This is a genomic window from Tellurirhabdus bombi (assembly GCF_021484805.1).
GTDB lineage: Bacteria > Bacteroidota > Bacteroidia > Cytophagales > Spirosomataceae > Tellurirhabdus > Tellurirhabdus bombi.
The window spans coordinates 2,422,188-2,479,858 of sequence record NZ_CP090557.1 but is presented as its reverse complement, the minus strand read 5'-3'; the positions used below and the strand labels follow the sequence as shown (position 1 = coordinate 2,479,858).

Here is a 57,671-nt window from a genome sequence, read left to right as displayed (position 1 = left end):
GAATAAGGTACGGGTCTTTGGTAAAGTCAATGGGTAAAATCATCTGAACTGAAATTCCGCGGATTGAATAATTGAAGCGATCTAGTTACAAAAAAATAGCCAATCATTCAATCCACGGCGTTGGACCTAAGCTTTTTGATTGGGGCCGCCAGCGCGGATTTCCTCATTCGCAAATTCGGCATACTGCTCAAAATTCTCCTCGAATAGCTTAGCCAGGTAAGTAGCCTTTTCATCGTAAGCCGCCTGGTCTTTCCAGGTTTCGCGCGGGCTCAAGGCCTCCGACGGCACATCAGGACAGGATTTTGGCATCGCAATGCCAAAAATAGCGTGACTCTGGTATTCCACTTTGGCCAGTTCTCCGTTTAGCGCGGCGGTGATCATAGCCCGCGTGTATGCGAGTTTAATCCGCTCTCCTTCACCATGCGGACCGCCCGTCCAGCCGGTATTAATCAGCCAAACCGACGTTTCTGATTCCGTCATTTTCTCGCCCAGCATTTCAGCGTATTTTGTTGGATGAAGGGGCAGGAAAGCTTCTCCAAAGCAAGGCGAAAACGTCGCTTTAGGCTCTGTGACACCCACTTCCGTACCCGCCACTTTGGCAGTGTAACCGGATAAGAAGTGATACATCGCTTGTCCTTTCGTCAATTTGGAAATCGGCGGCAAAACACCAAAGGCATCGGCGGTCAAAAAGAAGATGTTTCTGGGTACGCCACCCACGGAAGGTTCGCGCGCATTATCGATAAAATGAATTGGGTAAGCCACCCGGGTGTTTTCCGTTTTGGAGCCATCTTCATAATTAATGGTTCGGGTTTCGGGGAAGAATTTTGTATTTTCAACAATGGCTCCATAACGAATGGCGCGGTAGATTTCAGGCTCTTTTTCTTCCGTCAGGTCGATCACTTTTGCGTAGCAACCGCCTTCAAAATTGAACACGCCTTCCTTGGCCCAGCCGTGCTCGTCGTCGCCGATCAGTTGGCGGTTTGGATCGGCAGATAGGGTTGTCTTTCCGGTACCCGACAGGCCAAAGAACACAGCCGTATCTTCTTCCGTTTCTCCAACATTGGCCGAGGCGTGCATCGAAAGGATTTGACGCTCAATGGGCAGTTTGAAATTCAACACGGAGAAAATACCTTTTTTCATCTCGCCCGAATAAGCCGTACCACCGATTAGAATGGTATTCTTTGTCAGATTCAGGATGGAAAAATTCTCCGCTTCGGTGCCATCTTCAGCCGGGTTCGCCTTAAACTCCGGGATACAGATAATGGTAAAGTCCGGGCTAAAGCTGGCCAGTTCCTCTTCGGACGGCCTTAGGAACATGGTATGACAAAACAGATTGTGCCAGGCCAGGGTATTGATTATGCGTACATTAAGTCTGTATTCTGGATTAGCCCCAGCAAATGCATCCCGCACGTAAATCCGCTTATCGACTAGAAAATCCAGCATTTTTTGCGCTAGCTTGTCAAATTTCTCAGGGTCGAAAGGGAAATTGATGTCCCCCCACCAAACGTGCTCTTCCGTTGTTTTGTCCTTGACGATAAAGCGGTCTTTAGGACTCCGACCGGTGAACGCTCCGGTATCGACAACGAGTGCACCCGTGTCGGCCAGTTGGCCTTCACCGTTCAGAATAGCGTGTTCAATCAGTTCTGCCGGGTGCAAATTTTTAAATTGTTCGGCAGCTTTTAGGGTCGTTTCAGAAGAAGCACCTTTTTGCTTCTCGACAGTTTTGGCGTCGGTTATCATGCTGGTTTCTATCTGTTTATTTTTATAAACTAAATGAAACCGCTTTTGGATTAAGAGATCAATCGCCAGCGTCCTGAATGGCTCCCTCTTGCCTCATTTCCGGCACATCCGTTCCTGGCTTTTAACTTAATGAACTGGATTTGTATCTTTACAAACACGTTTATCGTTCTTAACCAAATTTTCTATTGTTAAAATAAATTCAGCAACTAAATCATCTGAATGGAAACAACTACTTCGAACCCCGCTTCTTCATCTGGGCACCCACCGGGACTTTATGTTCTCTTTTTCACCGAAATGTGGGAACGATTCAGTTACTACGGAATGCGGGCCATTCTGATTTTATTTCTGCTGGACAAGGTACGCGGCGGCATGGGACTCTCCGAGTCGGAAAGTGGCGCCATTTATGGCTTATATGTGTCTTCGGTATACTTGCTTTCGCTCCCTGGCGGCTGGCTGGCTGACAATATTCTAGGTCAACGAAAAGCGATCTGGTACGGTGGAATTACAATCATGCTTGGCCATATAGTACTGGCTATCCCGGCGGGGCAGGGCATCTTTTTCTCGGGTCTGGCCCTTGTCGCGCTGGGAACCGGACTTTTGAAACCCAACATCAGCTCGATTGTCAGTGAATTATACCCGGAAGGGGGCGCTCGGCGGGATGCCGCGTTTTCTATTTTTTACATGGGTATTAACATGGGCTCCTTCCTAGGACAGTTTGTTGTTAGCTATCTAGGCGAGAAAGTGAGCTGGCACACAGGCTTTGGCGCTGCAGCAATAGCCATGTTTTTGGGTTTGGTTGCCTACCGCACGCTCGGCCCTAAATACTTACAAGACAAAGGCATGTATCCCAAGGCCAAGGAGAAAGTAGCCACTGAAAACCAACCCCCTAGTAACCAAAAACTTAGTCTGGCATTAATCGTTATCACCATAGCGTTTATCGCGTTTCTGAGCTTTACCGGGACCATTAATTTGTCAACGGCTACCGGCATTGCCCAGGCAATGGGGATTATTATTCCTGCTATTACGGTGATTTATTTCGTCAATATTCTCGTAGCGGGCGGCCTGACGACGGTTGAGAAAAAACGCGTCGGGGTATTGATGATTTTCTTCCTGGGAGCGGCTTTATTCTGGTCAGGTTTTGAACAGGCAGGATCATCGTTGACCATTTTTGCTGACCGTTACACCCAACGTGATTTGGGCGGTTGGGTCATTCCGGCGGGCTGGTTTCAAAATTTTAATCCAGCCTACATCCTGATTTTTGCCGCACCTTTGGCTTCACTCTGGATTTTTCTGGCTAAACGTAACCTAAACCCCGCTACACCGATCAAATTTGGAATCGGGATTATTCTGATGGGCTTAGGCTTCCTGATTATGGTTTTTGCTGCCAATGTGGTCGTGGGAAGTTTACCGGAAGTTGCCAAGGTTTCGGGCGGTTACCTGATCTTCACGTACATGCTTCATACACTCGGCGAGTTATGTTTAAGCCCGGTTGGTCTAAGCGTTTACACGAAACTGGCCCCTAAACAGTACCTAAGCCAATTAATGGGTATCTGGTTTGTTGCGGCTTCCTTTGGCAACCTGATTGCAGGACTTTTTGCCGGTGGTTTCGACGCCGAAAACGTACAGCAAATGCCTGACCTCTTCATGAACGTCGTTAAGTTTGCACTGATTACCGGTGTATTGTTTATCGTACTGGCCAAACCCATTAAAAAATGGATGGGCGGTATTGAATAGTTTTCAAAATGGAAAAAGGAGCTAGTCAGGCTCCTTTTTCCGTTATATTTACCCACCTGCTTTCTTCGCTTTGTAGCCCTTTCCAGTTAGCCAGGCCAGCACTTTATCGCGGTGGTCACCCTGAATCAAAATCTCCCCTTCCTTCGCGGAGCCGCCCGTTCCGCAGGCGTTTTTCAGACTCTTTCCTAAATCAGATAAATCGGCTTCTGTGCCTACAAATCCCTGAACAGCCGTTACGACTTTCCCGCCCCCTTTGCGATCAAGCCAGATTTTCAGGTTTTGCTGGGCAGGTGGTAAGGTTTCGGACTGAGGTTCTTCGTCCGAATTGTATTGAAAATCGGGGTTTGTTGAGTAGACAACACCCGTACGGTTTTTCTTGCTCATCGTTAATTTTTAAATCTAGCTTAAAGAATAACCAGCAGACTTGACGGAACAACTTTTACGCTTATGCTATCCGTCTTTAATTCTATCGGCTCCCCATCGATATGAATCGATAACGGTTTTTCCCCTTTTATGGTTAGGGTCTGAAAACGATTCGTCACTACATGAGGCGACTGGTCTAGTGTTTTGTTGAACAAACGCCAGGCTAGCTTTCCAATCACCTGCTTCGGAAAAGGTTTCAACTGGCAGAGATCCAGCCAGCCGTCGGCAATGTTGGCTTTGGGCGCAATCCAGGCGTTATTGCCAAATTGACCTGCGTTGGCCACCGTCAATGAAAATAGGGTTTGCTCTTCTCCATTGATCCAATACCGCTCGGGTTGGTATCGCCAGAAAGCGCCGTAAGCCACGCGCAGGTAGCTCATTAGCCCTCGTATTGGCTGTTTGGCAAACAAATGGGCAACGTGCGCTTCAAAGCCGGTTCCTGCGGCACAGAAGAAGGTATGCTCGTTTAGCAGGCCGCTGTCAATTAGTACGGGCTTTCCATTCACCGCGCGTTGAATTGCCTGCCGGGGTTGCAAAGGGACACCCAGGTGCCGCGCTAATCCGTTTCCTGAGCCAAGCGGCACAATACCCAGGGCAGTCGGGCGGTGAAGAAGTGCCGAGGCCGTTTCATTAATCGTTCCGTCGCCTCCGATAGCCAGGACACGACTCATCCCCGCCTGCACGGCGCTCCTGGACAGCTCCGTTGCATGGCCTGCTCGCTCCGTTAGCACAGCTTCCGGCGTAAAACCCGCTTCTTTAGCCTGCTTGATCGCGTAATCAATCAGCTGTTTTTTAGCTCCAATGGAAGCTGTTCCTGAAAGAGGATTTACCAGTATGAGTAGGTCGGTGCGCGCCACAATCAGGAAAAAAAGACAAAGAGCAGAACGATGAAAATAACAATAAAGACGTAATACCACCCATCGGAGAATATGTATGGTTTGTATTCTTTGTAAAATTCACGAATTCGTTTCATCGGCCTACCTGATTACCATTTGAAGTTTAGTGTTAAAGCTGTTACTTGTGGGTCATCTCTTCAACATTCCAAATTTCGTGATAATAATGAATACTCTTCGCTTCTTGCTGCTTTTTTGGGTACTTCTTCCGCTTGCAAATGCCAAAGCCCAGTCTGGGCAGGATCGGCGGGCGATTTTAGCCATTCTGGATCGGCAGGTTTCGGATTGGAATGCGGGCAACGTGGATGCTTTTATGAATGGGTACTGGAAGTCGGATTCATTGACCTTTGTTGGCAAGGTAGGCGTTACATACGGCTACCAGGCAACCCTCAACAGTTACAAGAAGCGCTACCCCGACCGGCCATCCATGGGAACGTTGAAATTCGATATCGTTAAAGTGACCTTCCCGGCCAAAAATGTAGCTTATGTAATTGGGCGCTGGCACCTCACCCGCCCCCAGGTTGGCGACGCGGGAGGCTCGTATACGCTCTTGTGGCAAAAAATAAATGGCCGCTGGGTAATTGTCAGCGATCACTCTAGCTAAGGCTTAGCCGTTAACCCGCTCTGGATTTAATAACTTGGGTTCTTTTTTTGAAACGCGGTCGCGCAAATCAGTCATGGGGCGCTCATAGAATTTATACAGCAGCGTAGAAGCTCCAATGACCAATACCCAGAAAAGAGCATATTTGGCCCACCCTATCGACTCGGAAGAAGTTGGAATAGGATCGATGATAAAATTCATGATGAGCGATAGATTCAGCAAGTACATGGAGTAAGAAATCAGGCTGATATGCGTTACCGCCCGGGCAATCCAGCCCCGGCCCGTGCGAATTCCGTCCATCAATGGCAATATCATGACCATGCTTAGCCCCATGAAAGTCGTAAAAAACGAATGCTTATAAAACGCATAGTTGCCCAAAAGCCCATGATTGTAATAAAACGTCAACGACCAGATTGAAGCCGAAAGTGAAAGAAAGGCAATAATCCCAAGACCTAACCAAAAAAGAATTTTGGCCACCGTTCGGTTTTTCCAAAATGCAGCGTGGTAGTGCTTTACGTAAGCGCCTAGAACTCCATACACAATCGCATCAAGCCGAAACAGAACAATGTTGCGCACCTCCTGTTCGCCCAGTTCCTTTGGAATAATAATCGCCCGGTAAAGCCGAATTCCGTTGGCCAGCACCAGAAAAGTAAGAATCAGGCCGAATAAAATCTGTTGCTTGGACAAGCGCCCATTGAGAAATCGGTGGAAAGCCCAGAGCGCAGTTGGAAGCAACAAATAAGCCCACTCCTCAATGGCCAGACTCCAGGACTCAGCGAAGAAACCAGGGGTTGGATGCGTAAAATTTTGCAGGAAGACAAAGTAGGGAGGCAATACATTGCGAAGCGGTGACGAAAAAGCCCCGGTACTTAACTTAAGGGCAATCAGGTTAGCTATAACTATAGCGCCGAGAATGAGGTAGTAGTTAGGTAAAGTGCGGAACCAGCGCCGTGTCCAGAAGTTACGGATGTTTGCGAAAGACCAATCCGCTGACTTTTCGTAGGATTTAATTAAAATACCACCAATCAGAAAGCCGCTCAGTACAAAAAACAATTCGACGCCATCTGGAATAAACGCCCTGAAAAAGCTCCCCTGGTAATATTGTTTAAATGCGACGGATCCGTGGGCGTCAACCACAATAATAATAGCCAGCGCGCGCAGAACATCCAGTCCAAATACGCGGGGTGCCGACTCAGTATCAATAAAAAACAGTCTTTTGAGCATAGAATACATACGAGCAAAACAATTATCTCGTTTTGCTCCGCCTCATTGAAAACCACCTTCCGGGGCCCAAAAGTACGGGAAATCAACCGATATATTAGCGATAAACAAAGCGAATGGTTTTGGCCGGGGATTTATAAGACACTAGCTTTGTCGATTAAACTCATTTAAATCAATGGATATGCCCACTTTTGAGCTAAATGCCGTTCATAAACATCAATTTCGTTTCTCACAAACTGACGTAGAAGAATTTGCGCGAGTTACTGGTGACAATAACCCGCTCCACCTGGACGCCGAATTCGCGGCCCAAACTCCTTTCAAGCGCCCGATTATTCACGGCATGTTGGGAGCCAGTATTTTTACAAAAGTGCTGGGCACCGAGTTTCCAGGATCGGGTTCGGTATACCTTAAACAGACATTAGAATTTTTGCGGCCCATGGTGGTGGATACGGACTACGAAGCCATTTTTACCGTAATCACTTTTAATCCAGACAAGCACATAGCTGAGGTGTTGGGCGAGATAAAAGACGTCCAGACTGGTAAGGTTACCACGCGCGGTGTTGCCACGCTCATGCACCGGGAAAAAGTTGTTTAAATAAAGAAGCCTGGCTCTAGAGCCAGGCTTCTTTATTAGCTGGGTACGGCTAGCTCCTATTCGCCACCTTCAGAGTTCTTTTTATCCTGAACTTCTGCACGAATGTCCTGTGCGAGTGTTTTCAGATCCTGCATCCCCTTACGTACGCGAGTACCCGCAGCCTGGTTGCCTTTTTCATAAAATTTCTCAAAATCGGCTTCCAGCGACATTACCAGATTCTTGATGTCATCAAAACGTGCCATAACAATATGTATGGTTAAAAGGTGTAAAAAGTGCTTAAAACGGCCAGAAAAGGCGTTTTTGGCGAAATATACATATTATATGAAACAGCGCAAGAGATCAGGTAAAAAAAACAATGGAAAAATCCAAAAACTAAGTTTTTCCTTAGCTAACGGTCAAATTTCGCGTGTTTTGGCCCGTTTAGACCGTTGGCGCTATAGCCAGCTCACTTTGGCGGTAATAACCGTCGCTAAGCTTGCGGGCTACCTCCGTAAATGCATTTAGGGTAAATTCTACGTCCTCCAGCGAATGGGCCGCTGTAGGGATGATCCGCAGCATCACAACGCCTTTAGGCACCACCGGATAAACTACAATAGAACAGAAGATGCCGTGGTTTTCGCGCATGTCCCGAACCAGGGCAGACACTTCCGGTACGCCACCTTCGCTTTGCATCAGCACCGGCGTAACGGGCGAAGTCGTATCACCGATATTAAATCCACGGGAACGAAGGCCATCTTGCAGTGCCCGCACGTTTTCCCAGAGTTTCTCGCGGAGTTCAGGCTGGTTTTTGATAATTTCCAGACGCTTCATCGCGCCAACTACATACGGCATCGGCAAGGCTTTCGCGTAGGTCTGCGAGCGCATGTTGTACTTCAGATACATGATGATGTCATGATCTCCGGCGATGAACGCGCCAATTGCCGCCATTGACTTGGCAAATGTGGAGAAGTACAAATCAATGCCATCCTGGCAGCCCTGCAACTCTCCTACGCCGGCACCCGTCGGGCCCATTGTTCCGAAGCCGTGCGCGTCGTCCACCAGCAATTTAAACTCGTATTTTTCTTTGAGAGCAACAATCTCTTTCAGGCAGCCAACTTTACCCGACATCCCGAAAACGCCTTCCGTAACAACCAGAATTCCGCCGCCTTTTTCGGCTGCTTTCTTGGTTGCACGCTGAAGGTTTTTTTCCAGGCTTTCGATATCATTGTGGTTGAACTTGTAATATTCGCCCATTTTGGCTTTGTGCAAACGAATGCCGTCGATTAGACAGGCATGGCACTCAGCATCGTATACAATTACATCACGGTGATCGACCACGGCTTCGATAGCCGACATAACACCCTGATAGCCATAATTAAGCAGGAAGGTATCTTCTTTGCCTACAAATTCCGCCAGGCTCTTTTCCAATTCTTCATGCAGGTCAGAATTTCCTGACATCATCCGAGCGCCCATCGGATACGCCAAGCCCCACTGAGCAGAGGCATCAGCATCGGCTTGCCGAACTTCTGGATGGTTAGCCAGACCGAGGTAATTATTCAAACTCCAGTTCAAGACTTTATTGCCCCGGAATGTCATGTGCGGCCCAAGCTCTCCCTCCAATTTTGGAAAAGCAAAGTAATGGTGGCCTCTCAATTCCCGAGAATAAGAACCGATGGGACCCAGGTTGTTGCGCAATTTCTCGAATAAATCCACTTTATAGCGTGTTTATTAGTTTATTATGAACACCTCAATGTAATAAGTGCAAAAGTACGTGAAATTACGGCAACGACAAACCCCTCCCTGCTATTCACTTTCGTATAATTCAAGGGGCAATCCATCGGGGTCAATAAAGAATGTAAACTTGCGCCCCGTGTGCGAATCGACGCGAATTGCTTCTACTTCAACGCCTTTCGCTTCTAAAAAAAGTTTGGCAGCGGCCACATCAGATACGGCAAAAGCCAGGTGTCGCAACCCGGTTGCTTCGGGCCGTGAGGGCCGGGAAGGCGGATTGGGAAACGAGAACAATTCAATAACATACTGGTCGTTAAGGGCCAGATCCAGCTTGTACGAATCCCGCTCGCTCCGGTAAATTTCCTGAATAATGTTCAAGCCTAGTAGCTCAGTATAGAAGTATTTTGACCGGGCATAATCCGAACAGATAATGGCGATGTGATGAATATTTTTGAGCCCTAGCATTGTTTTTAGCGAATTTTTGGGCGGAAAGTACAAAAAAGAAGCCAGACGCTGGTTGGCGTCTGGCTTCATCAATAAATTCACTCAACTTATTTCTCAGCCGTATACTTAAAGCTGAAGTCTTTAGAATCTAAATTATAGATGATTTTATTTCCGTTAGCATCTCCTACTCGCTCATCATCAAGGAATAAACCATAAGCAGAACCGACTTTCCGTACTTCATATTCGCCAAAATCAGAGACTTGATCTTCCTCTCCTGTGATTTTAAGGGTCACTGCCATCTTAACCTTGTCATCTGCTACCTTACTCAAATTGACTGTTCCAGAAAGCGTTTGCCCCCCTTCTGTATAAGGCAGTCTCTCAATATCAGCAACATCTCCATCAATGTTGTAACTTAAAGACTTTAAGGTGTACTTACCCTCAACAGCAGAAGCTGGACTTTCAGGTGTAACCTTGTCTTTGTCTTTGTTACACGCTGTCAATAGAACCGATAATACGAGGAATAAACCAAGTAACTTTTTCATGAGTATTTGTTGTTTTTTGTGATTGATATTATTTACGGATACAAACCTAAGGCCGTTGGGGTAACTCAATCAACCATCTTTGAGCTACCGGTAGTGAATTCTGGATAAACGGTATTAATGGATTAAATATGGCCTGCTCTATTGATTAATCGAAGAAGTCTTATTTTTGAGCCATGACTACTGCCATCCGAAAACTTTTAGTTGCCAACCGGGGCGAAATCGCCTTGCGCGTCATGCGAACCTGCCGCGAAATGGGCATTCGTACCGTGGCTATTTACAGCGAAGCCGACCGGCTCTCGCCCCATGTGCGCTATGCCGACGAAGCGGTCTGCGTTGGCCCGCCGCCCTCATCGGAGTCATACTTACAGACCGATGTCATTATCGATGTTTGTAAAAAATTAGCGGTGGACGCCATCCATCCGGGTTACGGTTTTCTCTCCGAAAATGCCAATTTTGCCCGCGCAGTTCGGGAGGCTGGCCTCATCTTCGTTGGCCCTTCGCCGGAAGCCATTGAAATGATGGGGAGTAAACTGGGCGCGAAGGCTGCCGTTTCTACCTACAACATCCCGATGGTTCCAGGCACCCCCGACGCCATTAGCGACCGCGAGGCCGCCAAACGCACGGCGGCTGAAATCGGCTATCCTATCCTGATCAAAGCCAGCGCGGGTGGTGGTGGCAAGGGCATGCGGATTGTGCAGATGGAGCAGGAATTTGATGAACAGATGGAACGGGCCGTGAGCGAAGCTATTTCGTCTTTTGGCGATGGTTCTGTCTTTATTGAAAAATACGTCACCTCACCCCGACACGTCGAAATTCAGGTTCTGGGCGATCAGCACGGCAATATTATTCATCTTTTTGAACGGGAATGTTCTGTTCAGCGCCGCCACCAGAAAGTAGTAGAAGAAGCGCCTTCGGCTGTTCTGACGCCGGAAATTCGGGCCGAAATGGGCCGCTGCGCTGTTGACGTAGCGCGCGCCTGCGGCTATTATGGGGCCGGAACGGTAGAGTTTATCGTTGACGATCAGCTGAATTTTTACTTCCTGGAAATGAACACGCGGTTGCAGGTTGAGCACCCGGTAACGGAGCAAATTACCGGCGTCGATCTGGTCAAGCAGATGATTTACATTGCCGAGGGAAAACCATTGACCATTAAACAGGACGAGCTGGAAATTAAAGGACACGCGGTCGAAATCCGGGTGTATGCTGAAGATCCCGCTAACAATTTTCTCCCCGATGTAGGCACCTTGCACACCTACGTGCGTCCACAAGGCAACGGGGTTCGCGTTGACGACGGTTTTGAGCAGGGCATGGCTATTCCGATTTATTACGACCCAATGATTGCCAAACTCATTACGTACGGAGCAACGCGGGAGGAAGCCATTGAAAAAATGATTCGGGCCATTGACGAATACCAGATTTCAGGCGTACAGACAACACTGCCTTTCTGCCGTTTTGTGATGGAACACGAAGCGTTTCGCAGCGGTCAGTTTGACACCCATTTTGTGCAGCGATACTTTACGCCACAGGTGCTCCAGGCGCAGCCGGACGCGACAGAAACCCAATTGGCCGCGACGCTGGCAGCCTGGCTTCTGGACCAACGCAAGCCCAAAGCCGAATCTGCCGCAACGAGTTTGCCTGTGCAGCGTAGCAAATGGAAAGAAAATCGCCTGCGATAAATTTGTAAAAAGGATGATGTATAACAACAAAGTATTTCGCTCGCTGTCCAACACGGATAACGGAGAAGTAAATGAACAAACGCGGTTTCACTACCGGCAGGAAGGCAATACGGTTTGGGCCGAATACAACGGTGGCGACATTGTTCACGGGCATTTGCTGGCAACCGTAAGCCCTAACAATGAACTGGATATGGTGTACCACCACGTAAATCAGGCGGGGCAGTTGATGACCGGGCGTTGCCATTCTACGCCGGAGATTCTCCCCGATGGTCGGATTCGGTTGCATGAACGCTGGCAGTGGACAAGTGGCGATCTGTCCAGCGGCGAATCGACCCTTGAAGAAATTTAAAAGAAGCATCCGCTAAAATCCCAAAAACGTGTTTTTACCAAAGAAAGGCAGGCAGCTTATTTCCCATTTCGTTGTATTTCTCACTCTGCTTCAGGTAGTAGGCTGTGCTTCCCAAAAACCCCTGACTGCCGAAATGGCGTTGCGTACCATCAAAGCGAACAACCTGGAAGAGACCATTAGCCGAAAAGATGAGGTGATGATTGCTTATTCGCTAACGGCCTTTAACAGTCAAAATCAATTGGTTGGAGCTGTCAACAACGCCTGGGGCATTCAGACCATGACGAAGGGAATGTCTACGAACTTGGCCAGCCAGTCGCCCATTCAGCTGGAAATTCCGAAAAACGGCAAGGTTGTGGCGTCGCTGGTACTCATTGAGGTCGATGACTACGAAGCAACCCAGGCATTAATCAAACGCATTCAGCAGGTTAACCAGTGGGTGCAGGTTCCGGCGGGTTTCCTGGCGCTGGCGGTCGAAGCCTTAACGCCCCTGCGTTACGTTACGCTCGGACTGACAGCAGCCGGACTAGGCGTTCAGCTAACCGATCGGCTGGATCAGGACGACTTGCTGGGGCAAAGCAGCGTTGAACTAAAAGACGCTGATTTGCAAAGCAGTAAACAATCCCAGCTGTCTGTTCCTGCCCACTTCACAGGCCAGCACCTGCGCGATTCGTTCGATTATGAACTGGAATACGACATCCGGTTAAAACGAATGCGTGTCCGAGCGAAAGACCGAAAATAAACACGATATTTGTACGTTATTCCAAGTAAGATAATTCCCTGATACCAAAAACGTGAGGCCAGCTTCCGCAACCATTTTCGGATAGATGCTGTTTCTCTTACGTGAATAGGTTATTGATTATGCGTTTAGAATCACCGCGATCTGCTCTGACTCCAACATCGCCATTTGTATTGAAATTTGCTTTTTTAAGCCTGTTACTGAGTGCTTTACTAACAGGCTGTAAATCGTCAACCGCAACAAAAACAGCGACGCCCTCGGAACCCGTTATCCTGAAACTGGGCAACAAAACGTTTACGACAGACGAATTTTTTCAGTCGTTTACTAAAAATCAGATTTCTGCTGACTCAAGCCGCCGAACCGACATTCGCGAGTACTTTGATCTGTATACCAATCTGAAACTCAAAGTCTTGGCTGCTGAACAGGAAGGCCGCGACACTACGGAAGCTTTTCGGGAAGAACTCGCTACTTACCGCAAACAACTCGGCCAGTCTTATCTCAATGACAAAGCCCTGGTTGAATCGCTCACGTCAGAAGCGTACCAACGGCTTCAGGAAGAAGTGAACGCCTCTCACTTGTTGATTACCGTCCCGGAGGATGCTGCTCCAGCCGATACACTGGCAGCTTATAACACCATTATTGACCTACGGAAAAGAGCCTTAGCGGGCGAAGATTTTGCGGCCTTGGCTCGCCAATATTCGAAAGATCCAACCGCGGCGACGAACGGAGGCAACTTAGGCTACCTTTCTGTTTTTCAGCTAACTTATCCGTTGGAGTCCGCGGCTTACAACACTCCGAATGGGAGTATTTCGGCACCAGTCCGGGCCCGGGCAGGCTATCATTTAATGAAAGTAAACAGCCGCCGGCCAAACCGTGGTCGGGCGCGGGTGGCTCATATTCTAGTTCGGATTACGCCGGGCGCGGGCGATGAAGGCCAGCAAGCCGCCCAGAAACGCATTGATGAAGTCTACAGCCGCCTGCAAAAAGGCGAATCCTTTGATAATTTAGCGCGTGAATATTCTGATGATAAAGATTCGCGCAACACGGGCGGTGTTTTGCCAGTCATTGCTATTGGCGGTCGTCGTTGGGCAGAACCTTTTGAAGATGCCGTTTTCGGTTTGACGACGCCTGGAAGTTATTCCAAACCGATTCAGACGCAGTACGGCTGGCACATTGTTCGGTTGCTGGAGCGTATCCCGACAGAATCGTACGAAGCACTGATGCCTATGTTGCGTCAGAAAGTGGTTACCGATACGCGGGGCGAGGTTATTCGGGAAGCCCTGGCTCAACGCTTGCGGACGCAATATACCGTAACTGAATCGGGTGATGTGCTGAAAAAAGTACTGAATCTGGCCGACAGCAGTCTCACGCAAGGACGCTGGAAAATTCCGGCTCTGGATGCAACGGTTGACCGCAAAACCATCGTACAGGTGAATAAACAAGCGTACACAACGAACGAATTTCTGGATTACGTCTCTCGGCACCAGCAACCCCGCCCCGTGGGTTCGGTAGCTGGCGTGACAATGCAGCGTTTATACCGGAAGTTTGTGGACGATAAATTGGTTGAGCAGGAAGAAAAGAATCTTGAAAATAAGTACCCTGAGTTTCGGGCTTTAATGACTGACATTCGGGACGGCGTCTTGCTGTCGCAGGTGATGGAAACCAACGTTTGGGACAAATCCATGGCGGATTCCTTGGCGCAGCGGCAGCTTTGGGAACAGAACAAAAATAAATACCAATACGATCAACGGGCCATTGCCACGGTGCTGGTTGCTGCCGATAACGAAAGCCTGCAACAAGCGTCTGAGATGCTGGCCAAACGCCCGTACCAGCTTCGCCGGTCGGTAGCCGAGTTGGGGTTTGATGCCAACCAGACAGCCTTAACGTCGAAGTCGCGGGAAGGTCTGTTTGATTTACTGGTGATTTTGATTAAAAACCCGGATTATGTTGTTGAAGTGGCTGGCTCAGCCGATGGCGCTGAACGCGATACGGTTTCGGCAGGTCGGATTCGAAATGTAGTTAATTACCTAACAGCCAATGGCGTGCCTTTGGCGCGAATCATGGAGAAAGACCACGGCAAATTTCGTCCTGGCGTCAAAGGTGAGAAGGCGCGGCGTATCACGTTCCGCTTGTTTTCCAATTCGCGGGCCGATGTGGCGAAGGTGTTGACTGCAAAAAATCCGGCAACGTTGACCTTGCAAGAAGGTATTTTCACAAAGGGGCAGAATCCTTACGTAGACGGTGTAGAGTGGAAAACGGGCAACGCGACTCTGCAACGCGACGGCAAATTTGCGCTGGTGATGATTGAGCGGATTGAGCCGCCCCGTCAGAAAACCTTCGAAGAAGCGCGCGGGGCCGTTATCAACGATTACCAGGTCGTGCTGGAAAAGCAGCTACTTTCCCGCTTACGCCAGCAGTTCCCGGTACAGGCAAACGACGAAGAGGTTCGTAAGCTGGTCAAATAGTCAAAAAAATAACGTAAATTACTGGATTGGTGCTAGAACCAGCCTTGTAAGAATAATTGCACTCGTTCTTTAAATCGCTTATAATTGGAAATAGATTCGGAATTCATACGAATGAAGCACGTTAGAAATACCTTGTTGGGGCTGGTGATCGCACTGGCTGTCTCTGCCTCCCCGGCGTTTTCGCAAAGTAAGGGGACGAGCATTAATAAAATTGTCGCTAAGATTGACAACTATTACGTACTGAAATCAGACCTTGAAAAAGTTGTTGAGCAGTACAAAGAGCAGAACCAGAAAGCACCGACCAAATGTCAGGTCCTGGAAAGCCTGGTTATCAATAAAATGCTCTTGGCTAAGGCGGAAATTGACTCGGTTGTCGTTGAAGACAAAATGATCGATAGCCAGCTCGATGCCCGGATGTCGTACATGGCCCAGCAGTTTGGCTCTGAGAAGAACATTGTTGAAGCCTACGGAAAAAGTCTGGACGCCTTGAAAAATGACGTTCGTCAAGAGGTAAAAGAGCAGATGCTGATGCAACGGATGCAGACGCAAATTACCGACGACGTTAAGATTTCTCCTAGCGAAGTTCGTAGGTTTTTCAATACCATTCCAAAAGACAGTTTGCCTTATATTCCGGCAGAAGCTGAAATTGGCCACATTGTTCGTTTGGCTAAAGTGACCAAAGAGCAGCGCGCTGATTTGCGGAACCGTCTTTTAGCCTTGAAAGCACGGGTTGAAAAAGGAGAAGATTTTGGAAAATTAGCTAAGGAATTCTCGGAAGACGTAGGATCAGCCCAGAAAGACGGCGACCTGGGCTTTGCCAAACGGGGCGCCATGGTTCCCGAATTTGAAGGAGCGGCGCTGAAACTCAAACCGAACGAAATGTCGGATATTGTTGAGTCAGACTATGGTCTTCACCTCATTCAGTTGCTGGAAACACGCGGCGCTGAGTACCACGCTCGTCACATCCTGCTGCGCCCGGATTATAACCGCCTTGACCTGACTGCCCCAACGCGTTATCTAGACAGCCTGCGCAATTTGATTGTGGCAGATACCCTGAAGTTTGCAAAAGCCGCGAAAGAATACTCAGAAGATAAAGCGACCGCCGACGCAGGCGGCATCATTCGCGACCCGAACACCAACAGTGCGCTAATGCCGCTGGATGGCACGATGGATTATACCCTGTTTATGACGCTGGACACCATGAAGGTAGGAACGGTTAGTAAGCCGATGGCGTACCGGATGGAAGATGGCAAAAGTGCTGTTCGTCTGCTCTACTACAAGCGCAAGGTTGAGCCGCATACAGCCAGCCTAAAAGACGATTATGAGAAGATCGCGAACATCGTAATGGGTAACAAAAAGAATAAAGCCATCGACGATTGGTTTAAAAAAGCAGTTGGCGATGTCTACATTAATATTGATCCTGAATTTTCTGGCTGCGAAATCCTGAAAACAGCCCGCACCGAAGGACCTTAATGCCAAACCAGCCATGAAAAGCCTTTAGACTTAGTCTCTTAGTCTTCGCTGCGCCAGCGGCCTGATCATAACTCTTAACTTTTAACTGATTTTTCTGTGGTACAATACAACTCGGATGTTGCGGCTGCTGAGGCCCTGAACGAATCTTATAAGCGGCTGAAAAGCGAAATTTCAAAAGTAGTTATTGGTCAGGATGATACGGTCCGGCTTTTGTTAACAGCCATATTCTGTCAAGGTCATTGTTTGCTGGTCGGTGTACCGGGTTTGGCAAAAACACTGCTTATTCAAACCATTGCCGGGGCGCTTGATCTGAGTTTTAACCGAATTCAGTTCACGCCCGATTTAATGCCTTCTGACATTTTGGGTTCGGAAACGCTTGATCAAAACCGTAGCTTTAAGTTTATCAAAGGCCCTGTTTTTGCGAACATTATCCTAGCCGATGAGATTAACCGGACGCCGCCTAAAACGCAGTCGGCGCTCCTGGAAGCCATGCAGGAGTATTCGGTGACCATTGCTGGGCAGAAATATCCCTTGGGTCGTCCTTTCTTTGTTTTGGCCACTCAAAATCCAATCGAACAGGAAGGAACCTATCCCCTACCCGAGGCGCAGTTAGACCGGTTTATGTTCAATATCTGGCTGGATTACCCTTCGTATCAATCAGAGCTAGACATTGTTCGGAGCACCACTTCCGACGAGCGGTATCAGGTTCAGAAAGTCATTTCTGGCGATGAAATTCAGGCTTTCCAGCATCTGGTTCGCCGGGTTCCGGTTGTGGATAACGTTGTTGAATATGCTGTTAAGCTCGTTCACAAAACCCGCCCTAACACAGAATTGGCCCACCCCGATACCAATCAATACCTGGAATGGGGCGCTGGTCCACGGGCTTCGCAGGCGCTGATTCTGGCGGCTAAGTGCAACGCCTTACTAAATGGCAAATACTCGCCAGATATTGAAGACGTAAAAGCGGTGGCACTTCCTATTCTTCGTCACCGCGTGGTGCGCAACTTTAAGGCTGAGGCGGAAGGCATTACGATTGATCTCCTGATAAAACGCCTTTTATAAATTGATTTAATTATCTAAAAGCCAGCTAGTAAGCTGGCTTTTTTTGTTGGTACATAACTCACTGAATAGTTAACATTGGACCAGTTAGTAAATCCTTAGGAGTTTATCGTATTTTCTTGGATAAATCACATATAATTAGCTGCCTAACGGCTTTCCCAATCATTTTTCCGACTATATCCAGATGATTTTTAACCCTATAGCGCATTTTGCTAGCCAACACCAACGCCTGGCAGCGGCTCTGATTCTCGTCGCCGAATTAAGCAATGCAGCGATTGGTTTAACGGTTGGCAGTGCTCTTCTGGAAGATCAACCGGGCTGGTACCTAAGTTTACTAATTGCTGGTTTAGTTGTCATCCGCCTCTTCTACCGCCAGTATGCTGCAATCCGACTGCTGGATTTAGTTTCTACCCAACGCTTTCAGTTTCAGAAGCAATCTTACACGATTCTGTTTCTAATCAACTTGCTGACCTTTACGGTGGCGGGTGGCATCAGTGGGCGTACTATTGCGCACCCCGAACCGTCAACTAGCGTCGCTAGTAACAGCTTTCGAATCACCTCGGCCAGCAGTCGGCAGGATACGCTTATTCGCCAATCGCCACCAAAGCAAGCGTATAAGCCCGAAGTTGATAAGATAGGCACGCGGCTTGGCTACGTTTTCCTGTTTCTGGCTGGTCTTGGTTTATCGGTGCTTACTGCCGGACTGGCCTGCAACATTGCCTGTGCTGGTCAGGGATTTGCCGCCGTGCTCGTTCTTCTATTGGGCGTGGGCATTTTAGCGGGAGGGATTTATTTTCTGGGACGCGCCATCGACAAAACCATGAAGTTTTATAAAGAAATGGTACCCGCAGAGCGCAGTCGGGAAGGGCGCCGCTTTCTCCGAACTTTACTGGGAACGGTAGCCGCCTTGGCCCTGCTCATCTTTGTTCCCTCCCTATTCAATTGATATCTGTCACTTTTACGTCTGTATGGTAAATTAATATTTTGTCGTTGGCTTCACCAAAGGGCTTCCGATGATCGATTATTCCTTAATTTACAGCCTATGAAATACGTTTATTTGCTGTTTATATTATTCTCTACACTGGTTACTAACGCTTTTTCGCAGCCGACCCAAACCATTCGGGGCCGGGTGGTGGACAAAGAATCCAAATATCCGTTGGTTGGCGTAACCGTTACGTTAGCCGATGTTGACCAGCAAAAATTCGGCACCCTCACGGATTCCCTGGGTCGCTATCGCATTTCCAGTATACCGGTGGGTCGCCGTACCGTTAAGATCTCCCTAATCGGCTACAAAGATGCTTTATTGAATAACATTATCGTCGATGCGGGTCGCGAAACGATTTTAGATGTTGAACTGGAAGAAGCAATCACCGAACTAAGCACCGTGACTGTAAAAGCACAGCGGACGGGTGATGCCCGCAACGAGATGGCTTTAATTTCGGCCCGCCAGTTCACCGTTGATGAAGCGGATCGTTACGCCGGTAGCCGGGGTGAACCAGCGCGGATGGCGTCTAACTTTGCGGGCGTACAAGGCGCCGACGATTCGCGAAATGATATCGTAATTCGCGGAAATTCGCCGATTGGCGTGCTTTGGCGCGTGGAAGGCGTTTCGGTGCCCAATCCCAATCACTTTGCCATTCCGGGCACGACGGGCGGACCCGTGAGTATCATCAGCAATAAAATGCTGGCCAATTCGGACTTTTTTACGGGCGCTTTTCCCGCCGAGTTTGGCAATGGCATTGCGGGCGTTTTCGACCTGCGGCTCCGAAATGGCAACAATGAAAAGCACCAGCGATCGCTGCAATTTGGTTTTCTAGGTACCGAAGGTTCGCTGGAAGGCCCGATTTCCAAAAGCAAAGGCTCGTCTTACTTCGTTTCTTATCGATACGCCAACCTATGGCTGTTTAACAAAATTGGGATTGACATCGGCACACAGGCCGTCCCCACCTACCAGGATGCTTCTTTTCGGCTAAACTTTCCTTTGAAACACGGTGGACGTCTGGCTTTGTGGGGCTTTGGCGGCACCAGTACAATTGACATTCTGGTGAGTGAACAGGAAGTATCCGACCGCAATATTTTTGGGCAGAACGACCGGGATCAATACTACACCGCCAAAATGGGAACGGCCGGGCTTACGTATGAGCAGCCAATCAACCGCCGAACGTTTCTAAAAGCGACCCTTGCCGTTTCAACAAACATTCAGGATTCGAAACACGATTATCTTTTCATTCGCAACGGGCAGGATGGCTTACCGTTAGCGCAGAACAACCGTTTTGTTATTGATTCGCTTCGCCCTATTCTGTCGTATCTTTTTTCTGAAACCAAGACCGCGCTAGCTGCTTCTATCAATCATAAATTCAGTTCCCGGAGCGCCTTGAAAGCCGGTTTGAACACGGATGTTTATCATTTTAATTTCTCCGATAGCGTCCGCCTTGTAACCACCTTACCCAATACGCCGGCTCAGCTAGCACCCTGGACAACGCGCTGGGACGCACGAACAACGGCAGTCCTCCTGCAACCTTACGTGCAATGGCGGTATAACCTCGCGGACCGACTAACCTTAAGTGCTGGTCTAAGCAGTCTGTATTTTTCCCTAAACAAGAACAGTTTTTCGCCCCTTGAACCGCGCGTTGGCCTCGCCTGGGATTTGCCTAAACGCCAGAAGCTGAGCCTGGCCGTAGGCTTGCACAGCCAGATGTTGCCTAGCTACGTTTATTTCTACGATCTCGATCCCCTTTCTATTCCATCTGGCGGATTGCGGGGTGGCCAAATCAATCGGGAGGTTGGTTTCATAAAAAGCTGGCATTACGTCGCGGCCTATGATCGCTTATTGGGCCGCAACATGCGCCTGAAGCTCGAAGCCTACTATCAAAATCTATTTGAGGTACCGATTGAAGCACGGCGTAGTTCGTTTTCAATCCTCAATTCGGGAGCGGCTTTCACGCGGGTATTCCCCGGCACCTTGGTTAACAAAGGGTCAGGCCGAAATTATGGCGCTGAGCTGACACTAGAGAAGTTTTTTAGCGATGGTTACTATTTTCTGCTTACCGGCTCTTTGTTCGACGCTAAATACAAAGGCTCAGACAATGTTTTACGGGACACGGACTTTAACGGGAAATATGCGTTTAATGCCTTATTTGCCAAGGAATTTGTCTTTCGTCAATCGTCGGCTAGAAAACGCAATAGCTTAAATTTAGGCGCTAAAGTCACCGCTATTGGTGGACGCCGTTACGGCCCGGTGGACGAAGCGGCCTCGCAGGCGGCGCAGGAAATTATCTACCAAAGCGATACGCGCAATACCCTTCAATTTCCGGCCTACCGACGGCTTGATTTGAAAGTAGATTATAAAATGAATCGCAATCGGCTTACGCACACCATTGCGGTTGATTTTGTGAATATTCTGGGCATTCAGAACATTCTGACGCTTAGCTATGCGCCGCAACCTGATGGAACATTTATCAAACAAGAATATCAACTAGGATTTCTGCCCGTATTCTTTTACCGAGTTGATTTCTAAGTACCTAAAAACCGCTCCACATCCTGACGCGTATCCAAGTCAATACTTCCCGGCTCAAATTCCACTTCGGCGCAATCGTCCAGGTGTTTTAGAATGACCCATTTAGCTCCCGTATCACCTTCTAAGCTCAGCAATTCTTCGATATAGGCGCGACCGAACAAGGCGGGCACGCCCAGACTGTCGGCGTATTTAGCTGCCACAATCCCCCTATCACTTTCCTGAAAAACATGCATTAGTTGAAGCAGCAAACCGCGATCCACATGCGGTTGATCCGTCAGTAGAAACAAGACGCCATCAATGTCTTTGCTGGTCAAATAAAGAGCTGCCAGCCCTGTTTTAACGGACGTTGACAAGCCCTGCTGCCAGAATGGATTATCGATGATGGTGATGGGTAAATTGCTAAGCTCTGGCGCTACCTGCTGCTTATTCGCCCCTACCACCACTACAACCGGGCGCATTTCGGTATCCAGAGCGGTGTCGACAATCCGCCGAAGTAGCGTCCTACCTTCCCATTTTATGAGTTGCTTTGGGTTTCCGTCCATGCGGCTGGAACTCCCGGCGGCCAAAATAACAATCCCAATTTTCATAGCAAAGGATCAACGACGGTCTGGTAAACAGGCTGATGAATCGGCACCTTTTTATACTTTAACGGCTGTGCCGATGCCTTCCGAAATACGGTCTGTATTTCGGCCACAATTGATAAGGCAATTTCCTGGGGCGTTTCGCTGCCTATATCGAGGCCAACGGGCCAGAAAAGACGTTTTTGATCCTCTTCGTCTACCCACTCCGCCACGTCGGCCAGCAAGGCATCGCCCCGCTTTTTGGGCCCAAGCAAGCCAATGTAGGGAATATCCGTCTGAAGCAATTCCTGCAAAACTACCCGGTCATATTTGTAATTATGCGAGATCAACACCGCCGCCGAATAGGCATCAATGGGAAGCTGAGCCCGTATGTCCTGACGCTGAATCGCGGGCAATGCATCGGCCTCAGCAAAACGCTTGGGTTGCAGGTGAGCCACGCAATCGTCGGTTACCACCACCCGCCAGCCTACTTGCTTGGCCAGCCGAACCAGCGGCACCGCATCGTATCCAGCTCCGAAAACCAGCAACTGAATATCAGGCTTTAGCTCTTCCACAAACAAACCTGCGTCATTGGGCAACGGCGTTTCCAAGGTTACAGGCTGTCGGTCCTGCATCACCTGATCAAGTGTCTCAATCGGGTTTGTCTTATCTTCTGGATCGATGGGCTGAATTAAAACGTCCAGGATGCCATTGCAACCCAGACCGATGCCGAAGTTCTCACCTTCTGGGTCACTGGTATCGTACGTGACAATGCGAGCCTCGCGGCTATTCATCACTTCGCGCGCTTTCCGTAAGGCATCGCCTTCCAGACAGCCGCCGCTAATGGCGCCAATCCACTGGCCATCGTCCGTAATGTACATCCGGGCTCCGGGGCGACGATACCCCGAGCCGTGCAACCCAATAACAGTGGCTAAGGCCGCCCTCCGCTGGCTAAAATCAGTCTGGCGGTAGGTCTTTATGATTTGTTGAAATTCGTTGATCACTTCAGCGTGCGGAAATAGTGAATGTTGAATACGGGTAAAAGCTAATTTACACTATTCTCTGTGATTACTGAATACTTCCACTTTTGTTCATAAAAACTTCTTTAGGATACCCTACTTCGACGAGAAACAGGCCGTTGGCGGGCGCTGATCGTCCGGCCTTCCGCCGATCCCGAGCGAGAATAATTTGCTCAAATTCGTCAACCGTCATGCGCCCCTGCCCTACATCCAGCAAAGTACCCACCAGCGTCCGAACCATTCCATACAAAAACCGATTGGCTTTGATGTGAAAAACCAGATGCGGTCCCTCAACGCGCCATTCCGCCATTTCAATTTTACAGCGGTAATGACTTACACTAGTTCGCACCTTGCTGAAGCTTTCAAAATCAATATACCGCAGCAAAAGGCGGGCGGCTTCGTTCATGCGTTCGATGTCCACTTCATACCGGAATACATACACCAAATCGGCCAGAAACGGACTTTTTTGACGACCTATCCGGTACTGATAATACCTCGAAAAAGCAGTAAAGCGGGCGTTGTCTTCCTCCCGAACAGGAAAAATAGTGTGAATGGCAATGTCGGCCGGTAAAATGCAGTTCAAAGCGTGGAGAAGCTGGCTAGTGAGCTTGATCTCATTGTCCACATCAAAGTGAGCAAACTGCTGGCTCGCATGTACCCCAGCATCCGTACGGCCACTGCCCAGTATGCTAATTGGTTGCTTCAGCATGGTGCTTAACGCACTTTCCAACACCTCCTGCACACTAAGGCCATTGGCTTGCCGCTGCCAACCGTGGTAGTTTGTTCCTTTGTACGAAAGCTCAATAAAATAGCGCATAGGTTAAACTAAAAACGGCGCGGTTCGATCCGCGCCCACACCGTTTTAACTAGTTGAATCTGAATAGCAGTACATCCGCTCTGCTTTGATTAACACTCAAAAATACGGCTTTTCGGTGGAAAAGGGGATATTCCTTATAAAGTCGCTGAGTTTACGGCCATTGTTCAAACTATTCTGTCCCGTACCTTTGCCGTATCCAGCCGATTTGGTCCTTTTCATGAAAAAACCCCTGCTTCTTACGTTCTTTTTTTTCGCTTTTACTTCTGCTTATTGTCAGCAAATTCGCTTTAAACTCAAGGACTACCTCACTTTCCCGCATAGCCGAAACATCCACGGCATATCCGGCATGGAATTTATTCCCGAGCGACAGGAATGGCACTTAGCCGGTGACCGGGGGCAGTATCACGTTTTTCGCCAGTTGCACCAGCCCAGCGACTGGGCCTGCCAATCTGATTCCGTAAGCCGAACAGGATTGTATCTCGAAGCTGTGCGGTACGACGCCGCCACGGATATGTATTATTTCGCCGTTGAAAACGATTCGACCTCCTACGTAGGTTATCGGAAACATGCCATGCCACAGCCTGGCGAAGCTTTCGATCGGCTATCTTTATCCCACTCCATGCCTGCACCCAGTACTAACAAAGGCATTGAAGCGCTAGCCATTACCCCTACTTATTTTTGGGTAGCTCCCGAAGCGGGGTCTGTCGAAGAGGCGACAACAGAGAATACACTGGTTCATTTTTACCGGTACCGCAAAGTGGGCGACAAATTGGTGTTTGATGCGGAATTTGCCTACGACATTGACCGCAACGTCTGTCCGGGTGAAGCGCTGGGCGGAATCTCCGAAATCATTGCCGTTCCTGGTGACGAAACCCGTTTACTCGTACTGGAACGTTGTTTCCAAAACCCAACTGTTACGGTGAAATTATACGAAGCTCGCGTTGACGAGCAAGCCCGGAAGCTCATCAAGATTAAAGACAAACCTGCTTTCGATTTCAACAGCCTGACTGGATTTCGCCCTGATAATCTGGAAAGTATGACCTGGGGAGAAGATAGCGACGGAAAAAAAGTGCTGGTCCTAATGTCTGACGACAACAACAGCAAAGGCCAATGGACGCAGGTTTTGTGGCTGGAAATGCAAAACGACTAGAAAAAAGTTGATCTTTTCTTTCCAATTGTACCTTACTCACAAGCTGTTACCCAAAGTCTCTGGTTTTAAGTAGTTTACCTAACCATATCTCCTTTGGTTTTTGCCATTCAAAGCCATTATTAATTTCCCTTTGTGGTTAAAAAACCATTAACATGTTTGGTTTTTTTAGCGTACGGTCATAGCTTTAAACTTCGTAACTTGACTTGACCGACGATTTAATGATGAGAAAAATGCTCCTGACGGTGCTTTGCGCTGTCTCATTTGGCTTCATTCAAGCTAAGCCTAAGTTAGTTCAACCAACTGTTCTTTCTTCTTCCGTTAGCGATACCACCCAACAGCAAGGCTCTTTCTACGAGCAGATTCCACTAGTCAGTGACCTTATTGGTTTCGCCAAAAAGCACCTCTCTTCCCGCTATCGCTCCGGCGGCAGTTCTCCCCGAGGATTCGATTGTTCTGGTTTTACCCGCTTCTGTTTCAATAAATTTGGTATTCTTCTGCCCCATTCAAGCTCCGCACAGGGTGGCGTTGGCGTAGCGGTTGAAAAAGATGGTGCGCAGCCGGGAGATTTGATTTTCTTCAAAGGCCATAGCCGCCAGGGAAGCCGCATCGGACATGTGGGCCTGATTGTCGAAGTGATTGGCGACCGGATCAAATTTATCCACTCAGCCTGGAATGGCGGCGTTCGCTACGATTGGCTTCACGCTGACTACTACCATAACCGCTTTGTCGGTATCCGGCGCGTAGCCAGCGCAGAAGGATAATCTAGTTAGTTGGGGTTGCTCTTCAGCACGGTTCCTGCTCCTTCAGTAACGGCTTTGTCTAACTCATCCGCGTGGCAGATAATCACGCGCTTGACGCCATTTTCCAGGGCTTTAAACGCGTTATCCAGCTTAGGAATCATGCCTTTGTTGATTACGCCAGTGGCTTTATAATCGGCATAGGAAGCCGGCGTTAACTCAGCAATAACGCTGTCGTCATCATCAGGATTGGACAGAACGCCCTTTTTCTCGAAGCAGTAGACTAGCGTTACCTCGTTGTGCCGCACCATTTCTACCGCAATGGATGAAGCCATTGTATCGGCATTTGTATTCAGGATCGCACCTGTTCGGTCAAAAGTGAGCGGAGCAAAGACAGGCGTTAAGTTCTGGCGCAGAAAGTACTGGATTTGGCCGGAGTTGACTTTTACCACATCCCCCACAAAGCCATAATCAATTTCGCCAATCTCCCGTTTTTTGGAGAGTACCAAACCCGCGTCGGCACCTGTTACCCCAATGGCATTGGTTGAGAGGGCCTGCAATTGAGCAACAATCTGCTTGTTCACCAAACCGCCATAGACCATGGTTACGACATCGAGCATGGGCTGGTCGGTAATGCGACGCCCCTCAACCATGGTGGTTTGCACCCCCAGCTTTTCGGCCACCTGCGTAGCCACCTTTCCACCGCCGTGAATCAGTATCTTGTCGTTTGGCAGGGTATCAAAACCAGTGAGGAAGCGTTTTAAGGCGTCGGAATTGTCAATAACATTCCCGCCTATTTTTATAACAGTGAGGGTATTCATAAGCTTTGTAAAATCTCCGTCAACACAGCCTGCGCCGACCATTCGCGATTGGCAGCTTGTTCAATAACAAGTGATTGCGGGCTATCCAATACTTCATCAGTTACTTTCATGTTCCGGCGCACGGGCAGACAATGCATGAATTTACCGTTATCGGTACGTTCCAATTTATCCATTGTCATCATCCAGGACGAATCCTGCGTCAGTACCTTTCCGTATTGCGTGTAGGAAGACCAGTTTTTACCATAAATGAAATCCGCGCCTTCAAACGCTTCCGCCTGGTTGTGTGTCACGTAGGCATCGCCAACAAATTCGGGGGCTAGCTCATACCCTTCCGGATGGGTTACGACCAGTTCAACATCCCGGTGATTCATCCATTCGCAAAATGAATTGGCAACCGCCTGCGGCAGGGCTTTGAAGTGTGGCAGCCAGGTCAGCACCACCTTTGGGCGTTTTTTCGTTTTAAATTCTTCAATTGTTATGCAGTCCGCCAAAGACTGCAACGGATGGCGCGTTGCTGATTCGAGGTTTACAAGAGGCACGTCCGCGTATTTTTTAAATTGGCTTAATACCTGTTCGCTATAATCTTTTTCCCGATCCTGTAGGCCCGCAAACGCACGAATGCCGATTACGTCGCAGTAACGCCCGATCACCGCCGCGGCTTCTTTAACGTGTTCGGCCTTATCGCCGTTCATGATCACTCCATCTTCCATTTCCAGCCCCCAGCTATCCTGGCCGACGTTCATCACCATGACGTTCATTCCCAGGTTCTGCGCGGCTTTCTGCGTGCTGAGCCGCGTGCGTAAGCTAGAGTTGAAAAAGATTAAACCCATTGTTTTCCGCTGGCCCAGGTGCTGGTTAGCGAAAGGGTTCTGCTTGGCATTCAAACCTTCCTGAATCAGGGAATCAATACTTGTTACGTCTTGAATTGAAAGAAAATCAGTCATCTTTTGGGGCAGATCAGCGCCATTATTACTTCAGGAAACAACTTTCACTTCTTTGCTGAGTGCTTCTAGGAACACATCGGCTTCTTCGATGCGAAGCGCCAAAGAAGGTAACAAACGGAGCGTGTGCTTACCCGCAACACCTGTAAAAATATGATGGTCAAATAAGAGGCTGTTCCGCAAGGTTTCTACCGGGAAATCATACTCGATGCCAATCATCAAACCACGGCCCCGTAGCTCTTTGTAACCGCCAATCTGCTCAATACCTTTCATCAGGTGCTCACCGACTTTGGCCGCGTTGTCAATCAGCGACTCTTCTTTCATGATGTCCAACACGGCAATGGCCGCCCGGCAGGCCAGATGGTTTCCACCAAAGGTAGTTCCGAGCATCCCGTAAGTCGCTTTGAACTTGGGCGAGATGAGCACCCCACCGATTGGGAAGCCATTGCCCATGCCTTTCGCCATGGTAATCAGATCGGGATCGATGCCACTGAATTGATGTGAGAAAAACTGACCAGAACGCCCATAACCGCACTGCACACTATCCAGAATCAGGATGGCTCCTGTTTCATCACAACGGCGGCGGAGAGCTTGCAAAAATTCGTCCGAAGCAACGTTAATCCCGCCTACGCCCTGAATTCCTTCCACAATAACGGCACAGGTTTCGTCGGTGATTCCGTTCTGGGCGGCTTCTACATCGTTGTAAGGCAGAAAAGTAACGTGCTCGTTGTAATTAATCGGCGCAACGATAGCCGGGTTGTCCGTAACGGCCACCGCACCAGCCGTCCGGCCGTGAAATGATTTTTTGAAGGAAACCACTTTGGTCCGGCCATTGTGAAAAGACGCCAGCTTCAGGGCGTTTTCGTTGGCTTCGGCACCCGAATTACACAAAAACAGCGCGTAGTCCGTATAGCCAGATAACGCTCCTAATTTGGTGGCTAATTCTTCCTGCATGGACACCTTCACCGAGTTTGAGTAGAACGAAATCTTACTCAACTGATCGGTCAGAGCCGCCACGTAGTGCGGATGAGTATGCCCTACTGAAATAACCGCGTGGCCACCATACAGGTCCAGATACCGGTCTCCTTTGGTGTCCCACAAATAACTGCCCTGCGCCTTTACCGGCTCAATGTCGTAAAGCGGATATACGTTAAATAGCATCGCTGACTTAAATTATCATGTTCCAGTTCCTTTTAATAACTGGGTGATTCCGTCTAAAATTCCGCAAGTTTACGCATTCCTGCGGTAAATTTTGTTAAAAACAAAAAAAGGAAGCGCATTCGCTTCCTGTCCTCTTGATAAAGTATCCGTTGACGAGTTTCTGGTACCTTAACCCAGTTCAGACATGAATTTCCGGATGATTTTCACGGCCTCTTCCGGCGCTTCTATCATTCCCAGATGGCCCGACGTTTCCAGTACCACAGGCCGGGCGTTTTGTGGCAAATCAAATAAGGCTTCGCTTTTTTCGAAAGGAATTACACTGTCTTCTCTGCCGGCAATGATCAGGACCGGGAAAGAAGCATTTTTCAAAACGCCTGTTCTATCGGGGCGACCGGCAATTGCCTTTACGCCCGCCGCCAGTGCTTCGGCCGGCAAGTTGCTAAATTTTTCAATCAGCACGTCCGTCGCTTCTTGCTTGCTCTTCTTGTAGGAATCGCCCAGCATGTTGGGCATTACCTTTTCAATAAAAACCTTACTCCCCTGCTCTTCCAGCGCCTTGACGTCGCTTTGCCGTTTTTCCTTTTTGGACTCGTCGTCGGCAAACGCTGTCGAATGAAACAACCCCAAACCGAGAATCATCTCCGGATGCTGTTCGGCAAACGCCAGTGCAATGTAGCCCCCCATTGAATGTCCAATGACCACGCAGGAATTAACCTGAGCACCCTGCAAAAGACTATAAAGTCGTTCGGCATAGGCTTCGATGGTTTCATGCTCGGATAAGCGCGAGAAATCCGGCTTGATAATGGAATACTCTCCAGCTAGTTGAGCCACAACATCATCCCAGACCGACGAATCGACGCCGTGACCATGAATGAGCACCAGGGTAGGTTTTGTTTCCATAGTTTTCTTCCCCGTAACGGCGGCCCGTTAAAGTCCCAGGCCGTTTCCAACCTGGGACTTTTATCAAACAATAGATTCTTGATTATCAGGCGACATCCAGCAGGTCAAGCAGGATCAGTACCAAACCGACTACGATACCAATCGATCCTAGCCAGCCAAGACCCGGGATAAAGATCAAGATTAAACCGATGATGGCGATGATTACCCCAAGACGCGTTAAACCACTTACGGCCTGTGCCTTCTTCGTATCTTCCGGTGCGAGGCTCGCCTTAAGTTTTTTATCCATTTTCTTGAGCATCATCCGCTCCATGAAATTGGCTTTTTTCGCCGTAGCTACTTGCTCCGATGCTGCACCCGTTGGTGTAACCGCTGCTTTTTTGCTTGCTTCGGCTAACAGGTTCTGTACGCGGGCAATCCGTTTTTCCAGCTTTTTGCTATCGGCCAGTTTGCCTTCCTTACGAGCGCTTGCTACGGCTTCGTTAAATTGTTTTTCGACTGCTTTTATCTGCTCTTTCTCGGTTGGTTGCGTAGCGGGCTGAGCCACGGCTACGGGAGTTTCGACAGCCGCAATCTGGCTCTCTGCCTGAACCGCTGGTTTTTCTACGGGTGCTTGAGAAACAAAGCGTTCTACAGGCATTTTTTGGTAGGTTGCAACCTGACGGCTACAAGCAGTAAACAAGGTTGTCGTTAGCAATGCATAAACCGACAGTTGGGTAAGCGTTCTCATAGGGGTGACTGGATAGTTAAATATGAAATAATCGTATTTGAAGTCCTAACGCCATAACCCCGTAGTTTGTTAAATCCTTTTTAATAGAAAACCCCGATTTTTTCAAAAAATCGGGGTTTTCGACAATATAAAATTATTTAAATATCAATTAGGCGACTGAGCGGAAGACCTGAAAGGACGATTTACCGAACTTCTCCTGTGCATAATCCAGCGTAACGACGAACTCTTTGATCCCCGCCGATGAAGGCAGTTCAAACATCGCATCGGTAATGATCGACTCACAAATCGACCGCAAACCGCGTGCGCCCAGCTTGTATTCCAGCGCCTGATCAACGATGTAATCCAGGGCAGAGTCGTCCCAGATCAGCTCAATTTCTTCCATCTGGAACAGCTTTTGGTACTGCTTCGTCAGCGCATTTTTAGGCTCGGTAAGGATACGCCGCAGCGCTTCCCGGTTAAGTGGCTCCAGGTGCGTTAAAACAGGCAATCGGCCAATCAATTCGGGAATCAGACCGAACGATTTCAAGTCCTGCGCCGATACGTACCGCATCAGGTGTCCCCGCTCGAGGGAGTCGTGCAGCGGACGAGTTCCGGAAAAGCCCATTGGCCGCGTGTTGATGCGCTTGCCAATGTGGCGATCAATGCCATCAAAAGCCCCTCCGCAAATGAACAGTACGTTCTCGGTATTCAGGGCAATCATTTTCTGGTCGGGGTGCTTGCGACCACCCTGCGGCGGAACGTTTACGACCGAGCCTTCCAGCAATTTCAGCAACGCCTGCTGAACGCCTTCGCCGCTGACGTCGCGCGTGATGGACGGATTATCGGATTTACGGGCTATTTTGTCAATTTCATCAATGTAAACAATACCCCGTTCGGCGTTCTCCAAGTTATAATCGGCAGCCTGTAACAGGCGGGTCAGGATCGTTTCAACGTCTTCACCCACGTAGCCCGCTTCCGTGATTACGGTTGCATCGGCGATACAAAACGGTACTTCCAGCAACTTGGCAATGGTACGAGCCAGGTAAGTTTTACCCGTTCCCGTTTCCCCAACCATGATAATGTTCGATTTTTCAATCTGTACCTCATCGCCCGATTGCGGCTGCATCAGGCGTTTGTAATGGTTATATACTGCCACGGTCATTACCTTTTTGGCTTCGTCCTGGCCAATCACATACTGATCGAGGTATTCTTTCATCGCCAACGGCTTCATCAGATTGAATTTGGGCCGTTCGGTGGAGGTCGATCGTTTAGGGCGGGTTTCTTCCAGCACAACCTGATACCCTTGTTCAATACAATAATTGCAAATGTGGGCATCGATACCCGACAACAGCAACATCACTTCGTTCTTTCGCCGTCCGCAAAATGAGCAACTAATATTTGGCATGTAGCAGTAAAATAACTAACTGTTCTAACGGTTTCTTTACAAGGTATTTTTTGCCGCTGAAGGTTCCGTAAAGGGTGGGATAATTGGCAAAAAAGAACGACCATCCATTCGTTGTCGTCTTACTACAAAGTTATGCTTTTTTTAAGAACCACAGGAATTTAAGCGAAGAACCTTAACGGCTCATTTATGATTCGGCAAGTTATCGCGCCTGAAATCAAGTTTATCAGCTTACCCGGCACTGCTTTATCGACTGATCACAATTTTCTGAACCTGCCGGTCTTTGGCTGTCTGAAGATGTAAAAAATAAAATCCTTCGGGAAGTTCGGCTAAATCAAATCGCTCTATAAACGGTCCGGCTGGGCGCCAAGCCTCCTCCAGAAGCTTTTTAACTTCGCGCCCTTGCGGGTTGAGGAGAACAATCGACAAGGGACCTCCTTCCCTCAATAAATAATCAACCGAAATATCCCTGATAGCCGGATTCGGGTAAACCTGCATCGCCATGGCTTCGTTGCTCCTTTCTTCTCCAGCACTAGCTCGGGCAGCCACGCGACTGCTGGCGGAGGAAAGCACGGTGATGGTGGCCGTTCCGGTCGTGGTGCCGTAACCGCAGGTGTTTCGTACTGCCCGCACCCAGTAGGTCGTTGTCTGCGTCGGTGCATAATTAATCGAAACCTGATTAATTGGCACCGTTATGGGGAAATTTTCACCGCTGCTATTGGTTAGGGTAAGGCTGTATGGCCGGTCGCCCGTGAGCGCAACCGTGAGCGGAGCCGACTGTCCCTGCACAATCGTGGCGTTACCCGAAATGGTGGCGGTAGGCGGTGGACACGAGGTTCGTACGGTAATGGTGGCTGACCCAGAGGTGGTTCCCCGCCCGCACGTATTTCGAATGCCTGAAATCTGGTATGTCGTTGTCGTTGTGGGCGAAACGCTAAGCGTAAACCGATTGATTGTGACGGTCATCGGATAAAATTCGCCGTTGCTGCCCGTTAGGGTCAAACTTAACGGACTCATGCCCGTCAGCATTACATCCAGCGCGGCACCCTGTCCGGGATTGATGGTTGCTCCACCAGAAATGACAGCTGTCGGCGGCGGACACGAGGTGCGCACCGTGATGGTAGCCGTTCCAGAACTCACGCCCGTACCGCAGGCATTTTGTACAGCGGTGACCCAATACGTAGTTGTTTGTGTGGGCGATAAGCTCAGATAAAGCTGATTTTGGTTGGCAGTAAGTGGATATCGTTCGCCGTTGCTCGCGGCCAGTGTCAGGCTCCAAGGCCCACTTTCGGTTAGCGCAATGGCTATTTGCCCCGCCTGTCCGGGATTGATCGTGCCCGTACCTGAAGCAATTGCCGAAGGAAGCTGGCAGTTCTGTCTTAAAGTAACGGCATAATCTTCTGCCTCCCCATTGCCATACAAAAAGCTACAGGGATCGGCAACCGAAGACGGATCTGGGCTTATCAGGTTGGACGTTCGCACCCGCAAGCGGGATGGTCCGGCCGAAAGCGAGGTCGGTACTGTAAACGAAAGCGTCAGGACACTCCCCGACTGCATCCGGGCTTCCGGGGCCAGAATGCGCTCAGAAGCGCTGAAAACACCATCCCGGTTCAAATCAATCCAGACGGCCACATTTTGCTGGCTAACAATCTGGTATTTTCCCGTTAAGGTGATCGAATAGGTGCTGCCAGCCGTCAGGGTAGCCGACTGAATCCGCGTTGAATAATCCGTATAAGAGCCTACCGCAATGCCCGTATTGATGTTGGAAAGTAAGGTCTGCCCCGACTCATCCCGGAGAGTTACGCCGTCGATCCCGTTGTAGGCCGTACTGGTTGAACCCGTGAAAGGCTGGAAATACGCCGGTACACAGTAAACAGTTCCCGGATTGTACTGCACCTGATTACTTAAAGCCTCCGTTCGGGTATTGGCTGGCCGAATCCGGTAATAATAATCGGTATTTGACCTAACATTGGGATCGACAAACCGCCTTTCGGTGGGGACAACACCACCAATAGCGGTAAAGGCATCCGGCGTACTAATTGCTTTTTCGACCAAATATCCCGCTGCATTGCCTGTATTATCCTGCCAAGTCAACACAGCCTGACCGTTGGCCGTCGTTACCGTGAGCGCCGTTGGCGCGGTAGTTGGGCCGGGCGTGAAGGTATAATTTCGATCCGGGCTTGGATTTTGCAACCGGTATGCCAGATAGTCAGCCATGCGCTGGTTCTGACCTGCCGTAAAGCGTGAAGCTGCCGAACGCGAACAGGCCCAACCCGACATTACATTATCCATCATTGGCTGGTATGGGTTTCCCTGAGGATCGAGCACCGTGCCTTTGTACGTGCAGGTTCCATCATCCGAGGAGCTGCCGCCTGGCAAATCCCACGGATCGGCGGGAGTATCACAAAGCTGGTCGCCCGCCGTGGTGCAGTTGGTTCGTGCTACCAATTCTCGCCCCGTCACCGATTCGTAGGGGTGTGCCAGGGAAAAGTGATGGCCAAATTCGTGTGTTAGCAACGCGGGGGATAAATTCGAGGCAGTCAGAAAGACGTGATCACTGCCATAGCCACCATACTCATACCCACCGATGGTGAATCGTCCCGGAATGAAAAGATTGGCCGCCGTTGCCAAACGATAGGTAGTTACCAGCTCGTTATAGTCTGTTTCCCAATTGAAATCGTAAAAGTTGTCGTTGTTGATCAAAGTCGGCGGACCTACCAGAAAAAACTGAATACCGGAGACCAGAAAGCGGGCGTTCATACCGGCAAAGCTACTCAGCAGGCGCGCCACGTCTGCCCCACCGCTCCCGTCACTCCGCCGGATAAAGTGCACTTTCACCGGAACGTAGGTAATGGCTCCGTTAGCTATGCTCTTGGCACTCACACCTTTTAAGCGGGCAATTACGGCGTTTATCTGCTCCTGCTTTTGAGGTGTCTGAGCCGGAGTACCACAATACGATTGAGCCAGTGAGGTTTGTTTAGCTACCAAGTAAATGAGCAACCAAATCCAGTATAGTTTTTTCATAATCTCCTGAGTAAAGTTGAATTCATTTTATCAATTTACTTGTTTGTACAACATATAACAAGATTTGATCAACTTGGTTGCTTACTTGTTGAAAAATAGTCACTATATATTTTCAGTATCCAAAAGTGAATACCCAATAGATTCTGATTTTGCTAAAAAAGTAACAAATGAATTATACAATCTCTGTTTTGAATGGCCCTAAACGCTTGAGGGCAAGACTCTCCCGAATCTTGCCCTCAAGCAACTTTGACTAATAATAGAAACTATACGACCGCTTCCCGGTGAATGATGGCCTGGCGGTCAGGTCCTGTCGAGATAAAGCTAATGGGAATACCAAGCTCAGCTTCCAGAAAATCGATGTAAGCAGCCAGTTCGCCGGGAACTTCATCGAAAGTATGGTAGTTTTCGAGCGTTGTTTTCCAACCTTTAAATTCCTTGTAGATCGGCGTTACATTGGCGTCAATCAAATCGTACGGCAGTTGCTCCGTTACCGTTCCATCCGGAAGCTGGTAATGCGTGCAGACTTTGATGGTATCGAAAATATTCAGTACATCGACTTTCATCATGATTAGCTGCGTTACGCCGTTGATCATGATGACGTATTTCAACGTTGGCAGATCCAGCCATCCGCACCGCCGGGGCCGCCCCGTTGTGGCGCCGAATTCGCGACCTTCAGCCCGCATCCGCTCGCCAGTCTCGTCCGATAGCTCGGTTGGGAAAGGTCCGCTACCCACGCGGGTGCAATACGCTTTGAAAATACCGAATACATCGCCAATCTGACGCGGCGCAATGCCTAGACCGGTGCAGGCTCCCGCCGCCATGGTGCTCGAGCTGGTCACAAATGGATACGATCCGAAATCAATATCCAGCAACGATCCCTGGGCACCTTCGGCCAGAACCTTCTGCCCTGCGGTCAGTGCATCGTTAACATCATACTCGCTATCCACTAACTGAAACTGCTGCATAAATTCGACAGCCGCAAAAAACTCTTCTTCCAGTTGTGGCAAAACGCTCTGGTAATCAAACTGATGATGATCGAGAACCGTTTTATGTGTAGCAACCAGTGTCGCGTATTTATCCCGGAAGTTCACGGATAGAACGTCGCCCACACGCAGTCCCTGCCGGGCTACTTTATCCTGGTAGGTAGGCCCAATACCGCGCAGGGTTGAGCCAATTTTAGCTGCTCCTTTCGCCTGTTCATAGGCCGCATCCAACAAGCGGTGCGTCGGAATGATGATAGACGCCTTCTTGGAGATAAAAAGATTCTGATTCAGGTTCAGATTGTACTTAGCCAGTCCGTCGATTTCCTTTTTAAAAATAATCGGATCAAGCACAACGCCGTTGCCAATGATGTTTTTAATATCCGAACGAAAAATACCCGACGGAATCTGATGCAACACATGTTTGTAGCCATCGAATTCCAGCGTATGTCCGGCATTAGGTCCACCTTGAAAGCGGGCTACTACCTGATACTGCGGCGCCAGTACATCCACAATTTTCCCTTTGCCTTCATCGCCCCATTGAAGGCCCAGTAATACGTCTACCATTTATTTTAAACTGAGATTTAACAGATATAAGCGACTTAACTACGACACTACAGACTCTCCATTAGCTTCCTGCTGTTGAGCCTCTTCAATCATTTGATTGCGATTTTCGCATTTTTCCCGCATGCAGCTCCCGTAAAAAATCAGGGAATGGTGCATAACATTGAATTTCAGCATATCGCCAACCATGCTTTGAATGGTCTGCAAACGTGGATCGCAAAACTCCATTACCTGGTGGCAATCCGTACAAATCAGGTGGTCGTGTTGTTTGTACCCGTACGATTTTTCGTACTGCGCCAGGTTCTTACCAAATTGGTGTTTTGTTACCAAATCGCATTCAACCAATACGTCCAGGGTATTGTAAACCGTAGCCCGGCTCACCTGATATTTTTTATTTTTCATGGAGATGTAGAGCTCATCTACATCAAAATGGTCTTCCCGATTGTATATTTCCTCGAGAATGGCAAAACGTTCGGGGGTTTTCCGAAGGCCTTTGTTTTCCAGATATGCCATGAAAATCTTCTTCGCGGCATCGAGGTTGGCTTGTCTTACTGCAGGCATGATTCCCGTAAGTTTCGGTTTGTAGTTTCGACCGGCTCAGCGACCGGGCAGCTCCGAATTTTGCACTTTCCAGCAACTCGAAACCCGAAACTTTCAATTATTTAGCAAAAATACAATTTTCTTAGTCAAACCGCGCCACTTTAACCACACCGTTCACTTTTTCAAGCTTCCGGATCAGTTCGTCCAGGTGGGCTGTACTATGCACGTATAACTTCAGGTTTCCTTCAAAAATTCCGTCCCGCGTTTCAATCGTGATCGAACGGATGTTGATATGGAGCTCGTTACTAATCACTTTGGTTACGTCGTTGACCAGGCCAAGGCGGTCTGTCCCCGTAATCCGCAGCCCCGCCAGAAACGCCAGATCGCGCTGTGATGTCCATTTGGCTTTAATGATTCGGTTTCCGTGGTTAGACATCAATTCGACCGCGTTGGGGCAGGTTGTCCGGTGAATTTTGATGCCCTCATTGATGGTCACGAAGCCAAAAACGTCATCCCCCGAGATCGGATTGCAACACTTCGCCAGCGTGTAATCAATCTTGTCCATGTCCTCCCCAATGAGCAGCATGTCGGCATCGGCGCGCTCACCGTGAATTCGCTTGAGTTCTTTCTCGAAGGTTTTTCCGTCCTGAATATTATCGGTATTGATTTTATTCAGCCGGTTTTCCTTGTTTTCTTTGGCATCCTTATCCGCTTTAAAGCGTTTCAGCTCCTGGATTTCGATATGCCCTTTACCAATCCGGTAGAAGAAATCATTAACGGTTTTTGAGTTGAAGTAAGCCCGTAGTTGATTCAGCACCTCGTTGTTAACTTCAATCCGCAGAAGCTTCAGCCGTTTGGCGACCATGTCGCGGCCATCCGTTACATACTGCTTATTTTCTTCTTTAATTAAGTCTTTGATCTTGGTTTTGGCCTTCGACGTGACCACAAACCGCAACCAGTCTTCGTTGGGTTTCTGCTTGTTAGAGGTAATAATTTCCACCTGATCGCCGTTATGCAGCACGTGGCTCAAGGGCACCAGCACCGAATTCACTTTGGCAGCCATACAGCGGGCTCCCACCTGCGTGTGGATTTCAAAGGCAAAATCGAGCGCCGTGGCTCCCCGCTGCAATACTTTCAGGTCGCCTTTGGGTGTAAATACAAAAACCTCTTCACTATACAGGTTACTTCGGAAGTCGTCCAGAAACTCAATGGCTCCGGTTTTATCGTTGCTGGCCGTTTCCAGCATATCGCGCACCTGGCTAATCCAGGTTTCAATACCCCGCCCAGTGCTCGTTTCACTTCCTTTGTATTTCCAGTGCGCCGCGTAGCCTTTCTCCGCAATCTCATCCATGCGTTGCGTCCGAATCTGCACCTCCACCCACTGCCCGGCTTTGCTCATGACGGTCGTATGCAACGATTCGTAGCCGTTGGCCCGTGGCGTACTGATCCAGTCTTTAAGCCGATCGGGGTTTGGTTTATAGTGATCGGTAACAATCGAGTAAGCGCGCCAGCACGCCGCTTTTTCCTGTTCTGGTGGCACTTTCAGAATCACCCGAACGGCAAACAAATCATAAATTTCCTCGAACGGCTTTTTCTGTTTGTTCAGCTTGTTCCAGATTGAGTAAATCGATTTGGGACGGCCTTTGACGACAAATGGATAGCTGGTACTTTCCATATCTTCTTCAATGGGCCGAATAAATTGCGAAATAAAACGATCCCGTGAGCTCTTGGTCTCCCGTAGCTTCCGGGCGATGTCTTTGTAGGCAACGGGTTCGGTATACTTCAGGTACAAATCTTCCAGCTCAGATTTTATGGCGTACAGGCCAAGCCGGTGGGCCAGCGGCGCGTAGATATAAATCGTCTCCGAAGCGATTTTCAACTGCTTATCCCGCGGCATTGAGTCCAGCGTCCGCATGTTATGCAAACGGTCGGCCAGTTTCACCAGGATAACCCGGACGTCGTCCGACAGGGTTAGCAGCATTTTTCGGAAATTTTCCGCCTGCTGGGACGTACCGTATTCAAAAATGCCCGAGATTTTCGTCAGGCCATCAATAATCTGTGATACTTTCGTTCCGAAGAGGCGTTCAATGTCCGAAATGGTCATATCCGTATCTTCGACGACATCGTGCAGCAGCGCTGCCACAATGGATGTAGTACCCAATCCGATTTCTTCAACCGCAATTTGCGCAACTGCCAGCGGATGGTAGATATAGGGCTCACCCGATCGCCTGCGCATGGCTTTATGCGCTTCCAGCGACGTATTAAAAGCTTTTTTAATGAGTTTGGCGTCGTTGTCTTTCAACATCGGCTTGGCAGCACGCAACAAGCGCCGGTATCGTTTGAGGATTTCCTTTCGCTCCTGTTCCAGGTCAATAACAGGTTCAACAGTTACATTCATAAGGTGCCCTTCTGGATTGTACTCTAAGCTTGGAAGGTATTACCAATTTAACAAAACCACAACGTCATTCAAAGCTATTTTGCCAAAAAATAAAAGAGGCTTAAGAAAATACTTGTTTATGTGAAATAGAGTTGTACCTTTGCAGCCCGAAACATATTCAAAACAGGCTACCTGATTAGAATAGAAATCGAGCAAATTATCCAGCTACTGGATGCCACTATGCGGGCGTGGCGAAATTGGTAGACGTGCCAGACTTAGGATCTGGTGCCGCAAGGCATGGGGGTTCGAGTCCCTCCGCCCGTACTAACGACAACGAAAGAGTGAAAGAGCGAAAGAGCGAAGCCAATCGCCTTTCATTCTTTCGCTCTTTCACTTTTATAACATAGCGTATCGTGGAAATTGCATTAGATAAGTCGACGGAAACCAATGCTTCGCTGACTATCAAGCTGACGAAGGAAGATTATCAGCCGGAAGTAACCAAAAAGCTAAAGGAATATAGCAAACGGGCTAGCATCAAAGGTTTTCGCCCCGGACACGTTCCGGCCTCGCTCATCCAGAAAATGTATGGCAAAAGTGTTCTGGTGGAAGAAATCAACAACCTGTTGAGCAAAACCGTCAGCAATTATATTCGTGAAAATAAACTTCAGGTAGTAGGCGACCCTCTGCCGGATCGGGACAAGGCCGACCAAATTGATTGGGACAGCCAGTCGGATTTTGAGTTTGTTTATAACCTGGGTATGGCTTCGGATTTTGACGTAGATTTTGCGTCGCTTCCTGCCGTTTCTTCGTTTACCATCGAAGCCGGTGATAAAGAACTGGAAGAAACCATCGATAACCTGCGCAACCAGTTCCATAGCCACGAACACGTTGAGGAAGCCGCCGAAGGCGATATGCTGTACGGCGAACTGAAGCAACTGGGCGGCGAAGGTGCTAACGAAGAAGGTTATGTGCCTTTTGAAACCAAAACGGCGCTGCCGCTGAAGCAAGTTGCTCCTGATGCCCTGGCCCAATTCATCGGTCTGAAAAAGAACGAATCCATTACGTTTGACATCCAGCAGGCCTTTCCTGACGACAAAGCCCGTGCCCACGCTACTGGCCTGAAAGCAGAAGAAGCCGCAGCTTTATCTGGCGAATTTACATTCACCATTGACGATGTTACCCGGAATGTTCCTGCCGAAATCAACGAAGAGTTTTTCGAGAAAGTATTTGGCACTAAAGACGCCGTTGAAAACGAAGAGCAGTTCCGCGAGAAAGTAACGGAAATTATTAAATCCAACTACAACCGCGAAACATCAACGCTGCTGCGCTACGATATCGAGAAAGCGCTGTTGGAAAATATTGAAATCAACCTGCCGGACGCTTTCCTGAAAGACTGGCTTTTGATTACGAACGAAGGAAAAATTACTCCGGAAGAAATCGACCAGCAATACGATGCTTTCACTCGTTCGGTGAAATTGCAATTGATTAAAAACAAAATTGCCGATCAGAACGAAATCAAGGTAGAATTTGCCGACGTACTGGAAGCGACCAAAGGGCTTGTTCGGGAGCAGTTCGGTTTCTACGCTGACAACGAGCAAGTTAACCAGAGTGTTGACCGGATCGCGCAAAATTACCTGATGGACGAAAAAGCGGACAACTATACCAAGATGTTCAACCGCGTATTTGACGATAAAGTAATGGCCTTGATTGAAAGCAAAATTTCAGTTGAACCACAAACCATTACCATCGACGAGTTCAAAGAACGCGCGCAAAATATCCAGCCTGTTCAGGCTTAATTCTTGAAGAGGTTTGACGGTTAAAAGTCGGTGGTAACGCCATCGCACTCTATCCGTCAAACCTCTTTTTATTTAAAACCGATCCGTTCCCGCTCCTGACTTCGGATCGCACTCCAGAGCGCCATTTCTTCGGCTTTCCGTTTCCAGTGCGCTACCTCCAGCCGAAGTTTCTCCAATTCGATTTCCTGTTTTTCGCGTTCCAGTTGCAGCGTTTCCAGTTGATGAAACAAACCGGGGTATAATTCCTGCGGTTGCGGAAGGGCTTCGCCCAATAATTCCTGCATGTTTGTTCCCAGTGCGATGGAAATCTGTTGCAAACGAGATAGCGTTAAATCAGTTTTTCCTCGCTCGATGTCTCCATAAGCGGTCGTCGAAATTCCGAGTATATCGGCCATATTCTCCTGCGAATAGCCTTTTTGTTGACGTAGTTGCCGTATTTGTGCCCCAATGTTCATTGCCTTCTCAAGTAAAACTGATAATATCGCAAGCCGTACTGACTACAATAATAGGAGTAATACAGCATCTTTGTAAAGTAACAATGCCGGGTGGCAGACAGTTCTCTACCCGTTTTGTGAAACCAAGCCCTTTATAATATCGTTGCACTTAAAGTTAAGAAAACAGAAATAGCATGAACTTTGGACAAGAATTCCGCCAGTTTGCCGTCAAGCACATGGGCCTTAATGGGCTGACCGTTGATGGATACGTAAACCACACCGTTGAGAACATGACCCGTTCCGTTATCGAAGAACGGCCAATGAACTTCCGCGAAGTCGACGTGTTTTCGCGGTTGATGGCTGACCGGATCATCTTTATGGGCATGGGTGTTGATGACAATATTGCTAACATCATCGTGGCTCAGCTTCTATTCCTGGAATCAGCGGATCCGAAGAAAGATATCCTGATGTACATCAATAGCCCAGGCGGTTCTGTATACGCAGGTCTGGGAATTTACGACACCATGCAGTACGTTCGTCCTGATGTAGCCACGGTTTGTACCAGCCTGGCCGCTTCGATGGGAGCCGTTCTGCTTTGCGGTGGTGCGGCCGGAAAACGGTCAGCGCTGCCCCACGCCCGCGTTATGATTCACCAGCCATCGGGTGGTGCCCAGGGCCAGTCGGTCGATATCGAAATCACCGCGCGTGAGATTGTGAAGCTCCGCGATGAATTGTATCAGATCCTGGCTGATCACAGTGGCCAGACCAAGGAGCAAATCGAAAAAGATTCTGACCGCGACAAATGGTTCCGTGCCGACGAAGCGAAAGAATACGGTCTGATCGATGAGGTTTTGCGCCGCGATCGCTGAGAAACGCAGATAACAAATGACTAAAAGGCTGGGCAATCGTCCGGCCTTTTTGCTTTATGGAAAGACGTATTTACAGGATAATTGCAGCGCCTGTTGCATTTAATATGTAGCTTTAGGCGTTAATAATTAGGATTAAGCCCTTACTAGTAATCTTCCTAAACAGGATTAATTCATACATAGGAACATGACAGAATCGCTCTTTAATCGCCGTGGCTTTCTGAAGAAAAGTACCCTGGCAACTATGGCCGGGCTGGTAGGTACCAAAATTGCGTTAGCGGAGCAACTGCCAAAAGGTTACCTGCCTTTGGTATTCGACGTAAATCCAATGGCCAGCAAACACAAAGACATGGTGGTCCTGAATGATAAACCGTGGAACGTAGAAGCGCAGGCCCATCTCCTGGACGATGCCGTTACGCCCGCCGACAAAATGTTTATCCGCAACAATGGCCTGATTCCCGAAAAAATCGACGCTGCTACCTGGACGCTAACCATAAACGGCGAATCGGTGAAGGCGCCCAAAACGTATAAACTAAGCGACCTGAAAAAGCGCTTCAAAACCTATACCTACCAGCTGGTTCTCGAATGTGGCGGCAATGGTCGGGCGGGTTATTTTCCGCAAACTGCCGGCAACCAGTGGACTGATGGCGGCATTAGCTGCGCCGAATGGACCGGTGTGCGCTTAAAAGACGTGCTGGCCGACGTTGGAATCAAGGAAGATGCGGTTTACATCGGCTATCACGGCAAAGATTTACACATCAGCCAGGACCCCAACAAAGCGGTTATTTCGCGCGGCGTTCCCATGCGCAAGGCCCTCGAAGACGAAACTCTGCTGGCCTGGGCCATGAATGGCCAGGATATTCCGCTGGTTCACGGCTACCCTCTCCGGCTGGTGGCGGGCGGCTGGCCAGCCTCGGTTTCGGGAAAATGGCTGCATACGATCGCCGTACGCAATAAAGTCCACGATGGAGCCAAGATGACCGGCAAAAGTTATAAAGTACCCATTCATCCCGTCGAGCCGGGTTTTGATCCGCCCGAAAGCGAATTTAAAATCATCGAATCCATGCCCGTGAAGTCGCTGATTACGTTTCCTAAAACGGGCGCTACGCTGGAGCCAGGCCAAACGCTTGCCTTGCGCGGACATGCCTGGGCGGGCGATCGGGCCGTGAAGAAGCTGGAAGTATCTTTCGATTTCGGGGCCACCTGGCAACAGACTAATCTCAAAGCCCCCAAGAACCGCCTGGCGTGGCAGCACTGGAGCACGGAACTTAAATTACCCCAAAAGGGCTATTATGAAATCTGGGCGCGGGCAACCGACGATGCAGGGGTATCGCAACCGATGGTGATGCCACAATGGAATCCGGAAGGATACTGCAACAACGCCTGTCACCGAATCGCCGTGAAAGTTGTCTAATTATTTCTGATTACTGCCAAATGAATACAATAAAGTGGATTCTATGGATTGGCTGTGCAACCTCGGTTTGGCTTTTTCTTTCTGCCTTTGGGCTTAACGAGCCATCCCGCCCAGTTGCCCCTACTCCAACCAGCTTACCCGATAGTCTACAGAAAGATCCTGAAACGGGCCTGATTGTCGATTCGCAGCTGATGTTAGTAAAATCACAATGCACGGCTTGTCATTCCAGTAAGTTAATTTTGCAAAATCGTTTCACGCGTGATGGCTGGAAAGAAAAAATCCGGTGGATGCAGCGCACGCAGAATCTGTGGGACCTGGGCAAGGCCGAACCACCCGTGCTGGATTACCTGGCAAAATATTACGGTCCCGAAGCCAAAACTTTCGACGGTCGTCGCAAACCCGTTCAATCGGTGCAATGGTATAAATTACAATGAGTAAAGAAGCTTACAAATACCTGTTTCAGCAAGAAACGATTTATCGGGTTCCCGAGCCGGAACCGATTATACCCATTATTACCGCAGCGGAACCCCCACCGGCTCCAACCCCACAGATTGTTGTAGAGCCCGAGCAAGCCCCTGCCGCTGAGGTTGCTCCGATTATTACCGAATCGACTCCTGTTCTGCCCGAAGTTACGCAGCCGGTTATTCCGCAGATTAACCAGAAAGTGCTTATTCTGGTCAATGATGATCTGACGCCGAGTGAGCAGATTTTGCTCGAAAACATTCTAAAATCCGTCAACCTTAATCTCGAAGGAGTTGACTTACTGAACTTAACGGGTTCCGGCTTAATCAACCTGCGTCCGGTTTTAGCGAGTAAACGCGTACATCATTTTATTTCGTTTGGCGTTCCGTTCACGGAAATCCGGCTGAATATTACGCTCAATCGCTACGACCCCAAAGAATTAGCCGGTATCACGTTTATGCTGGCCGACCCGCTCTCGGCCATTGAAGCAGATCGGGCGCTGAAACGCCAGTTATGGCTCTCGCTACAGCAGATTTTTCAGAATGCCTGATATTTATTTGATCCTTATTGGTCATGCTGACTCAATGCTTTTTAGGGCTAACAGGTCTGTTTTTTTGGGGCATACAGCTAAATATAGGCAGTTAAGCAATATTTTCGCGACACATTAAGTTTTACGCATATATTTTGTCCTACACCACGCAAACAGTATGGCTTTATTTGATCCCTTAAAAAGTCTTTTCCGGCCTGCTGTTACGCCCCCAGAGCCCGAAAGCTGGGTTCCTGTTCCAGAACGGACAGCCACTCCCCCAGCCCCGAGTGGCCCGGAGCAACCAAGCGTTGCGGCAACGCCCGTCGAGTTTACTTCTGATTATCAGCCCTTGCCCGACGAAGCCCTGCCCGATTGGCTGGAAGATGTGAATTTACTGCGTGATGAAGGCGTTTTATACGGCTTGTCAGAATCGCCACCCGACGAGAAAACACTCATCATCCGTACGTATTTTCAGCGCCAGACCGCCCCTTTAGAGCAGGAAATCGAGCAGCATAACGAGCGAATCGGAGAACTCAATCTCTTTATTGGCGAAAAAGAAGACCGCATTCATTCACTGCGGACCAAACTCGCTCAGTTGGAAGCCCAGCGGCCTGAGGGTGAACACCAGCTTCCCCGGACGCTCATTGGCCTTGCGTTTTCTGTAGTCATGTGTGTCGGCAATTATTACCTGATCGAAGAAACACTGCGCCCCGCCTTCCAGGATAGCCGACCGATTTCGATTGGGCTTTTTCTGGCGGGCATGTTCAGCCTTTTCAACCGCACGTCTGTTTTCCACGAGGCCGGTGCGCGCATGACATTCCGCCGCCTACTGGAAGAAATGGGTTTACCTTTTGCCGCGTCCTTGTTTTTGTTGGTACAGGCTTGGCAAACGCAGTCTGCCGGAAAGGCCATTGCCTTGTCTATTTTCATTTTCTTCTTGTTTCTTTTCGCCGGGAAACTGCTACTAGGTACATTGACCGTGCTTCGAAATGATCTTCGTTTCTGGTCGCAGGGCCGGAAGCTGGAAAGCGAAAAAAAGCACCGTTCAGAAGCTTGGGAAGGAGAAATTCAGCAGCTGACTACCGAAATTGATCAGCTACGCGTGCAGAAATGGCAGGTAATTCCGGTCTTAAACCGTGCCGAAGCAGAGCGCAACCGGGCGAATGCCCGCCGTGATATGCTGATTCACCAGTTTGAAAGTGAGTACAATCTGGCCCGTAGCCTGCGCAATCGCCTAACGGAAGCCCAACGCCGAATCATTCGGGGCGACTAATTGTTATAGCTACTGTGTCATTCTAATCCTCAGTAAAATCCTCATGCCAAACCTTTTCCTGAACAGCTAATTAATTAGGACCAGATGAACGAACAACAGCAGCCCAACAATAGCGGCGACTTTCAGCATGGTTACACCAGCGGCGTTGAGGGAGTAGACCGGCAGACCTACGAAGGCTATTTGTCTAGCCAGGTGAGCGATGAATGGATTGTAGAGCGGGTGGAAGAAAAGCGGGGCGAAATCCGGGAAATCAACCAGACGGTGGCCGAGGCAGCCGAAAAGCGGAAAACGGCCTTTGATCGCTTGCAGGAACACCTGTTGAAAACCAATCTGGCCGCTCAGGAAACCGATAAACTAGAGAAAGACCTAGCAGCGGTAGAAACGGAACGAACAAGCCTCAAAGAGCGGCGGCAATCGGCTTCCTCGGATTATTCGCTGCTGGCCGGATTGATTTTTCTGGCGGCGGGGATCAGCTTCGTGGCGGGTGATTTGATCATCTCCCACGAAATTGTGGCGTACGCCCTTAACATTCGGAATAACGTCGAAGCGTGGATGTTTGCGGTCGGTCTAGCGATGGTTTCGATTCTTCTTAAGCCCGTCTATGACCGACTTATTGAAGAACCTTACGTAAATGAAGCTTCGCCGGAAGCCATTAGGCGCTACGGCTGGTTTAAAACGGGGCTGGCTATCTTGTCTGTCGTTACGCTGATGATTTTGGGTTGGTTCCGATACGAAGCTTACCGGACGGATAAGCTGAAAGAAGCCATCAACAAAAGCATCAAAAACATTCAGCTAAATGCCGTCGATCCGGCAAACCTCAATCCCATAGCGGACCCGGCAACACTGCGGAAAATCGAGCAACAGTTGCAGCAATCCGACGAATTGAACCTGCAATTGGTCAATAGCCCGATGGCCTTGCTGTCGTTTATCCTGAGTGGACTTCTGTTTGCGTTGGCGGGTGCGGTTTGTTTGGGTATTGCCTTGCCGGTTTTGCAAAGCTACTGGTTCCGCTGGCTACAGATTGACCCTCGTTTGTGGCGGCTGAAACGCCGCACCAAGCGGCTCAATAAAGTACATCGGGAAGCCCAGCTTGAATTGTCAAAACAACTGACGCAGAAAAATATTCTGGAGCATGACCTAGACATGCTGCCTTCTATTGACGAGTTGAAAAAGCGGAAGGAACAGTTAATTGGCGAGATCGACCAGTTTCTTTACGAAGCAAAGCTGGCCCGTACCGATAGCCGAATTGCGTCTTTCAATGATGGTTACGAAAAAGGCCACGCCGCGCGGCAAGCGATGACCGATGAAGAGTTTAAGCAGGTTCGGAACGGTTTTTTCACGACCTCCAACCTGGCTAGCAAAGCGCGCTCATCGTCGCCTGAAAGCCCCGCCTCGACGAACTCGCGGGTAGGTAACAACGGGCTGCGGCCCCACCAGGCCATTCGAAAATATGTTTCGGATGATTTTGATAAGGAAATATAAAGTAACTGGCCCGAACATAGCCATTTAGGCCTACGTTCGGGCCAGCCACACGGTATTACTTCATGAGTGAATAATCGGTTGGTTTCATGTAGACCGACTCTACTTTCTCCACAATTTTTCCATTCTTCTCCGATTCGTCACGGGCTTTGATCCAGACCGGATCTTTCCGAAACTCGTCAAATGATTTCTTTCCGGCTTCTTCGCTTTTATGCGCCAGAATATACACCAGTTTTGGCTGCGTAGCGGGGTCTTTTTCCACGGTTGTCCAATAGCCGATGTGGGTCATGCCATGCTTGGAAAACAGTTTAATGGTATGATTCCGAAAGCGGGCTAACACGTCGTTCAGATGATCGGGTGTGGGCGTATAGGTCCGCATCTCAAACGTACGCTCCGGCGACTTCTTGACGGATTTAATCACGGGCGATATGTCCGAAGCAGTCATAAACACCTGATCTACTTTCGCCACCAGCCTGCCGTTTGCTTCTGTTTTCTGTACTACTTCTTTCCAGGCAGGATCACTGCCAAAGGCCTTCCAGGAGGCCTCCCGCGCTTCCCGGCTGGGATAAGCCAGAATATAAATGACATCGTGCTGGCTTGTGTCCGTAGGCGTCCAGTAGCCAATATTTTCCATTCCGTGTTTTTCGAATAGCTTGGTTGTATGCTGCCGGAACCGATCGACAATCGCCTCAAATTTTCCGGGAGCAGCGTGGTAAACCCGGATTTCAAACAAGCGCGTATCGGGTTTGGGAGCTGGTTTTGCCAAAGCCACTCCAGCCAAACACAGAAGCCCCACAAGAGGGCCAATCATCTTTTTCATCTCACAATTTCAGATTAGGTTCTATTTATTAAGTAACAAAAAGAGTTTATTAACAAAACTACTCATTTGTGTAATTGAGTACTTCCTTGTAAATTTCCGGCAACCGTGTATTATTTGGATTATAGTTATATTTACCGAAACAATAATTACATTTTTACCGTACGGCCACATTTAATTTTACTTTACTTATGCTTAGCCGCGTTGCTAATTCCATTTACTGGGTGAATCGCTACCTTGAACGGGCCGAAAATTATGCTCGTTTCATGAGTGTAAATTTTAATCTGGCTTTAGATCTTCCTCCTAACGTAGATGAACAATGGGAGCCACTGCTGATTGCTACGGCCGACAATTTCCTGTTTTATAAGTACTTCGACAAACCAACGCGCGAAAACGTTCTCAACTTCATGACGTTTGATAAGCGAAATCCCAACTCAATCGTTAGCAGCCTCAATTATGCCCGGGAAAACGCCCGGACGGTTCGGGAAACGATTTCGAAGGAGATGTGGGAACAGTTGAACGAACTCTACCTCAACGTCCGCCGCGCCTCCAATAAAATTGACCTGAATCGACTTCAGGATTTTTTAACCGAAGTGCGAATGGGCTGTCAGCTTTACTACGGAATTGTCGACTGTACCATCACGCGCAACGAAGCCTGGCATTTCGGGCGGGTCGGGCGGTTTCTGGAACGGGCCGACAAAACAACACGCTTTCTGGACGTGAAATACTTCACGCTTCTGCCTTCTGTCGAAGCCGTGGGCTCAACAGTTGACCTGATGATCTGGTCGGCGGTGCTTCGGTCTGGTAGCGCCTACAACATGTACCGACAACAGTATCGCATGCTCAACCCAACGACTATCGTGGAATTTTTCATTCTCGATAAGCGCTTTCCTCGCTCGGTGGCCCATTCCATTCGCCAGGCAGAACTTTCCCTTTACGAAATTTCGGGCGTTGCCCTCACCAATGGATACACCAACGAAGCCGAAAAGAAATTGAGTAAACTACGTTCTGAGGTCGAATTTACGGATACAGCCGATATTTTTCGGATGGGTTTGCACCAGTACCTGGATCATTTCCAGACGCGCTGTAATGAAATCGATACTGCTATTTACGAGACGTATTTCAGTTTGAAGCCGGTTGAGAATTAGCCTCGGCAAATACCTGCCCAACCCGCCAAACCTCTTCAAATGTGTTGTATAAAGGTGCCGGAGCGAGCCGGATGCAGTCTGGCTCGCGCCAATCGCCAATGATTCCCTCCTCGACCAAGCGGTTGAATAAGGCTTTGCCGTCTTTCCGAACCAGCAGCGACAACTGACTCCCCCGCTCTGCCGGATTTTCCGGGGTCATGATCTCCAGTGGATAGCCCGACTCTTTCAGAACGGCTTCCAAATAGCCGGTCAATAGCTCACTCTTTCGCCGCAAGGCTTCCATGCTGGCTGCCGCCGTTTGCTGGATGGCGGCCAGATGCACTGCCATCGCCAAAATGGTTGGCGTGCTAACCTGCCAGCCGTCGGCACCGGACATAGGCACAAATCCTTTTTTCATCTCAAATCGCCGGGCCTCTTCGTAGCCCCACCAACCCGCCAGACGGATCAGATTAGCATCGTGGTGCTTTTCGTGCACAAAAACACCCGAAACGCCACCTGGCCCCGAATTCAAGTATTTATACGAACACCAAAACGCGAAATCAACGTCCCAGTCGTGTAAGTGCAGCGGAATATTACCGATGGCATGAGCCAAATCAAAGCCGCAGAGCGCACCCGCTTCGTGGGCTTTCCGGGTAATGGTTGCCATATCAAAAACCTGCCCCGTGTAGTAATGCAACCCGCTCATCATCACCAGCGCCAACGAATCGCGGTGCTCCTCAATGGCGGCCAGAATGTCATCCAAATGCCACGTATAATTACCGGAGCGCGGAAAAACCTCAATCAGCACTTCATCCGGATTATAGCCCCTGGCCTTTATGTGCGTTTCCAGCGCGTACTGATCCGACGGGAAATCGCCGCCAATGGTCAGAATTTTGGTGCGCTGTGCCGTCGGCTGGTAAAAAGACGTCAGCATCAAATGCATATTGATTGTCAGGTTGTTCATGGGACAAACTTCTGAAGGCTCCGCCCCCACAATCTGCGCCAACGGTTCCTTGCAACGCTTGTGCATCGTGTACCACGATTGATCTCCTTCCGAGGTGTCCATGCGATCGAACCAGCCTTCTACCCCGTGCTGTTGCCAGACAGCCAACTCCTGCGCCAAAACGCCCTGAACAGCTTTAGGTTGCAGCCCCAGCGAATTACCACAGAAGTAGATAAGCGGTTGGCCGTCCCGTTCAGGAATGTGAAATTGATCGCGGAATCGCCGGAGTGGATCATTTTTATCCAGTTGTCGCGCAAAATGGAGTGAATTTTCGTAGTTCATCTTTGGCCTATTTATAAAACAAAACTAGACAAAAAAAGCCTTGCCACCGAGAGTATGGGCAGCAAGGCTTTCATATGGTTGTGACTCTTTTAGTGCTTCGCGTCGCTATGCTCCGGAGTCGATTTCTGGCAGCATTTTGGCAGCTTGTCGTGCGCTTTCTGATCCGCTACGACCTCATCCGCATCGTAGCCTATTTTAGCTACCGACGCTTTGATCTTTTCGACATTGGTTTTTTTCGGATTATATTTGACCGTCACCACTTTATCGTCCAGATTCAGCACGGCTCCTTTAATTCCTTTGGTAAAGGCCAGATCGTGTTCAATCCGCTCTTTACACATCTCACATTTGGCCGAAGTTTTCAACTTAACTTCTTTATCATCGTCATTGACAGCCAGCGCGAAAACATTTACGACCATCAGCAACGAGAGGGCTAAACTTAGCAAACGCATTTTCATCGATTAAGTAGATTTATATGGTTAAACAGTTACTATTTCAACGCATTCGGCCCTGCATCATCGGCATCAGGGCGGGCGTCACCCGAAGATAAACCTGACCTGATAACGGCATTTTTCCGTAAATCGTTTCCAATGATTGATCTGGCTTACTGGCGGTTAACTGCGCCCCGGCCACCAGATCGGTAGAAGCAAATCGCACCAGACGGTAGTTCATTCCCAGCGTCAGATTATTGATGGTGAAATGCTGGTGACTTCCCAACTGATCGCCTAAGTCCAATTCAGCAGATGATTTACGGATATTTTCGTAACGACCATACAGCGCAACCCGGTTTAATTGAAGGCTGGTTTCGGCCAGATATGCATTTTCGTTTTCCCCACCGTGCCGGTTCAATCCCCAAACCAAGGCCGACGACACATAGCGGTTGGGATCGCCGCCGAGTGTTTTGCTATGCAGCACTGAAGCCGTAGTTCGGGTTACGTTTTCCCCTGGCTCAATGGCTTCGGGGCTTTTTAGCCATCCCTGCGAAAACTGCAACGCCAGCGAGGGTGCCGGATTAACTGAAAGGCGGTAAGAATAACTGTCAAACCGTGGTTTATCAAAACCAAACCGATTTTCGTTAGGCTCCCGCCCAGTGAAGCTAGACACCTCAACCTTGGCGATTTTATAGCGAAATCCCGCCGTAGCCACGCCAAACGTAATGTGCGTAGCGTCCATCCAGTGATGCCCCAGCGGTGAATCCGGGTTGTTAAACGATGAAATCCGGTGCATAAAGGCCGGTGGACCAAGGGCAGGCTCGCCCGGTAATCCAACATAAACGAAAGCATCGGCGTCGGCGCTAAACGCATGGGCATACCCGACTGACACTTCCGAAAATAAATCGTGCTGGTGCTGGCGATCAACCAGCCGCCGCCCCTGGTAGGTCTCCCCCGACTGAAACAGCAACGGATAACCGCCGTTCGAAACGGTTAACGGGTCAAGCGATACCATCAACTTAAAAGACAGCAAACCGCGTTGGCCAACCGTTCGCTGCGCCATACCCATTGCCCAGTTGGGCGCGTCGAATTCGCTGGCGCGGCCCCGCTTACCCTCATTATTAAAATTCTGATTGGTATGCCGTACAATGACGCTGTAATGCAGCATGTACATCCACGGATGGTTACTTTTTGTTTTCTGATGCCACATGTTCATGTACATCGGTGTCTGATCGGGTAGCCAGGCCGTTCCCGATCCGTTCCGATTCATGGGCAGATTCCGCGAATACAGGTGCGACATCATGCCATGATCCATGTGTTCATGATTCATCCCGGCGTGGTCTTTCGTACCCTGATCCATTCCCTTGGGCCTGGAATGGTCCATTTTCTGGTGGCGACTCGTGTCAGGCGGCGGCGCGGTGGTTTGGTGATGCTGGTGCTGAGCAGCTACAGAGCCACCCAGCATCAACATTCCTGCTATTAAGTATTCCTTCATTTCAGGTATTGGTGTGTTATTTATCTAACTCTCTTTCAAGCATTTGATGCCAACCGGCGGCAGTCATCAGCACAACGGCGACACGCTTCGGCGCAACGTTGGCAATGTTCGTCCTCGTGCGTGGCGCACTCGGCGGCGCAGGTATCGCACACATCCGCGCACAGCACCATAAACTGCATCATGAACGAAGAATCACGGGCGGTCAGGCTCGCGCACATCTTACAGAAGTCGGCACAATCGCGGCAAAGCTTGATGCATTGAGCCATCATTTGCACGTGCTCTTCCTGCAAGCAGGCCGTTACACATTGCTCACAGGCGGCAGCGCAGTCGAAGCACATGGTTACGTGATCGTGGTGTTTTTGCATAGTTTCCATAACGAGAATTGGTTTATAAGTGAATAATTAGTTGACTTCCAGCACAATTTCGTTACGGTAGGGCAAATTTACGGCCTCGCTTTGGGGCTTGCCGTACAGGATTCAGACGATCCTGTATATCATTTTGCGGTTTCGCTATCCGGCGATCCCGTAACGGCATCCAAAGCCGTACGTTGTGGTTGGTCAGACCGCCGAAATTTGCCCGGCGTCATTCCAGCTACCTGGCGAAACTGATTGGATAAGTGCTGTGAGCTGCTGTAACCCAATCGCCAGGCAATTTCACTTAGCGTTAACTCCCCATAAGCCAAATATTCTTTTACCTTCTCGATTTTTTGCGCGATGACAAACTTTTCGATCGTGATGCCTTCCGCATTGGAAAACAGATGACTCAGATAGGAATAATCATAACCCAGTTTTTGCGCCAGATAATCTGACAAATTCTGGTGCTCGGGCCGCTCACGGCGATCGTGGTGAATCTCGTTGATAATGATCGTTTTAATTTGTTGGGTCAAAATCATCCGTCGGTCGTCGAGCAGTTCGAAACCGCTTTGTTCCAACACCCGCCGAATATCCTCCGGCGATACGGTGTCTGGCAACTCCCCGATTTTAACCTCTCCCAGCTCAATCTGCTCCACCTCCAAACCCAGCCTTGTCAGCTCTTCGCGAACGACCCGCTTGCAGCGGTCGCAAACCATGTGTTTGATTAGCAGTTTCATGTTATCGCTTCAGTTTATACCGAAATCCGACGTAAATCATCCGGCCCGTAATGGGTCCCCAGGCACGTCCAGCCGCGTCGAAATCACGTCCAAACGGATTTTCAGCGCCCACAATCGGAGCTGTTTGCCGGAAGCCGCCCAGGTTTTCGCCACCCAGATAAGCATCCCATGTCCGAAAAGTCTTGGTTACCTGCGCATTGATGTTGTAAAAAGACGGCGACAGATCGGTAGGCATGTTCTGATAACTCTCGTGCTCATAGCCTTCGCGCAGGTAAGGAATCCGGCGCGGGCCGTTCCATTGCACGGTAAAATCGAACTTCCATTTGTCATACGGCAGGGCGTAGCCGGCATTGAACAACAACCGGTCGCGACTAATCATCATGCGGGGCAGCAGCACGTTTTCCCCGAAAGGCATCCCCATCGACTGCTTCACATCAAACAACCGATACGCCAGTTTTACTTCCATACGCTTGATGGGATGGTAGTTCAGCTCGGCCTGAAAGCTATTGGAGTAAGAGCGCGCACCGTTCAGGTTGTAGAAATACAGCTCGCGAGGGTGGTCGTTGTCTACGATGAGCTGGTTTTGAAAATCCGTGCGGTAGTAATCGACAATGAACGTTGCTTTCTGCCCGAACAAGGAGAAATCATTCGTCAGACTCAGGCCGTAGTTCCACGAAATTTCCGGCTTTAACCGATCGGCGAAGAACACCGCCCGCGAACTAACCAGATAGCCATAATTTTCGGCCAACGCATTCGGCGTCCGAAAGCCCCGCCCCGCCGAAGCGCGTAGGGACATGCTGGTGTTCAAATCGTACTTCAGGTGCACGCGAGGGTTGAATTGCGTCCCGAACAAGTTATGAAAATCGAGCCGTGCCCCCACTACGGCGGTCAATTTTTCCAAGTATTTGTAAGTATACTCCCCAAAAATCCCCGGTACCGATTCCGTCCGCGTCAGGGTCGTGTCCCGATAGCGCTCGTGGTAATCATCCAGCAAATAACTAATCCCCGTCTTAATACTGTGGTTGGTATTGTCAATAATAGACTGATAAATCAGGTTCCCGTAGAGCGATTGCTGGCGACCCGTGTAGGGTATAAAGCCAAACTGCGAGTTCTGGTCGTGGTACAACGCATTCAGCACTAAGCCTAAGCCTTTGTAGGGCTTTTCGGGGTAAAGCGTAGCCGTTTTAGAGAAAAACTCAATGCGCTTGGTGGCATTAGTGAACGTATAACGCGGTCCGGCAGACGACGTTTCCCGCTTTAATTGGCCTCCTTCGCGGTCTTCAGTCAGCGCCTTAATGCCAAACTGGGTCATGAACCGCTCGCTGGCGTATTTAGCCCGCACAACACCATTATACTGATTATAGAGCGGCAAGTCCATGAAGCCATCGTTGTTTTGATCAAGCTGGTTTTGGAGCGCGCTCCCGTGCCCCAAAAAGCCAACACTCCATTTTTCGGTCAATGGCTTGGACAGGTTTAGATTCGCCTCAACCCGGCCAAAACTGTTGGCATAAGCGTTGACGTACACCCGCTCCCGGGCGTCGGGCTTTTGCAATTCTACGTTGATCTGGCCCAGCATGCCTTCGTAGCCATTCACGACTGAACCAACGCCTTTGCCGATGTCGATGGAAGAAACCCAGGTTCCGGGAATGTAATTCAGACCAAAGGTTGTTGATAGGCCACGAATCGTTGGGATGTTTTCTACGTTCGTCTGGATGTAGTTTCCGCTTAGGCCGAGCATTTGAATCTGCCTGGCTCCCGTCACCGCATCGGCATACGAGACGCTCACCGACGCATTGGTTTCAAAACTTTCTGACAGGTTACAGCAGGCAGCTTTTGCCAGCGTACGGGCCGTAAGCACCTCTGTTTGGATGGGCGAAAGCCGGTCAATCTGCGTTGAAGAACCCGATACAACCACTTCCTGCAAGGTTTTCTCACCGGACAGCGTAACATCCAGCGGCGTTTGCTCCCGAACAGCTATCGTATCCGATTGATAACCGACGTAACTAAAAATTAGCGTGTCGCGTTGGTCCACACGGTCAATATCGTACCGTCCTTCGGCATCCGTCACTACGCCGCTGGTCGTTCCCATCCAGTAGACGTTGACACCAACTAAGGGCTGTTTTTTCCCGTTTGCAGATTCCCAGACGATGCCGGAAATAGTTTGTGTTTGTGATATAGCGGGAATCGATCCCAAAAACAGCGAAAAAGCGAGTAACGCTTTTCTCACCGCTCTTTTATATAGCTTGGAGAAAATCATAATATCGAACGAATAAAGTATAAACTTACAGAAAGCTTCTGCCCGAAAGGCAGCCGTCTGTTACTTAATCGTTACGATTTATAGCAGGAAACTTTGAACAAAAGCCAGCAAATCGCGGCCATGCGGAAGAGGGGGACTTTCAACTTGGACTATCTCGGGTTCTTCCAGAGGAAACAAAATGCCCATTAGCCATTCCGCAAACAGCACTGTCCCATCAATCACCATGTCTGTCACCACCTTGATAAACTTGGCGACCAAATGGCTAATAGATGAGGTGTAGTTGACGTTCTTGAAGTGCTGGTGCTCCTGACAGCAGTCTGTTTTCTTGATGATAGGCTTGTCAATCGGGAACGAGTGCCCTTTTTCAGACGGACAGCCTTTGCAGCTATCTTTCTGAACCGCCAGGTACATTTTTTTACCGCGCATTAGGCATGAGTGCTCAATAAAGCCAAATCCCGTACTGGTAATCAGCACGATACAGGCCATTACAAAGCTCAATATGCGTAATAGGGTGCGTTTCATTATGGGCAAAGGTCTATATTAATAACATCGTAATCAAGTATAAGTTCTTTTGATTTCGTACAACTTCTTTTGATTCAGGGCGGGTAAAGTGCCTAAAAGAAAAAGAGATGAGGAAAACTCCCCATCTCTTTTCAAGCACGACAATAAAATTAATTAATAACCAGGATTCTGCTTCAGGATCGACGTGCCCTGCAAGTCAATCTGAGTTTGCGGAATCGGTAGGTATTCGTTTTTACCGGCTGTAAACGTGGCTCCTGAATACGCATTCGACAGTTTAGGTCGTTCGTAAGCCAGGAAGGCGTTCAGTGCAGGCGCTGCAATGCCCCAGCGAACCAGGTCAAAGAAGCGGTGGCCTTCACCCGATAGTTCCAACTTCCGCTCAAACCGCACCGCAGTCCGGGCTGTTTCTTTGCTGGCGAACGCGCTGGCGGGGTATTGGTTGATTACATATTTGGCCGCTGCTGCGCCATTGTTCATGACAAAACCAGTTGGGTTGGCCGCACGGGCACGTACCAAGTTAGTATACTGACGAGCTTTCTCGAGGCTTCCTACCTCAATTTCAGCTTCAGCGGCCATCAATAGTACATCTGCATAACGAATCAACAGGATGTTGATACCTGTCCAGCCTTTCGTCCAGTTAGAAACGTCGGCAAACTTGCTTTCCTGTGATTTGTAATAGATGTATTTTTTGTTCGTATAAGGACCACCAAACGCCTGATCCCGAATCCAGTCCTGTCCAGGGTGAATGGACCAATCCAGGTAAGGAATGCCACGGCGGCCAATTGAATGGTCAAGGCGCGGATCCAGGTTGCCAGCATCCGGCGTAAATGCATCTTTAGACCCTAAGCTCTGGTCAGTCTTAAGCTGATTGGCACCCGTGTTGTACGAGCCATCCAGCAATGGTAAACCATTCGCATCCGTCCGGAACGAGTTTCCTAATTCGAAGCTAGGCTGGAAGAAACCGCAGCAACCTACAGGACCACTCGTACCGGTGTTGTACGGCCAGTTCAGGTTAAGGTCACCCGAAGCCGCGTCCGAGCTACCAGCATTCGCTACGTTCTGCGTGGAGAAAATGGCTTCTTCGTGGTTCTCATTATCAGCATTAAACACGTTTGCATACTGAGGTACCAGGCCGTATTTCTTGCCGTTGGTCGTTTTACCATTCGCAATGATCAGATCATACAGGGCTTTTGCTTCCGCGTATTTTTTCTCATACATATACGTTCTGGCAAGAGCCGCTGCTGCTGCCCATTTGTTGGCTCTACCAGCCTGGCTCTGCGCTTCTGGCAGGTTTTCGTAAGCAAATTTAAAATCGGCTTCGATTTGTGGCCAGATATCAGCCGTGTTTGGAACCTGCGTTACAGCATTCGTAACCCCAACGATGTAATCTACCTTTTCATCCACATAAGGAACCATGTTAAAGGTCCGCTTTAAATCAAAATAGTAGAATCCACGTAGAAAGCGAGCCTCTCCACCAAGGCGTTTTTTGTCATCTGCAGTTACCGAAGGACCTGCATCAG

At 49.2% G+C, this 57,671-nt stretch carries 53 protein-coding genes and 1 tRNA gene (2 of these 54 cut by a window edge); 22 read left to right on the top strand and 32 right to left on the bottom strand.

Features of this window, described 5'->3' with window-relative positions:
• Nucleotides 1–43, bottom strand: the 5' end (the start) of a protein-coding gene (locus L0Y31_RS10495) for a peptidoglycan DD-metalloendopeptidase family protein (RefSeq protein WP_234733017.1). 614 nt of this gene lie to the left of the window's left edge; only the first 43 of its 657 coding nucleotides appear in the window; the start codon lies at nt 41–43; the stop codon falls past the left edge of the window.
• Nucleotides 44–126: 83 nt separating this feature from the next.
• Nucleotides 127–1,740 carry a phosphoenolpyruvate carboxykinase (ATP) gene (gene pckA / locus L0Y31_RS10490; protein WP_234733016.1) on the bottom strand — a complete coding sequence of 538 codons (1,614 nt, stop codon included), beginning with the start codon at nt 1,738–1,740 and terminating at the stop codon, nt 127–129.
• 219 nt (nt 1,741–1,959) lie between these two features.
• Between pckA and L0Y31_RS10485 the strand changes: the two genes are divergently transcribed.
• The gene (locus L0Y31_RS10485) at nt 1,960–3,474 is read left to right on the top strand and encodes a peptide MFS transporter (RefSeq protein ID WP_234733015.1); all 1,515 of its coding nucleotides are present in this window, start codon (nt 1,960–1,962) and stop codon (nt 3,472–3,474) included.
• Nucleotides 3,475–3,522: 48 nt separating this feature from the next.
• On the opposite strand, the gene L0Y31_RS10480 is transcribed toward L0Y31_RS10485, so the two are convergent.
• Both L0Y31_RS10480 and L0Y31_RS10475 read right to left on the bottom strand, forming a co-directional pair.
• On the bottom strand, nt 3,523–3,858 hold the full coding sequence (locus L0Y31_RS10480; protein ID WP_234733014.1) for a translation initiation factor: 336 nt from the start codon (nt 3,856–3,858) through the stop codon (nt 3,523–3,525).
• 20 nt (nt 3,859–3,878) lie between these two features.
• Entirely contained in the window at nt 3,879–4,754 is an 876-nt protein-coding gene (locus L0Y31_RS10475) for a diacylglycerol/lipid kinase family protein (RefSeq protein ID WP_310587078.1), read from the bottom strand.
• 202 nt (nt 4,755–4,956) lie between these two features.
• Here L0Y31_RS10475 and L0Y31_RS10470 point away from each other — a divergent pair, with 202 nt between their 5' ends.
• Complete coding sequence (locus L0Y31_RS10470) at nt 4,957–5,394, top strand: YybH family protein (RefSeq protein WP_234733013.1); 438 nt, start codon at nt 4,957–4,959, stop codon at nt 5,392–5,394.
• 3 nt (nt 5,395–5,397) lie between these two features.
• On the opposite strand, the gene L0Y31_RS10465 is transcribed toward L0Y31_RS10470, so the two are convergent.
• Complete coding sequence (locus L0Y31_RS10465; protein WP_234733012.1) at nt 5,398–6,615, bottom strand: acyltransferase family protein; 1,218 nt, start codon at nt 6,613–6,615, stop codon at nt 5,398–5,400.
• A gap of 172 nt (nt 6,616–6,787) precedes the next feature.
• On the opposite strand from L0Y31_RS10465, the gene L0Y31_RS10460 reads away from it, so the two are divergent.
• Nucleotides 6,788–7,207 (top strand): MaoC family dehydratase, encoded by a 420-nt coding sequence (locus L0Y31_RS10460; RefSeq protein WP_234733011.1) that lies wholly within the window; start codon nt 6,788–6,790, stop codon nt 7,205–7,207.
• A gap of 56 nt (nt 7,208–7,263) precedes the next feature.
• On the opposite strand, the gene L0Y31_RS10455 is transcribed toward L0Y31_RS10460, so the two are convergent.
• The 4 genes from L0Y31_RS10455 to L0Y31_RS10440 form a co-directional block, all read right to left on the bottom strand.
• The gene (locus L0Y31_RS10455; protein WP_234733010.1) at nt 7,264–7,449 is read right to left on the bottom strand and encodes a histone H1; all 186 of its coding nucleotides are present in this window, start codon (nt 7,447–7,449) and stop codon (nt 7,264–7,266) included.
• 178 nt (nt 7,450–7,627) lie between these two features.
• Complete coding sequence (locus L0Y31_RS10450; protein ID WP_234733009.1) at nt 7,628–8,899, bottom strand: aminotransferase class I/II-fold pyridoxal phosphate-dependent enzyme; 1,272 nt, start codon at nt 8,897–8,899, stop codon at nt 7,628–7,630.
• A gap of 90 nt (nt 8,900–8,989) precedes the next feature.
• Nucleotides 8,990–9,382 (bottom strand): SMU1112c/YaeR family gloxylase I-like metalloprotein, encoded by a 393-nt coding sequence (gene gloA2, locus L0Y31_RS10445; RefSeq protein ID WP_234737156.1) that lies wholly within the window; start codon nt 9,380–9,382, stop codon nt 8,990–8,992.
• A gap of 86 nt (nt 9,383–9,468) precedes the next feature.
• Entirely contained in the window at nt 9,469–9,903 is a 435-nt protein-coding gene (locus L0Y31_RS10440) for a hypothetical protein (RefSeq protein WP_234737082.1), read from the bottom strand.
• A gap of 173 nt (nt 9,904–10,076) precedes the next feature.
• Here L0Y31_RS10440 and L0Y31_RS10435 point away from each other — a divergent pair, with 173 nt between their 5' ends.
• The 8 genes from L0Y31_RS10435 (at nt 10,077) to L0Y31_RS10400 (ending at nt 21,178) form a co-directional block, all read left to right on the top strand.
• Nucleotides 10,077–11,579, top strand: a complete 1,503-nt coding sequence (locus L0Y31_RS10435; RefSeq protein WP_234737081.1) for an acetyl-CoA carboxylase biotin carboxylase subunit — start codon at nt 10,077–10,079, stop codon at nt 11,577–11,579.
• Nucleotides 11,580–11,595: 16 nt separating this feature from the next.
• Nucleotides 11,596–11,928, top strand: coding sequence for a n-acetylglutamate synthase (locus L0Y31_RS10430; RefSeq protein WP_234737155.1), 333 nt, complete (start codon nt 11,596–11,598; stop codon nt 11,926–11,928).
• Nucleotides 11,929–11,956: 28 nt separating this feature from the next.
• A complete protein-coding gene (locus tag L0Y31_RS10425; protein WP_234737079.1) occupies nt 11,957–12,667 on the top strand; it encodes a hypothetical protein in 711 nt (236 codons plus the stop codon).
• A gap of 119 nt (nt 12,668–12,786) precedes the next feature.
• Complete coding sequence (locus L0Y31_RS10420) at nt 12,787–15,129, top strand: peptidylprolyl isomerase (protein ID WP_234737077.1); 2,343 nt, start codon at nt 12,787–12,789, stop codon at nt 15,127–15,129.
• 111 nt (nt 15,130–15,240) lie between these two features.
• Nucleotides 15,241–16,602 (top strand): peptidylprolyl isomerase, encoded by a 1,362-nt coding sequence (locus L0Y31_RS10415; protein ID WP_234737075.1) that lies wholly within the window; start codon nt 15,241–15,243, stop codon nt 16,600–16,602.
• A 96-nt stretch (nt 16,603–16,698) separates the two neighbouring features.
• A complete protein-coding gene (locus tag L0Y31_RS10410; RefSeq protein ID WP_234737074.1) occupies nt 16,699–17,664 on the top strand; it encodes an AAA family ATPase in 966 nt (321 codons plus the stop codon).
• 181 nt (nt 17,665–17,845) lie between these two features.
• The gene (locus L0Y31_RS10405) at nt 17,846–18,607 is read left to right on the top strand and encodes a hypothetical protein (RefSeq protein ID WP_234737073.1); all 762 of its coding nucleotides are present in this window, start codon (nt 17,846–17,848) and stop codon (nt 18,605–18,607) included.
• A gap of 96 nt (nt 18,608–18,703) precedes the next feature.
• Nucleotides 18,704–21,178: a TonB-dependent receptor gene (locus tag L0Y31_RS10400; RefSeq protein WP_234737071.1), complete on the top strand. Its 2,475-nt coding sequence runs from the start codon at nt 18,704–18,706 to the stop codon at nt 21,176–21,178.
• On the opposite strand, the gene L0Y31_RS10395 is transcribed toward L0Y31_RS10400, so the two are convergent.
• The 3 genes from L0Y31_RS10395 to truA all read right to left on the bottom strand — a co-directional run bounded on the left by L0Y31_RS10395 (nt 21,175) and on the right by truA (nt 23,574).
• Nucleotides 21,175–21,765 (bottom strand): nucleotidyltransferase family protein, encoded by a 591-nt coding sequence (locus L0Y31_RS10395; protein ID WP_234737069.1) that lies wholly within the window; start codon nt 21,763–21,765, stop codon nt 21,175–21,177. The two genes, L0Y31_RS10400 and L0Y31_RS10395, sit on opposite strands and share 4 nt — an antisense overlap.
• On the bottom strand, nt 21,762–22,742 hold the full coding sequence (locus tag L0Y31_RS10390; RefSeq protein WP_234737067.1) for an XdhC family protein: 981 nt from the start codon (nt 22,740–22,742) through the stop codon (nt 21,762–21,764). The genes L0Y31_RS10395 and L0Y31_RS10390 overlap by 4 nt, the downstream gene beginning before the upstream one ends.
• Before the next feature lie 64 nt (nt 22,743–22,806).
• Complete coding sequence (truA, locus tag L0Y31_RS10385; protein ID WP_234737066.1) at nt 22,807–23,574, bottom strand: tRNA pseudouridine(38-40) synthase TruA; 768 nt, start codon at nt 23,572–23,574, stop codon at nt 22,807–22,809.
• A gap of 217 nt (nt 23,575–23,791) precedes the next feature.
• Here truA and L0Y31_RS10380 point away from each other — a divergent pair, with 217 nt between their 5' ends.
• Nucleotides 23,792–24,724 (top strand): esterase-like activity of phytase family protein, encoded by a 933-nt coding sequence (locus tag L0Y31_RS10380; RefSeq protein ID WP_234737065.1) that lies wholly within the window; start codon nt 23,792–23,794, stop codon nt 24,722–24,724.
• A 221-nt stretch (nt 24,725–24,945) separates the two neighbouring features.
• Nucleotides 24,946–25,485, top strand: coding sequence for a C40 family peptidase (locus tag L0Y31_RS10375; RefSeq protein ID WP_407084075.1), 540 nt, complete (start codon nt 24,946–24,948; stop codon nt 25,483–25,485).
• A 5-nt stretch (nt 25,486–25,490) separates the two neighbouring features.
• Here L0Y31_RS10375 and argB read toward each other — a convergent pair whose 3' ends face one another.
• The 10 genes from argB to L0Y31_RS10325 form a co-directional block, all read right to left on the bottom strand.
• Nucleotides 25,491–26,282, bottom strand: coding sequence for an acetylglutamate kinase (gene argB, locus L0Y31_RS10370; RefSeq protein WP_234737063.1), 792 nt, complete (start codon nt 26,280–26,282; stop codon nt 25,491–25,493).
• Nucleotides 26,279–27,226, bottom strand: coding sequence for an N-acetylornithine carbamoyltransferase (locus tag L0Y31_RS10365; protein ID WP_234737062.1), 948 nt, complete (start codon nt 27,224–27,226; stop codon nt 26,279–26,281). The genes argB and L0Y31_RS10365 overlap by 4 nt, the downstream gene beginning before the upstream one ends.
• Before the next feature lie 30 nt (nt 27,227–27,256).
• Nucleotides 27,257–28,384, bottom strand: coding sequence for an aspartate aminotransferase family protein (locus L0Y31_RS10360; protein ID WP_234737061.1), 1,128 nt, complete (start codon nt 28,382–28,384; stop codon nt 27,257–27,259).
• Nucleotides 28,385–28,552: 168 nt separating this feature from the next.
• Complete coding sequence (locus L0Y31_RS10355) at nt 28,553–29,284, bottom strand: alpha/beta fold hydrolase (protein WP_234737060.1); 732 nt, start codon at nt 29,282–29,284, stop codon at nt 28,553–28,555.
• 85 nt (nt 29,285–29,369) lie between these two features.
• Complete coding sequence (locus L0Y31_RS10350; RefSeq protein ID WP_234737059.1) at nt 29,370–30,011, bottom strand: hypothetical protein; 642 nt, start codon at nt 30,009–30,011, stop codon at nt 29,370–29,372.
• A gap of 148 nt (nt 30,012–30,159) precedes the next feature.
• Nucleotides 30,160–31,395 (bottom strand): ATP-dependent Clp protease ATP-binding subunit ClpX, encoded by a 1,236-nt coding sequence (gene clpX / locus L0Y31_RS10345; protein WP_234737057.1) that lies wholly within the window; start codon nt 31,393–31,395, stop codon nt 30,160–30,162.
• A gap of 243 nt (nt 31,396–31,638) precedes the next feature.
• Nucleotides 31,639–34,416, bottom strand: a complete 2,778-nt coding sequence (locus L0Y31_RS10340; protein ID WP_234737056.1) for a GEVED domain-containing protein — start codon at nt 34,414–34,416, stop codon at nt 31,639–31,641.
• A gap of 263 nt (nt 34,417–34,679) precedes the next feature.
• Nucleotides 34,680–35,963 carry an adenylosuccinate synthase gene (locus L0Y31_RS10335; protein WP_234737054.1) on the bottom strand — a complete coding sequence of 428 codons (1,284 nt, stop codon included), beginning with the start codon at nt 35,961–35,963 and terminating at the stop codon, nt 34,680–34,682.
• A 39-nt stretch (nt 35,964–36,002) separates the two neighbouring features.
• Nucleotides 36,003–36,521, bottom strand: a complete 519-nt coding sequence (locus tag L0Y31_RS10330; RefSeq protein WP_234737053.1) for a Fur family transcriptional regulator — start codon at nt 36,519–36,521, stop codon at nt 36,003–36,005.
• A gap of 121 nt (nt 36,522–36,642) precedes the next feature.
• A complete protein-coding gene (locus tag L0Y31_RS10325; protein ID WP_234737051.1) occupies nt 36,643–38,898 on the bottom strand; it encodes a RelA/SpoT family protein in 2,256 nt (751 codons plus the stop codon).
• Nucleotides 38,899–39,119: 221 nt separating this feature from the next.
• Here L0Y31_RS10325 and L0Y31_RS10320 point away from each other — a divergent pair.
• Nucleotides 39,120–39,201 (top strand) — tRNA-Leu (locus tag L0Y31_RS10320).
• Nucleotides 39,202–39,290: 89 nt separating this feature from the next.
• Nucleotides 39,291–40,673 (top strand): trigger factor, encoded by a 1,383-nt coding sequence (gene tig / locus L0Y31_RS10315; protein ID WP_234737050.1) that lies wholly within the window; start codon nt 39,291–39,293, stop codon nt 40,671–40,673.
• Nucleotides 40,674–40,741: 68 nt separating this feature from the next.
• Here the strand turns inward: tig and L0Y31_RS10310 are convergent, their stop codons facing one another.
• Nucleotides 40,742–41,128 (bottom strand): helix-turn-helix domain-containing protein, encoded by a 387-nt coding sequence (locus L0Y31_RS10310; protein WP_234737048.1) that lies wholly within the window; start codon nt 41,126–41,128, stop codon nt 40,742–40,744.
• Nucleotides 41,129–41,301: 173 nt separating this feature from the next.
• On the opposite strand from L0Y31_RS10310, the gene L0Y31_RS10305 reads away from it, so the two are divergent.
• The 6 genes from L0Y31_RS10305 (at nt 41,302) to L0Y31_RS10280 (ending at nt 47,133) form a co-directional block, all read left to right on the top strand.
• Complete coding sequence (locus tag L0Y31_RS10305; RefSeq protein ID WP_255773027.1) at nt 41,302–41,976, top strand: ClpP family protease; 675 nt, start codon at nt 41,302–41,304, stop codon at nt 41,974–41,976.
• Between the two features lie 184 nt (nt 41,977–42,160).
• Entirely contained in the window at nt 42,161–43,387 is a 1,227-nt protein-coding gene (locus L0Y31_RS10300; RefSeq protein ID WP_234737047.1) for a sulfite oxidase, read from the top strand.
• Between the two features lie 20 nt (nt 43,388–43,407).
• Nucleotides 43,408–43,821: a hypothetical protein gene (locus tag L0Y31_RS10295; RefSeq protein WP_234737046.1), complete on the top strand. Its 414-nt coding sequence runs from the start codon at nt 43,408–43,410 to the stop codon at nt 43,819–43,821.
• Nucleotides 43,818–44,399, top strand: a complete 582-nt coding sequence (locus L0Y31_RS10290) for a hypothetical protein (protein WP_234737045.1) — start codon at nt 43,818–43,820, stop codon at nt 44,397–44,399. The genes L0Y31_RS10295 and L0Y31_RS10290 overlap by 4 nt, the downstream gene beginning before the upstream one ends.
• 157 nt (nt 44,400–44,556) lie before the next feature.
• The gene (locus L0Y31_RS10285; RefSeq protein WP_234737044.1) at nt 44,557–45,651 is read left to right on the top strand and encodes a hypothetical protein; all 1,095 of its coding nucleotides are present in this window, start codon (nt 44,557–44,559) and stop codon (nt 45,649–45,651) included.
• A gap of 84 nt (nt 45,652–45,735) precedes the next feature.
• A complete protein-coding gene (locus L0Y31_RS10280) occupies nt 45,736–47,133 on the top strand; it encodes a hypothetical protein (RefSeq protein ID WP_234737043.1) in 1,398 nt (465 codons plus the stop codon).
• A 55-nt stretch (nt 47,134–47,188) separates the two neighbouring features.
• Here the strand turns inward: L0Y31_RS10280 and L0Y31_RS10275 are convergent, their stop codons facing one another.
• Nucleotides 47,189–47,941 (bottom strand): NIPSNAP family protein, encoded by a 753-nt coding sequence (locus L0Y31_RS10275; protein WP_234737042.1) that lies wholly within the window; start codon nt 47,939–47,941, stop codon nt 47,189–47,191.
• A gap of 197 nt (nt 47,942–48,138) precedes the next feature.
• Here L0Y31_RS10275 and L0Y31_RS10270 point away from each other — a divergent pair, with 197 nt between their 5' ends.
• Nucleotides 48,139–49,095 (top strand): alpha-E domain-containing protein, encoded by a 957-nt coding sequence (locus L0Y31_RS10270; protein WP_234737041.1) that lies wholly within the window; start codon nt 48,139–48,141, stop codon nt 49,093–49,095.
• On the opposite strand, the gene kynU is transcribed toward L0Y31_RS10270, so the two are convergent.
• The 8 genes from kynU to L0Y31_RS10230 form a co-directional block, all read right to left on the bottom strand.
• Nucleotides 49,070–50,359: a kynureninase gene (gene kynU / locus L0Y31_RS10265; protein ID WP_234737040.1), complete on the bottom strand. Its 1,290-nt coding sequence runs from the start codon at nt 50,357–50,359 to the stop codon at nt 49,070–49,072. The two genes, L0Y31_RS10270 and kynU, sit on opposite strands and share 26 nt — an antisense overlap.
• 89 nt (nt 50,360–50,448) lie before the next feature.
• Nucleotides 50,449–50,808, bottom strand: a complete 360-nt coding sequence (locus L0Y31_RS10260; protein WP_310587144.1) for a heavy-metal-associated domain-containing protein — start codon at nt 50,806–50,808, stop codon at nt 50,449–50,451.
• Between the two features lie 43 nt (nt 50,809–50,851).
• Nucleotides 50,852–52,282, bottom strand: a complete 1,431-nt coding sequence (locus L0Y31_RS10255; protein WP_234737038.1) for a hypothetical protein — start codon at nt 52,280–52,282, stop codon at nt 50,852–50,854.
• A 35-nt stretch (nt 52,283–52,317) separates the two neighbouring features.
• Nucleotides 52,318–52,620: a four-helix bundle copper-binding protein gene (locus L0Y31_RS10250; protein WP_234737037.1), complete on the bottom strand. Its 303-nt coding sequence runs from the start codon at nt 52,618–52,620 to the stop codon at nt 52,318–52,320.
• A 155-nt stretch (nt 52,621–52,775) separates the two neighbouring features.
• Entirely contained in the window at nt 52,776–53,372 is a 597-nt protein-coding gene (locus L0Y31_RS10245) for a helix-turn-helix transcriptional regulator (RefSeq protein WP_234737036.1), read from the bottom strand.
• A gap of 1 nt (nt 53,373) precedes the next feature.
• Nucleotides 53,374–55,599 carry a TonB-dependent receptor plug domain-containing protein gene (locus L0Y31_RS10240; RefSeq protein WP_407084072.1) on the bottom strand — a complete coding sequence of 742 codons (2,226 nt, stop codon included), beginning with the start codon at nt 55,597–55,599 and terminating at the stop codon, nt 53,374–53,376.
• A gap of 108 nt (nt 55,600–55,707) precedes the next feature.
• Complete coding sequence (locus tag L0Y31_RS10235) at nt 55,708–56,151, bottom strand: hypothetical protein (protein ID WP_234737034.1); 444 nt, start codon at nt 56,149–56,151, stop codon at nt 55,708–55,710.
• A gap of 153 nt (nt 56,152–56,304) precedes the next feature.
• A protein-coding gene (locus L0Y31_RS10230) for a RagB/SusD family nutrient uptake outer membrane protein (RefSeq protein WP_234737033.1) crosses the window boundary here: on the bottom strand, nt 56,305–57,671 show its 3' portion. 388 nt of this gene lie beyond the right edge of the window; only the last 1,367 of its 1,755 coding nucleotides appear in the window; its start codon lies beyond the right edge, outside the window — the gene reads right to left on this strand; it ends in the stop codon at nt 56,305–56,307.

What these genes read in the sequence shown, in the direction of transcription:
- pckA (WP_234733016.1), bottom strand. Translation starts at nt 1,740, where the DNA reads ATGATAACCGACGCCAAAACTGTCGAGAAGCAAAAAGGTGCTTCTTCT.
- L0Y31_RS10485 (WP_234733015.1), top strand. Translation starts at nt 1,960, where the DNA reads ATGGAAACAACTACTTCGAACCCCGCTTCTTCATCTGGGCACCCACCG.
- L0Y31_RS10480 (WP_234733014.1), bottom strand. Translation starts at nt 3,858, where the DNA reads ATGAGCAAGAAAAACCGTACGGGTGTTGTCTACTCAACAAACCCCGAT.
- L0Y31_RS10470 (WP_234733013.1), top strand. Translation starts at nt 4,957, where the DNA reads ATGAATACTCTTCGCTTCTTGCTGCTTTTTTGGGTACTTCTTCCGCTT.
- L0Y31_RS10465 (WP_234733012.1), bottom strand. Translation starts at nt 6,615, where the DNA reads ATGCTCAAAAGACTGTTTTTTATTGATACTGAGTCGGCACCCCGCGTA.
- L0Y31_RS10460 (WP_234733011.1), top strand. Translation starts at nt 6,788, where the DNA reads ATGGATATGCCCACTTTTGAGCTAAATGCCGTTCATAAACATCAATTT.
- L0Y31_RS10455 (WP_234733010.1), bottom strand. Translation starts at nt 7,449, where the DNA reads ATGGCACGTTTTGATGACATCAAGAATCTGGTAATGTCGCTGGAAGCC.
- gloA2 (WP_234737156.1), bottom strand. Translation starts at nt 9,382, where the DNA reads ATGCTAGGGCTCAAAAATATTCATCACATCGCCATTATCTGTTCGGAT.
- L0Y31_RS10440 (WP_234737082.1), bottom strand. Translation starts at nt 9,903, where the DNA reads ATGAAAAAGTTACTTGGTTTATTCCTCGTATTATCGGTTCTATTGACA.
- L0Y31_RS10435 (WP_234737081.1), top strand. Translation starts at nt 10,077, where the DNA reads ATGACTACTGCCATCCGAAAACTTTTAGTTGCCAACCGGGGCGAAATC.
- L0Y31_RS10430 (WP_234737155.1), top strand. Translation starts at nt 11,596, where the DNA reads ATGTATAACAACAAAGTATTTCGCTCGCTGTCCAACACGGATAACGGA.
- L0Y31_RS10420 (WP_234737077.1), top strand. Translation starts at nt 12,787, where the DNA reads ATGCGTTTAGAATCACCGCGATCTGCTCTGACTCCAACATCGCCATTT.
- L0Y31_RS10415 (WP_234737075.1), top strand. Translation starts at nt 15,241, where the DNA reads ATGAAGCACGTTAGAAATACCTTGTTGGGGCTGGTGATCGCACTGGCT.
- L0Y31_RS10405 (WP_234737073.1), top strand. Translation starts at nt 17,846, where the DNA reads ATGATTTTTAACCCTATAGCGCATTTTGCTAGCCAACACCAACGCCTG.
- L0Y31_RS10400 (WP_234737071.1), top strand. Translation starts at nt 18,704, where the DNA reads ATGAAATACGTTTATTTGCTGTTTATATTATTCTCTACACTGGTTACT.
- L0Y31_RS10395 (WP_234737069.1), bottom strand. Translation starts at nt 21,765, where the DNA reads ATGAAAATTGGGATTGTTATTTTGGCCGCCGGGAGTTCCAGCCGCATG.
- truA (WP_234737066.1), bottom strand. Translation starts at nt 23,574, where the DNA reads ATGCGCTATTTTATTGAGCTTTCGTACAAAGGAACAAACTACCACGGT.
- L0Y31_RS10380 (WP_234737065.1), top strand. Translation starts at nt 23,792, where the DNA reads ATGAAAAAACCCCTGCTTCTTACGTTCTTTTTTTTCGCTTTTACTTCT.
- L0Y31_RS10375 (WP_407084075.1), top strand. Translation starts at nt 24,946, where the DNA reads ATGAGAAAAATGCTCCTGACGGTGCTTTGCGCTGTCTCATTTGGCTTC.
- argB (WP_234737063.1), bottom strand. Translation starts at nt 26,282, where the DNA reads ATGAATACCCTCACTGTTATAAAAATAGGCGGGAATGTTATTGACAAT.
- L0Y31_RS10365 (WP_234737062.1), bottom strand. Translation starts at nt 27,226, where the DNA reads ATGACTGATTTTCTTTCAATTCAAGACGTAACAAGTATTGATTCCCTG.
- L0Y31_RS10360 (WP_234737061.1), bottom strand. Translation starts at nt 28,384, where the DNA reads ATGCTATTTAACGTATATCCGCTTTACGACATTGAGCCGGTAAAGGCG.
- L0Y31_RS10355 (WP_234737060.1), bottom strand. Translation starts at nt 29,284, where the DNA reads ATGGAAACAAAACCTACCCTGGTGCTCATTCATGGTCACGGCGTCGAT.
- L0Y31_RS10350 (WP_234737059.1), bottom strand. Translation starts at nt 30,011, where the DNA reads ATGAGAACGCTTACCCAACTGTCGGTTTATGCATTGCTAACGACAACC.
- clpX (WP_234737057.1), bottom strand. Translation starts at nt 31,395, where the DNA reads ATGCCAAATATTAGTTGCTCATTTTGCGGACGGCGAAAGAACGAAGTG.
- L0Y31_RS10340 (WP_234737056.1), bottom strand. Translation starts at nt 34,416, where the DNA reads ATGAAAAAACTATACTGGATTTGGTTGCTCATTTACTTGGTAGCTAAA.
- L0Y31_RS10335 (WP_234737054.1), bottom strand. Translation starts at nt 35,963, where the DNA reads ATGGTAGACGTATTACTGGGCCTTCAATGGGGCGATGAAGGCAAAGGG.
- L0Y31_RS10330 (WP_234737053.1), bottom strand. Translation starts at nt 36,521, where the DNA reads ATGCCTGCAGTAAGACAAGCCAACCTCGATGCCGCGAAGAAGATTTTC.
- L0Y31_RS10325 (WP_234737051.1), bottom strand. Translation starts at nt 38,898, where the DNA reads ATGAATGTAACTGTTGAACCTGTTATTGACCTGGAACAGGAGCGAAAG.
- L0Y31_RS10310 (WP_234737048.1), bottom strand. Translation starts at nt 41,128, where the DNA reads ATGAACATTGGGGCACAAATACGGCAACTACGTCAACAAAAAGGCTAT.
- L0Y31_RS10305 (WP_255773027.1), top strand. Translation starts at nt 41,302, where the DNA reads ATGAACTTTGGACAAGAATTCCGCCAGTTTGCCGTCAAGCACATGGGC.
- L0Y31_RS10300 (WP_234737047.1), top strand. Translation starts at nt 42,161, where the DNA reads ATGACAGAATCGCTCTTTAATCGCCGTGGCTTTCTGAAGAAAAGTACC.
- L0Y31_RS10295 (WP_234737046.1), top strand. Translation starts at nt 43,408, where the DNA reads ATGAATACAATAAAGTGGATTCTATGGATTGGCTGTGCAACCTCGGTT.
- L0Y31_RS10290 (WP_234737045.1), top strand. Translation starts at nt 43,818, where the DNA reads ATGAGTAAAGAAGCTTACAAATACCTGTTTCAGCAAGAAACGATTTAT.
- L0Y31_RS10285 (WP_234737044.1), top strand. Translation starts at nt 44,557, where the DNA reads ATGGCTTTATTTGATCCCTTAAAAAGTCTTTTCCGGCCTGCTGTTACG.
- L0Y31_RS10280 (WP_234737043.1), top strand. Translation starts at nt 45,736, where the DNA reads ATGAACGAACAACAGCAGCCCAACAATAGCGGCGACTTTCAGCATGGT.
- L0Y31_RS10275 (WP_234737042.1), bottom strand. Translation starts at nt 47,941, where the DNA reads ATGATTGGCCCTCTTGTGGGGCTTCTGTGTTTGGCTGGAGTGGCTTTG.
- L0Y31_RS10270 (WP_234737041.1), top strand. Translation starts at nt 48,139, where the DNA reads ATGCTTAGCCGCGTTGCTAATTCCATTTACTGGGTGAATCGCTACCTT.
- kynU (WP_234737040.1), bottom strand. Translation starts at nt 50,359, where the DNA reads ATGAACTACGAAAATTCACTCCATTTTGCGCGACAACTGGATAAAAAT.
- L0Y31_RS10260 (WP_310587144.1), bottom strand. Translation starts at nt 50,808, where the DNA reads ATGCGTTTGCTAAGTTTAGCCCTCTCGTTGCTGATGGTCGTAAATGTT.
- L0Y31_RS10255 (WP_234737038.1), bottom strand. Translation starts at nt 52,282, where the DNA reads ATGAAGGAATACTTAATAGCAGGAATGTTGATGCTGGGTGGCTCTGTA.
- L0Y31_RS10250 (WP_234737037.1), bottom strand. Translation starts at nt 52,620, where the DNA reads ATGTGCTTCGACTGCGCTGCCGCCTGTGAGCAATGTGTAACGGCCTGC.
- L0Y31_RS10245 (WP_234737036.1), bottom strand. Translation starts at nt 53,372, where the DNA reads ATGAAACTGCTAATCAAACACATGGTTTGCGACCGCTGCAAGCGGGTC.
- L0Y31_RS10235 (WP_234737034.1), bottom strand. Translation starts at nt 56,151, where the DNA reads ATGAAACGCACCCTATTACGCATATTGAGCTTTGTAATGGCCTGTATC.